A 54,517-nucleotide genomic window follows, 5' to 3' on the forward strand; every position below is an offset into this window, starting at 1 on the left:
CGAAATAGTCGCTACTGAAGGCGATATCGCGACGTTGAGCCTGCAACGCTCTAATGCAGAGGTGCGATTAGGGGATCGCCTGTTCACCAGTGAGGAGCATGCTGTCAACTCAACGTTTTTCCCAAGCCCACCAGCGACACAAATTGAAGGGAAGATTATAGACGTGCCGCGCGGTGTCACTCAGATTGGCAAGTATGATGTGGTGACCTTGGACAAGGGGCAACGGGACGGCTTGCAGGAAGGCAATGTACTGGCGATCTATAAAACCGGCGAAACGGTGCGCGACCGTCTCAATGGCGACCGGGTCAAAGTGCCGGATGAGCGTGCAGGCCTGTTGATGGTATTCCGAGCCTATGAAAAGTTGAGTTATGGGCTAGTACTGACCGCTAGCCGTTCCCTTGCTATCCAGGACAAGATAAGGAACCCATAGCTAGGCTTTCAAAAAGTTATGAACACAGTTATCCACAGGTTGCTATGGCCTGTGGAGGCTAACGATCAAGGATGATCATATGCCTTTGTTTGCGTCTAGTACCCCTGCTCTAGGTGAGCTTGAAGCACGCCTTCGGTTACACCGCGTGCCTCACATTGGGCCTGCACATTTCCGTACCTTGGTCAGCGCCTTTGGGTGTGCCAGCGCGGCGTTGAGTGCGCCGGCCGCAGCCTGGCGGGCATTGGGGATGCCTCCCGCTGCTGCCAGCGCACGAGGCGATATCGCTGTGAGAGAGGCTGCCACCGCCGCTCTTCATTGGTTAGGCTCACCGCACCACCATCTGCTGGCATTCGACAGCCCCGACTACCCAGCCTTGCTGGGCGAAATTCCCAACCCGCCCCCTCTGCTGTTCATCGCCGGAGAGCCCGGGTTGCTCGATCGCCCGCAGCTAGCGGTTGTGGGAAGCCGTCGCGCTTCAGCCCCGGGCCTGGATACCGCCAAAGCCTTTTCCCGAGCCTTGGCGGGCGCGGGTTTTGTGATCACGTCAGGTTTGGCGACGGGCATTGATGGTGCGGCACATCGAGCAGCACTGGATGTAAACGGCGCCACCGTTGCCGTACTGGGCAGTGGCCTCCAAAGACTTTATCCACAGCGCCATGTTCGCCTGGCTCAAGCCATTGTCGACCAGGGCGGTGCACTGGTTTCCGAGTTTCCACTGCAGACGGCACCTACCCGAGAAACCTTTCCACAGCGCAACCGTATTATCAGTGGCTTGTCCTTGGGCGTACTTGTAGTGGAAGCCAACATTGCCAGCGGGTCACTGATTACTGCGAGGCTGGCAGCCGAGCAAGGTCGGGAGGTATTTGCCATTCCTGGCTCGATTCATCATCCCGGCATGAAGGGTTGCCACCAACTGATTCGTGATGGGGCTCAACTGGTGGAATCGGTGCAGCATATTCTTGAAGGCCTGCGCGGCTGGCAGGGGCCACTGCCCAATGAACATACAACGGCACTTGCATCGGTACCTCCTGATCCTCTGTTGCAACAACTCCTGGCAGCGCCGCAGACGGCCCAGCAATTGGCGAGCAGCCTGTGTTGGCCCATGCCTCAGGTACTGGCTGCCCTTACTGAGCACGAGCTGGCGGGCCGCGCGGTTTGTGAAGCCGGGCGTTGGTTTGGTCGCCCTGCCTAGTTACACTGCCTGCATTCAGGGTATGAAGGGGCTGAAACAATGGAAAGCAGCTGGCGTGTGCAGCAAGCCGCTCGGGAAATCCGGGCGGGTGCAGTGATCGCTTATCCAACCGAAGCCGTATGGGGCCTGGGCTGTGATCCTTGGAACGAGGAGGCCGTGTACCGTCTGCTGGCCATCAAGGGCCGATCGGTGAACAAAGGGGTAATCCTGATTGCTGACAACATTCGGCAGTTCGATTTTCTGTTCGAGGATTTCCCCCAAGCGTGGCTCGACAAAATGTCCAGTACTTGGCCGGGCCCTAATACCTGGTTGGTGCCCCACCGTGACTTGCTGCCTGAATGGATCACCGGCCAGCACGATAGCGTAGCGGTGCGGGTCAGTGATCACCCCTTGGTGCGGGAGCTGTGCGCGCTGGTGGGGCCACTGGTTTCAACGTCGGCCAATCCCCAAGGTCGCCCCCCTGCCCGCAGTCGGCTACGGGTTGAGCAGTACTTCAGGGGCGACGTGGATGTGGTGCTGGGCGGGGCACTGGGGGGGCGGAAAAGCCCGAGTGTAATCCGCGACCTGCGCAGTGGCGAGGTAGTGAGGCCCTGATAGCGCCAGCCCTGCAGGCGGAATAAGCCTGCGCAGCTTCTGATCAGGCTGGCGCTTGTAAAACCGTCAAGGCAGCAGGATGCTGGACCCTGTGGTCAGGCGGCTGGAAAGCTCGGTATGCGCCTTGGCGGCATCGCTGAGCGAATAACGCTGGTTGATGTCTACGGTGATCTTGCCCTGGGCGATCATGTCGAACAGCTCATCCGCCATACCTTGCAAGGCGCCGGGTACTGCATAGGTGCCCAGCGTGGGCCGGGTCACGTAAAGCGAGCCTTTGCTGGCCAGTATGCCCAGGTTCACGCCGCTGACCGCGCCAGAGGCGTTACCGAAGCTTACCAGCAACCCACGGGGCGCCACGCACTCCAGAGAGGTCTCCCACGTATCTTTGCCTACGCCGTCGTAGACCACCGGGCATTTCTTGCCATCCGTGAGCTCCAGCACCCGTTTGGCCACGTCTTCATGGCTGTAGTCGATGATTTCCCAGGCACCCGCAGCCTTGGCCTTTTCAGCCTTTGCTGGGGAGCTTACGGTTCCGATCACCTTCGCACCCAGGGCTTTGGCCCATTGGCAAGCTAGCAGGCCTACCCCTCCGGCGGCGGCATGAAACAGGATGGTCTCGCCGCTTTGAAGCCGGTAGGTCTGGCGTAGCAGGTACTGTACTGTCAGGCCCTTGAGCATGACCGCGGCAGCCTGTTCGAAACTCACAGCGTCTGGCAGCTTCACTACGTTGGCAGCAGGCAGTACGTGGACTTCACTGTATGCCCCCAAGGGCCCACCGGCGTAGGCCACACGATCACCGACCTGTAGCGCAGTGACCTGAGCACCAACGGCTTCGACCACGCCAGCCGCTTCGGTGCCAAGCCCGGAAGGTAACGATGGCGCCGGATACAAGCCGCTGCGGTAATAGGTGTCGATGTAGTTCAGGCCAATGGCGTGGTTACGCACTCGGACTTCAAGAGGGCCGGGTTCGGCCGGCTCAACGTCGACGAGCGTGAGTACTTCGGGACCGCCATTGCTGGAAAACTGGATGCGCTTTGCCATGGGTGTCTCCTTTTTCTTCTCAAGGGAAAGGCCTATCGGACGCTTTCCATAGACCGGCGTCAACTGCCCACGCATTTGTCAGTGGTATGCTACGCGCCGATTTCATTGGCCGTTTCCCATGGCCATGGACACAGGCGTGCATGAGGTAATCGATGAACACTCGCACCGAGGCTGTGAAAGCCTACCTGCTGGACCTGCAAGATCGCATCTGCAAGGCCTTGGAAGATGAAGACGGCGGCGCTCGCTTTGTGGAAGACGCCTGGGCGCGGCCGGCAGGTGGCGGTGGCCGCACGCGAGTAATCGATGGCGGTACGGTACTGGAAAAAGGCGGTGTCAATTTCTCCCATGTATACGGGACCGGCCTTCCGCCTTCCGCCAGTGCCCATCGTCCGGAACTGGCAGGGCGTGGGTTCGAGGCTCTGGGTGTTTCCCTGGTGATGCACCCCCGCAACCCTCATGTGCCGACGTCCCACGCCAACGTACGTTTCTTTATCGCGGAGAAAGAAGGCGAAGCGCCCGTATGGTGGTTTGGTGGTGGGTTCGACCTCACGCCCTACTATGGCAATGACGCGGACTGTATTCATTGGCACCGGGTGGCTGAACAAGCCTGCGCACCGTTTGGCGAAGAGGTGTACGCCAATTACAAAGCCTGGTGCGACCGTTATTTCCACCTCAAGCACCGTAATGAACCTCGCGGGGTGGGTGGGTTGTTTTTCGACGACCTCAACCACTGGGACTTCGATACCAGTTTTGCCTTTATGCGGGCGATCGGTGATGCCTACCTCGAGGCCTACCTGCCTATCGTGAAGCGCCGCCGGGATACGCCCTGGACCGATCAGCAAAAAGCCTTCCAGGAGTTTCGACGTGGGCGCTATGTTGAGTTCAACCTGGTGTATGACCGTGGCACGTTGTTTGGCCTGCAGTCGGGCGGGCGTACCGAGTCGATTCTCATGTCGTTACCCCCCACTGTACGCTGGGGCTACGATTGGAAACCCGAGCCTGGCACTGAGGAGGCTCGCCTGACCGAGTACTTCCTGCAGGACCGTGATTGGTTAGGGAAAGGCCCTGCTGCGGGCCTGCAGCCCTGAGGAGTCTAGATGGACCGCTATGTTGTGTTCGGTAACCCCATAGGGCATAGCAAGTCGCCCTATATCCATGCGTGCTTTGCCGAGCAGACGGCTCAGCTTATGGAGTACAGGCCGCTACTTGCCCCCCTGGATGCCTTTTCCGCTACTGCCCGGGTGTTTTTCGAACAAGGCCTGGGCGGCAACGTGACAGTACCTTTCAAAGAAGAAGCCTGGCGCCTGTGTGACATACGTACACCTCGCGCCGAACGTGCAGGTGCAGTGAACATGCTCAGCCGTCTTGAGGATGGGCGGCTGCAGGGCGACAACACAGACGGCGAGGGCCTTGTGCGCGACCTGTTGCACAACTGTGGCATACCCTTGAAGGGCGCGCGCATTGTGCTACTGGGTGCCGGTGGGGCAGCACGCGGCGTGATAGAGCCCTTGCTGGAACAGCACCCAGCCTCTCTGGTAATCGCCAACCGTACGCTTGAAAAAGCACAAGCCCTTGTGGAGCTGTTTGGTTCGCTTGGTCCAGTGTCTGCTTGCTCGTTCCAGGCGCTGCAAGGGCCCGTGGACCTGATTATCAATGCCACGGCTGCCAGCCTGGCAGGTGAATTGCCACCCTTGTCGGCAGGCCTAGTCAGCCCTGGCCATACAGCGTGCTACGACATGATGTACAGCACTTCCCTTACGCCGTTCAATGCCTGGGCATTAGAGAATGGGGCTTCGCAGGCCATCGATGGCCTTGGCATGCTGGTAGAGCAGGCGGCGGTAGCGTTCCGCAAATGGCGCGGTGTAGACGTATCCACCGCGCCTGTGCTGCAAGCGCTACGTGAAGGCAGCGCTTAGTTGAACGTAAAGGGCGGCAGGCCTAGCGCCTTGCGCAGGGCATTCTCGTTGAAAGGAAACGGGTTGGTATCCAGCGTTATGCTGCCCTGCCTGGTATCGAATGCATAAGGGGCCAAACCTGTGGCAATCCCGATGGCTTGCAGCTCGCACGCTGGAACATTGATGTTACGGCCGAGGTAATTCAAGCTTATGTCGCCTCTGAAAACCGTACCGTTGATAGAGTTCCAGGCCATGCACAAGCCCCGGTAAAACTCCAGCAAAGGCAATTCCACGGTACCGGCACGGTACGGGGCAAATAGAAGCGTGCCACCGCTAAGGCCCAGCCCAGGCCTGCCGTTGTCTATGAAATGAGTGCCTTCGTCGCTTTCCTCGGTTGAGGGCAGGTAGGCCGTCCAGCTATTACCTGTCTGCTCGGTAATACGTACAGGATAGCCACGCCCCGGGCGATCCAGGGCCGCCAACAACGTGCGCCCGATGGGCAGGCGACGTAACAGTTGCAGATAGCTTTCAACTTCCTGCTTGAACAGGTCGTTGCCTATAACCTCAAGGCCTTTTGCTCCAAGCGTTCGTGCCTCGTCAGGCACTGGTGCAGTCAGCAGGTCATCGCCTTCTGCATTACGTACCAGCACTGCGCGGTCGCCAGGAGCACCCTTAAGGTAATAGCCGTCGATCACTACTTGGTCTGGCTCAGCGGCTTGAATAAAGGCAAGGCCTTCGCCAACGGTCACATGGTGGTTTCCCTGGCCCAAGTGGACTTCAGCTAGCCCTGCCCCGGTCTGGAGGCGCGCGGGTCCATTTCCTGTATAGATCACCAAGGGACAATCTACGTCTGCAGCGACCTGTAGGTTCAATGAGCCGCCTTGTGCGTCCAGGCAAAGCGCCTGGCCTGGCTCCAGGCGTATCGCGAACCGCCGACCATTGATGGTCAAGCGAGTAACACACAGATATTGTGTCAGCTTGATCTCGTTTTGTGACGCCGTGGTTTTGAAAATGAGCCTGTCAATGAACGTAACCAACCCATTACGTGCAGGCAAGTAGTGCTCTCGGCTGACCTCCAGCGTGTCAGCAGAGTAAATACGTGTGTACCGGATCACATGGTGGGGGTAGGCGTCGTCGTTGAAGGCTTCTTGGAAATAGCCTGACTCATTGCCGGCAATGAACAGCGCAGGGGTTCGCATGGTCGACCTTCCTGGTTCGAAATGATGAGCCAGGAAGGGTACGTATAGGCCCTTTACCGAGGCGGTAAAGATGTATGGCCGTGCGGGTTACAGCGTAGCGGTAACCGCAGGCAAGGCTTCTTTGCCGTCCATGGTTTTCAGGCCAGCCAGCCAGCTCTTCAGAACGTCAGGGTGAGCCTTGAGCCAAGCCTTGGCCGCCACCGTATTGCTGACTTTGCTGTCAGCTACCTCCGCCATGATGGCGTTTTCCATCTCCTGGGTGAAGGTCATCTGGCTGAACAGCTTGGCCACTTCTGGGCAGGCATTGGCGTAACCATTTCGTGTCAGGGTATACACGCTACCGGAAGCACCGAAGTAGGCTTCTCCACCGGTGAGATAACGCATTTTCAACTTCACGTTCATGGGGTGGGGTGTCCAACCCAGGAAGGTCACGAACCGCTGGCTTTTTACGGCGCGGTTCACTTCTGCCAGCATGGCTTGCTCGCTGGACTCGACCAGTTTCCATTGCCCAAGGTCAAAATCGTTTTTCTTGATGATGTCGGCGATGGACTGGTTGGCAGGCGCGCCCGAGCCGATGCCATAAATCTTGTGACCAAACTTGTCGGCAAATTTGTTCAGGTCTTTGAAATCATGGACGCCTGCCTCATACACATAATCGGGAACTGCCAGGGTGAACTCAGTCCCTTTGAGGTTTTCAGCCAAGCGTGTGACCTTTCCATTGGCCACAAACTGGTCGTCGAACCCCTTCTGCGCTGGCATCCAATTGCCAAGGAATACGTCTACCTGCCCGTCACGCAAGCCGCCATAGGTGATAGGAACAGCCAGCGAGTCCACTTTGGTCTTGTAGCCCAGGCCTTCCAGAACCACACCAGCCAAGGCATTGGTCGCAGCAATATCACTCCAGCCAGGGTCGGCCATTTTGACGGGGCTGCAGCTGTCGGCCGCTTGGCCTACTGAAGCAGCAACGCTGCATGTTGCAAACAACAACACGGTGGATAAGGTTTTCATGGTCTTCCCCCTTCTTTCTCGTTTAATTGGCAGGGTTGCGGAAAACGCGCCTTGCGCTCCAGATCGTCCAGGTCGATATGGTTGCGCATGTACTGCTGACTGGCATCTACCAGTGGCTGGTGGTCCCAGCTCTTGAGAGTGCCAAGCGCCAAGGCATGCCCTACAAAACGGCGGCGACGCTGGCTTGCCAGTACCTGGTGGTGGATCTGTGGCATATCCCATTTGGCCTGGGCTTCGATCACGAAGGCTGCCAGCACCTGAGCGTGGTCCAATGAGGTGGCCAGGTTCTCGCGCTCTTGCGGGTCGTTGTGTACGTCGTACAGCAGGTAAGGATCTGTTTCACTGTAGATAAATTTGTAATTACCCCGGCGAATCATCATCAGCGGGCTGGTTGTACCCTCAGCCATGTACTCACCGAATACTTCGTCATGCCCACCCTCTCCTACCAAATGGGGCATCAACGAGCGCCCGTCCAATGGCAGCTCAGGCATTGGCTCACTGCCCGCCAGCTCTACCAGCGTGGGCAACAGGTCGACAGTGGAAACGCTGGCCTTTACGCGCCTAGGTTCGAACGTACCGGGCGCCCACACCAGCAGCGGGACCCGTGCTGCCATTTCAAACCAGTGCATCTTGTACCACAGTCCACGCTCACCCAGCATATCGCCGTGATCGCCACTGAACACCACGACCGTATCCTTGAGCAAGCCTGTGTCTTCCAGCACAGAAAGCAAACTGCCTACTTGGTCATCAATGTAGCTGCATGCACCGAAATAGGCATGGCGGGCATCGCGCACTTTGTGTTCTGGCAGCGGTTTGTCCCACAGGTCGTATACCTTCATCAGGCGCTTGGAGTGAGGGTCCAGGGCGTCCTGCGCTGGTGCTGTACCCGGTAGGGGGATGTCGGCATCGCTGTAGCGGTCCCAGTACTGGCGCGGGATGGTGTAAGGGTCGTGAGGGTGAGTCATGGACACTGTCAGGCAGAACGGCTGGTCGGTGCCTTTGCGTACATGGTCGTAGAGGTATTGGCGGGCCTTGAATACCACTTCGTCATCGAAATCAAGCTGGTTGGTCCGCACGCATGGCCCTGCCTGAAGCACGGAAGACATGTTGTGATACCAGCTGGGCCGGTCGTTCGGCTCATCCCAGTTTACTGCCCAGCCGTAGTCGGCGGGGTAGATATCGCTGGTCAAACGCTCTTCATAACCGTGCAGCTGGTCTGGCCCGCAGAAGTGCATCTTGCCAGACAGGGCTGTGTGATAGCCCAACCGACGCAGGTAGTGCGCATAGGTCGGAACGTCGGCAGGAAAGTCTGCTGCGTTGTCATAGGCGCCGATACGGCTGGGCAATTGTCCACTGACCAGCGTAAAGCGCGATGGCGCGCAAAGCGGGCTGTTGCAGTAAGCCGAGTCGAATACCACCCCTTCTTCAGCCAGGCGCGACAGGTGAGGCATCTTGAGCGGGGACGACTGATAGAACGGCAGCATAGGCGCCGCCATCTGGTCAGCCATGATAAATAGAATATGCTTGCGCTTGGCCGTGCGAGGGCGTTCCATATGGGGACCTTATGCCAGTGAGCTTTCTTTCAGCATGCAGGCCTGTAAGGCTGGTGGTAAATCCCGTATGGGCTAATGCCTAGGATAAGTACAGGTTATGTTTGAACAGCTAGGGCCGTTGTCGCTAGATACGCTGCGCACCTTCGAGGCAGCTGCACGCCATAGCAGCTTTACGGCAGCGGCCCTTGAGCTGGGCTCCACTCAACCTGCGGTGAGCCAGCAAATCAAACGGCTTGAAGGGCAACTCAAGCACCGCCTGTTTGATCGCATCTATCGAGGTATTGCCCTGACTGAGGCAGGTGAGCGCCTGTTCCAACAGGTTACCGAAGGGTTTGGCTGCCTAGAAAAGGGCTTGGTTGAGCTGGCTAGTCATAACCAGCGCGAGGTCTTGGAGGTGGCCACCGACTTTGCCTTTGCAGCGTATTGGTTGATGCCTCGGCTACACCGCTTCCACCAAACTTACCCTAACGTAGATGTCAGTATTGTTACTGGAGATCGCACCCCTGGTGCCCTGCGGGGAGATACGGACATTGCCATTGTCTTCGGCGATGGCCGTTTTCCTGGCCATGGGCACAGCCATTGGCTATTCAACGAAGAGGTTTTTCCTGTTTGCAGCCCTCGGCTTATGGAAGGCCGCAGTATGCCAATGTCGCCAGCATCGTTGCGAAGCCTGCCGCTGCTACACCTGCGGGGTGCCCAAGGTAACCGTTGGTTTGACTGGGCAGGGCTGTTCAATGCGTTGGGTATCAGCGCGGCCCCGGCGCCTGGCCAATTGAGGTTCGACAATTACACCTTATTGATTCAAGCGGCTATCGGCGGGCAAGGCGTCGCCATTGGCTGGCGCCACTTGGTGGATGGGCTGATCGAACAGGGCCTGCTGTGCAGGCCTGTCAACGGCAGTGTACGTTCCGAACTGGGCTACCACCTGCTGTTGCCGCCTCGTAAAAGACGGGGACGGATGATCGAGCACTTCGTGGCGTGGTTAATGACTGAGCAGGCGCAATAGACGGTATCGGGTGATCCTAATCCAGGACGCCATTCAAAACCTCATAAACAATCCCTGTACCCACTGCAATCAACACAACATCCGTGCCCAGGCGGCGCCACTCATAGCCTTCGTAATGGGGCAGGCGTGACAACGCAGAACGGTCCAGGCGATGGCCATACCCTTGGGGCAATGGGTGGCCCTTGGCAACGTGGATGTTTGGAGGCAGTGGTGTGCCGCGGCCAAAGTCGGTACGGTGCTCGCGAATGGTGTCGCGCACCGGCCCGAAATCCTGTGGCGGGTGAGCGCCATTTCCCTGGTTTCCGTGCTGGCCATTCTGGCTATGGCCTCGGGCTTCGCCATGGCCATTACCCTGATTTTGCTGATGCTGTGGGCCGCCTGGAGGTGGATTGTCAGGCCTTGGGGCGGCGTGGGCCAATGGCATGCCCACGGTGATCAGCGTGCCAAGCGTTATCGCAAGAAGAGCGCGTGAAGACGTGGCCATGAGGTTCCTCTGAAGGCACGAAAAGGGAGCGGTTATCGCTCCCTGGATTCATACCTTCTTAGTCTGCGAAAACAGAGGGCAATTCCTCCGTATCAAGACCGTTACCTGCGTGCGCTCCGAACCCCTTCCGCCAGTTCTCCACACAGCCCTAGCACATCGTCAACAGCCTGCTGTGGCGTGGCAGCCTTGGCAATCTTGTCCACCAGGGCCGAACCTACCACAACCCCATCGGCCAGCCGGGCGATGCCTGCGGCCTGTTCTGGCGTACGGATGCCAAAGCCTACGCTTATGGGCAATGAGGTATGGCTGCGCAGGCGTGCAATGGCGGCACTTATATGTTCTGTGGTGGCAGCCCCTGCCCCGGTCACACCGGCCACAGAGACGTAGTAAACAAACCCGGAGCTTCGTTCCAGTACACGCGGCAGGCGGCTGTCGTCGGTGGTAGGCGTAGCCAGGCGAATGAAGTCGATGCCCATTGCCTGGGCGGGTTCGGCCAGTTCGGCATCATGTTCTGGAGGCAGGTCCACAATGATCAGACCGTCTACACCAGCGTCCCTCGCCTGCGTTACAAAACTGTCCACACCGAAGCGGTGGATAGGGTTGTAGTAGCCCATGAGTACTAGCGGGGTTGTGGTGTCTTTTTCGCGGAATGATTTCACCATGGCCAGGGTTTTGAGCAGCGTTTGGCCAGCATCCAGGGCACGTAGGGTGGCCAGCTGGATAGCGACGCCATCGGCCATAGGGTCAGTGAAAGGCATACCCAATTCGATCACATCGGCGCCTGCCGCAGGCAAGCCTTGGAGGATCTTTAAGGATGTGTCATAGCCTGGATCTCCAGCCGTTACGAAAGTAACCAACGCCGCACGGCCCTCGGCTTTCAGGTCAGCAAAACGCTTTTCTAGACGGCTCATGCCTGAGTCTCCTGCTGTGCAGCCATATGGTTCATCACGGTTTGCATGTCCTTGTCGCCACGCCCTGAAAGGCACACCACCATCAGGTGATCCTTGGGTAGAGAGGGTGCGCGGCGGATGGCTTCGGCCAAGGCATGGGCTGTTTCCAGCGCAGGGATAATGCCTTCCTTGCGGCAGGTCACATGAAACGCCGCCAGTGCCTCCTCGTCAGTGATGCTGACGTATTCAACGCGCTTGATCTCATGCAGCCAGGCGTGTTCCGGGCCAATGCCGGGATAATCCAGGCCAGCGGAAATGGAATGGGCATCGGTGATCTGGCCGTCACCGTCCTGCAGCAGGTAGGTGCGATTGCCATGCAGTACGCCCGGCACGCCTCCATTGAGGCTAGCCGCATGCTTGGCAGTGGTCACGCCATGCCCACCGGCCTCCACCCCAATGATTTGCACGCTGGCATCGTCCAGGAAAGGATGGAACAGGCCCATGGCATTAGAGCCACCACCCACGCATGCGACCAGGCTGTCCGGCAACCGCCCTTCCTTTTCCTGGAGTTGCTGGCGAGTTTCCTTGCCGATAATGGATTGGAAATCTCGAACCATGGCTGGGTAAGGATGCGGGCCTGCTACGGTTCCAATCAGGTAGAACGTATCTTCAACGTTGGAAACCCAATCACGAATCGCTTCATTCATGGCGTCCTTGAGCGTGCCAGTGCCGGAGGTGACCGGTACGATTTCCGCGCCCAGCAGGCGCATGCGGAACACATTGGCCTGTTGGCGCTCAATGTCGGTAGCGCCCATGTAGATCACGCAAGGCAGGCCGAAACGTGCTGCTACGGTAGCAGTAGCTACACCGTGCATGCCGGCGCCGGTTTCGGCGATCAGGCGCTTCTTGCCCATGCGCTTGGCCAGCAATACCTGGCCAATGCAGTTGTTCACTTTGTGGGCGCCGGTATGGTTGAGTTCTTCGCGCTTGAAGTAGATTTTGGCACCGCCACAGTGCTCGGTCAGCCGTTCGGCAAAATACAGAGGGTTGGGGCGGCCAATGTAATCCCGCTGGAAATAAGCCAGCTGTTCAAGGAATTCTGGGTCCTGTTGGGCGGCTTCGTACTCACGGGCTAGGTCTAGTACCAGTGGCATAAGCGTTTCGGCAACGTAGCGGCCACCAAAGGTGCCGAACAGGCCATTGGCATCAGGGCCGTTTCGTAAGGTTTGAGCAGTCATGGCAGGTACCCAGGCAAAAAACAGATGCATGAACTGTAGCCGCGACAGCGCCGGTTGAAAACCGATAAGATCTCATCAACCTGTAAGGAAAACTCACATATCATGAGCCGTGACCTGCCTTCGCTAAATGCACTGCGTGCCTTTGAAGTAACGGCCCGCCTCGGCAGCCTTACACGGGCGGCTGTGCAGCTCAGCGTTACGCATGGGGCAGTAAGCCGCCAATTGAAAGCCTTGGAGGCCGAACTAGGCATTGCCTTGTTTACCAAGGAAGGGCGAGGGATAAAGCTTACCGAGGCAGGTGTACGGCTACGTGATGCCAGTACCCAAGCTTTCGATGAGTTGAGGCAGGTATGTGCCGAACTGGCTGTAGCAGAAGCGGACGCGCCGTTCGTACTGGGTTGTTCAGGCAGCTTGCTAGCGCGCTGGTTTATCCCTCGGCTTGGCCGGTTGAATGCAGAGTTGCCGGACCTTCGTTTGCATCTATCGGCTGGTGAGGGTGATTTGGACCCTAAAAGCCCAGGTATCGATGCGTTACTGGTCTTCGCTCAACCGCCTTGGCCGGGTGAGGTGCACGTACACGAATTGATTGAAGAGCGTATCGGGCCCGTTGTCAGTCCCCATTACACAAAGTGTTCGGCACTGTTAAGTAGCGCACCTGAAGCGGTGCTGGGTGAGACGCTTCTTCAAACCGTATCGAGGCCGCAGGCATGGCCGGAATGGGCATCCGCTCATGGGGTAGATGCATCGAAACTGGAGTTTAGCCAGCGCTTCGAACATCTGTACTACCTATTGGAGGCTGCGGTAACTGGTTTGGGAGTGGCCATCGCGCCACACGCGTTAGTGGCCGATGACCTGCAGGCAGGGCGCTTGTTAGCGCCTTGGGGTTTCACTAAAACCCCAGCCTGCCTGGCACTCTGGGTACCGCATCGGCGAGCAGGCCGTCGTGCCGAACGCTTGGCTCATTGGCTACGACTGGAACTGGCTCGCCAGGCGAACTAGTCAGAACGCTTGCACATCAGGTAGGCCGCAATCAGGCCAACGGCGCCAACAGCGATGCCGGCAGCAGTCAGCGGATGCTCCTGGGCATATTCCTTGGTGGCCAGGCTGGTTTCGCGAGTTTTGACCTTGACGTCTTCGTACACGTCAGCCAGCAGGCTGCGCGAGTGCTTGAGTGCGGTTTCGGCGTTGGCCTTCAGCGCTTTGAGGGTTTTGCGAGACTCTTCCGAGGTATCGCCCTTCAAGCTTTCCAGTGAACGAAGCAGGCTTTCGATTTCTGCTTCCATGCTTTGCAGCGACGCTTTACGCAGCGAATTAGTAGCCATTGTTTCACTCCTGCTTGGTGATTGCGGTGTATGTGTCCGACTACGCCGCTTCGCAAAAGTGCAGTGCCTGTGAACTTTTGCCTGTCCTTGGCGCACAGATGTAAACGTAGCCATCTGCCGGTTGCCGATGGCAGTACCATTGACCAAGGAGCTGTACATGAGTGATCACCACACTTACAAAAAAGTCGAACTGGTAGGATCGTCTACCATTGGCGTTGACGACGCTATCAAAAATGCCATCGCTGAAGCCGCCAAATCCATTGAGCACATGGAATGGTTCGAAGTGACTGAAACACGTGGTCATATTCAAGACGGCAAGGTCATGCATTTTCAGGTGACCTTGCGAGTAGGTTTCCGAATCAGCAATAGCTGATCGAGCGAAAGGGCGCGGATGGCCGTCAAAATAAGGAGCTGCACACAGCTCCGCCGACTTTGTTTGAATCGACTCAAGGACTGTGAACGATGAAAAAAGTAGTGTTGGCAACGGTAATGGTCATGTTGGCCGGCAGCGCCCTCGCAGCAGGCAAGCCTTGCGATGAACTCAAGAGCGAAATTGACGCGAAGCTTCAGGCCAAGGGCGCCTCAGGCTACTCGCTGCAAGCGGTAGACAAGGGCAGCGCCACAGACGGTAAAGTAGTAGGTACCTGCGAAGGCGGCACCAAAGTGCTTGTTTACAAGCGTTGATTTGCCCTTGAATGAAGCGCCCGCACGCTGCGGGCGCCCTGCCGTTTTTAGCCCCGCATCAGCTGGGCCAGCAGCTCATAAGAGCGCAAACGGTCTGCGTGTTCGTACAGGTCACAGGTGAAGATAAGCTCGTCGACCTGTGTCTGCTCCATCAGTACATCCAGCCGAGCCCTTATCTTGGCTGGGCCACCGATCACCGCCATTCCCAGGAAACTGCCCACAGCTTCCCTCTCATGAGGCAGCCAAAGCCCTTGCATGGTGTCGACTGGAGGTTGGAGCAGCAAGGTCTGACCACGAATCAGGTTCAGGATACGCTGGTACACCGATGTCGCCAGATACTCAGCCTGCTCGTCTGTGTCTGCGGCTACCAGAGGTACGCCCAACATGACATAGGGCTTGTCCAGATAGGCAGACGGCGTGAAGTGATCGCGGTAGACCCGGACCGCCTCGTGCATCATCCGCGGGGCGAAGTGAGACGCGAAGGCATACGGTAAACCTTGCATCCCGGCCAACTGCGCGCTGAACAGGCTTGAGCCCAACAGCCAGACAGGTACCTTGGTTCCCATACCTGGGACAGCCACTACTCGTTGCTGCGGCGTACGCTCACCTAAGTAAGCCAGCAGCTCTTCGACGTCCTGCGGAAAGTCATCCGAGCTGCCGCTACGTTCACGACGCAGGGCGCGTGCGGTCAACTGGTCTGAGCCAGGCGCGCGGCCCAGGCCGAGGTCTATGCGGCCTGGGTACAGGCTTTCAAGCGTGCCAAATTGCTCGGCAATCACCAAGGGCGCATGGTTGGGAAGCATGACACCACCGGAGCCTACCCGGATGGTGGAGGTGCCACCTGCCAGGTAACCCAATAGTACAGAGGTCGCCGAGCTGGCGATGCCGTCCATATTGTGGTGTTCAGCTACCCAAAACCGATTGTAGCCGTAACGCTCAAGGTGCTGAGCCAGGTCCAGGGAGTTGCGCAGCGCTTGCGCCGGGCCTGTCTCCTTGCGAACAGGTACCAGGTCCAGGGCTGAATATTTGATGTCGTTCAACGATTTCATAATTACTCCAAAAAGAGACACCCCCGCGCCTTTTCTTGTCTATGAATACATTGAACGCTTTGGGCCGCTTTCGCAAATCTGCGCTGAACTTGAGGCAACTGCCTGCTCTCTGAAAATAGTACTCTCCATTAATGAGGAACTCCGCACCATGGCGATCAAAACAGCTTCTGCAATCTGGAAAGGCGACCTGAAAACCGGTACCGGTGAAATTTCTACTGAAACTGGCGTGCTCAAAAGTGCCCCGTATGGCTTCAAAGCCCGCTTCGAAGACGGCCCAGGCACCAACCCTGAGGAGCTGATCGGTGCTGCACACGCAGGTTGCTTCTCCATGGCACTGTCGATGATCCTGGGCGAAGCTGGGCTTACAGCTGACCGGATCGATACCACGGCCCAGGTCACGTTGGACAAGCAAGCGGATGGCTTTGCTATCACCAAGGTTCACCTGATTACCAAGGCAACCATCCCGAACGCTTCCGAGGAGCAGTTCCAGGAGCTGGCCAACAAAGCCAAGACCGGTTGCCCGGTCTCCAAGGTACTGGCTGGCGCTGAGATTACCCTTGATGCTTCGCTGGCTTAAGCGCGCAGCGCCAAGCGCTATAGGTAGTGCTTCCCTGGCCGGGGCTTTTGCCTTGGCCGCGGCTTTGCCAGCTACCGCAGCCCCTTTGGACTGTGCTGAGCTCAAAGCTGAGATCGAGGCCAAGATCCAGGCCCAAGGCGTGGTGGCCTACACGCTTGAGGTAGTTCCTGCGGAGGAAGCCAAAGACCCGAGCATGGTGGTGGGCAGTTGTGAGAACGGCACGCGCCGTATCCTCTACCAGAAAAACGATACGTGAGCATACGGTCAACTGTACCCGCTACAGTACCCAGCGGATCTTGCACTTGGACGCATCGGCCTTCCACTGTTCGGTAGGTCAGAACAGGCAGTTTACCTGCCGCTCCGTGGCGACTTTTTCGCCCTGAGCGTTATAGAGAAAAGCAAAGGTTTGCAAGCCAAGGTGCCTTGCCTCCAACCGGTAGCGCTCGCCTGCCTGGAAACTGTCGTACTGCAGGCGGATGTAGCAGATGCGCTCTGACGGTTGAGCAAAAGGCAGCATCGGTACAGCCACGTCGTAGTCGAAACGCACCTGCAGTTCATGACTGCCTGGAGCGACCTGGTAATAACGGCCGTCATCCAGGCGCTTGCCATCGAGTTTGTCAGCCATGACCAGCTTGCCGGTACGGGTGAACATCTCGACCCAGGCTTTGGTCGGGTCCTGTGGCGGGACTGGGGTTGTGGTACAGGCCCCAAGCAGTAAAGCAGCCAGCAGCACAAGGTAACGTGGCATAAGCGCTAGACGCCCTGGCAGCCTGCCGGTTGGGCGCGACCCACCAGGCGTCGTTGCTGGTCGTACAGCTTGGCCCATGGGGTAAAGCCCAAGCTGCCGGCTTCCAACTCGTACCGCTCGCCCGCATTGAAGCTACCGTATTTGATATTCAGCTGGCAGTCCCGGGATAGCGGGGCCGCCTGGGGGCCAATGTTGTCAGGTGCAACAGTGAACTGGTAGCGCACGGTGAGTTCATGGCTGCCTGGCTCCACTTCAAAGTAGCGAGCATCGTCCTGAACCTGTGCATCTACTTCCTGGGCCTGGAGCGCATTTTTCTCAGGGCCGTGCAGGTCAATCCACGCCTGGTTAGGGTCTGGCTTGGGCAAACCCATACACCCGGTAAGGGCAAGGACAGCGGCGAACGGTAGGATTTTACGCATTAAGGGCTCCACGCAGGCATGATAGAGCACTGGAACAGGCTTATTCGAGGCAAGCTGCCCTATGCTCGGATTTATTGTCTGGCGTTCACGCCACGGCTCTCTCGACACCCTGCACAGGGTATTGGTTCCCCTGTTGGCAGCACTTCTGCTCAATGGGTGCTCGTCATTGGATTACTACACGCAATTGGCCCACGGCCAATTTGACCTGTTGCGGTCCCGCGAGCCGATCGAGAAGGTTATGGCTGATCCTGCCCGGGATGCAAGCCTGCGTGCACGGCTGGCTGATGCCCAGCATGCTCGCGTATTTGCCAGCGAGCAGCTGGGTTTGCCGAACAACCGTAGCTATCGTTTGTACGCTGATATCCACCGGCCCTTCGTGGTGTGGAACGTCTTTGCAACACCTGAGTTTTCACTGAGTCCCGTGCAGTACTGCTTTCCCATCGCCGGCTGTGTGGCCTATCGAGGCTACTACCAGCAGGGGCGCGCCCGTGGGGCAGCAGCGTTGCTTCGTCAGCAGGGCTTGGACGTGTACACCGGCGGTGTGGAGGCTTACTCCACGTTGGGCTGGTTTGACGATCCCATCCTTAGCTCAATGACAGGCTGGAGCAGCGAACGCTTGGCCACGCTTATTTTCCATGAGCTGGCACATCAGCAGGTGTATGTTCCCGGCGATACCGCCTTCAATGAGTCGTTCGCCACCTTCGTGGAGCAGGAAGGCACTCGGCAATGGCGTGCCGCACAGGGCATGCCACCTGAAAACGACCAGCAGGCCGCCCGCCGGAACGCCTTCGTGCACCTGGTGCTGGGCTTGCGGGACCGGCTTCAGGCTGTGTATTCCAAGCCTCTTGCAGCCGCTGCCATGGGCGAGGCCAAGCAAGCGGAAATCGAGCGGTTCAGGCGTGATTATTACCACCTTAGAGACAGCCAGTGGGGTGGCAAGGGCCTATACGATGCTTGGGTAGCGGCCCCAATCAATAATGCCAAACTGCTGCCGTTTGGGCTTTACGATCAATGGGTGCCAGCCTTTGCTGCCTTGTTCAACAACAATGAACAGCATTGGCCCGCCTTCTATCAAGCCGTACGTGCGCTAGGCGCATTGCCCACTGTGCAACGTACTCAGGCTTTACAGGCGCTGTTGAACAAACGCCAGGTGTAGCTGCGCCAGCGTATCGAAGTGGAACAGCGGTGCCTCGGCGATCAATTCTTCAGCGCTGCCAAAACCGTAGCCGACCGCCACGGCTGCAAGGCCGTTGAGGCGTGCACCGATCAAGTCGTGCTTGCGGTCGCCAACCATCACGGTGTCGGCAGGAGCCAACTGCTCCGTTTCCAGCAAGTGAGCAATCAATTCAACTTTGTTGGAGCGCGTACCGTCGAATTCGCTGCCGTAGATGACTTTGAAGTGGCTGTCGAAGCCAAAGTGGCGAGCGATCTCTTGAGCGAATACCCAAGGCTTGGAGGTGGCAATGAACAGGTGCCGGCCTTGAGCTTTCAGTGCTTCAAGCAGTTCGATAACGCCTTCGAACAGTGTGTTTTCGTACAGGCCAGTGACTTTGAAGCGATCGCGGTAGTGATTGACGGCTGCCCAAGCTTTTGTTTCTTCAAACCCATAGAACTGCATGAAGGCCTCAAGCAGAGGCGGGCCAATGAAGGGTTCGAGCTTGCTCAGGTCGGGTTCGTCGATACCCAGTTGAGCGAGGGCATGCTGGATAGAGCGGGTAATGCCTTCGCGTGGGTCGGTGAGCGTACCATCGAGGTCGAACAGCACGTTGCGATAGGGCATCAGGCGTGCTCCACGGCAGCGTTGTCAAAGCCTTCAGCCAGGTGCTGGGCCTTGAGCTTGACGTAGTTGCCGGCCGTATAGGCGAAAAACCCTCGCTCCTTTTCGGTCAAGGGCCGTACCTGCTTCACGGGGCTGCCCATATACAGAAAACCACTATTGAGGACCTTGCCAGGCGGCACCAGGCTGCCCGCGCCAATGATGACCTCGTCTTCCACAACGGCCCCGTCCATGACGATGCTACCCATGCCGACGAGAATCCGATTGCCAAGGGTGCAGCCATGCAGGATCACCTTATGGCCAATGGTGACCTCATCCCCGACAGTCAATGGAAATCCACCGTCGTTATAAGGTCCGGCATGGGTAATATGAAGCACGCTGCCATCTTGTACGCTGGTGCGGCGCCCAATTCGAATGCGGTGCATATCGCCGCGAATGACGGTCAAAGGCCATACGGAGCTATCCTCACCAATTTCCACGTCCCCGATGACCACTGCGCTAGCATCCACAAAGGCCCGTAGCCCAATCAAGGGCGTGGCGTTGGCAAATGTACGTATCACGATAGGCTCCTTCTGTTGTCCCAATAGCCGCCGCGGTTGCTGCGGCGCCCGGTGATTGTAATTAAGATGACCGGTGTTATCTCTCAAGCCAAGGTGTGTGACCGTGACCGAGACCAATCCGCTGCTCCAGCCCTATGACCTGCCGCCCTTCTCAGCGATTCTTCCAGAGCACGTGCAGCCGGCGATCGAGCGTATTCTCGCGGACAACCGTGCTGCGGTCAGTGCGTTGCTCGAGCAACAAGGTAGCCACCCCACCTGGGAAGGCCTGGTGCTGGCCATGGATGAACTCAATGACCGCCTCGGGGCCGCCTGGAGCCCAGTGAGCCATCTCAATGCCGTGTGCAACAGCCCTGAGTTGCGCCAGGCTTACGAGGCCTGCCTGCCGGCCCTGAGTGCCTACTCGACCGAAATGGGCCAGAACCCCAAGCTGTTCAAGGCGTTTGAAGCCCTGGCCAGCGGCCCCGCGAGTGAAGGTTTTGACGTGGCTCAGAAGACTATTCTGGAACACTCGCTGCGTGATTTTCGCCTGTCTGGCATCGACTTGCCACCTGAGCAGCAGCAGCGCTATGCCGAGGTGCAAAGCAAACTCTCGGAGCTTGGCAGTACGTTCTCCAACCAATTGCTGGATGCCACCCAGGCCTGGACCAAACACGTCACTGACGAAGCGGTATTGGCCGGCCTTACGGACTCGGCCAAGGCACAGATGGCCGCTGCGGCTCAAGCCAAAGGGCTTGAAGGCTGGCTGATTACCCTGGAGTTCCCCAGCTACTATGCCGTGATGACGTATGCCGAACATCGTGGGCTGCGTGAAGAGGTCTACACCGCCTACTGCACCCGTGCATCCGATCAAGGCCCGAATGCTGGGCAGAATGACAATGGCCCGGTGATGGAAGCTATCCTTACGCTGCGCCAGGAACTGGCTCACCTGCTGGGCTTCGCCAATTATGCCGAACTGAGCCTGGCCACCAAGATGGCTGAGTCCAGCGACCAAGTGCTGGGGTTCCTTCGCGACCTGGCCCAGCGCAGCAAGCCCTTCGCCGAAAAGGATCTGCAGCAGCTCAAGGCTTATGCTGCCGAGCAAGGGTGCCCGGACCTGCAAAGCTGGGACAGTGGCTATTACGGTGAAAAGCTGCGAGAGCAACGTTACAGCGTGTCCCAGGAAACGCTGCGAGCCTATTTCCCCATCGACAAGGTGCTCAGTGGCTTGTTTGCCATTGTGCAACGCCTCTACGGGATCGAAATCCGCGAACTCAAGGGCTTCGATGCCTGGCACCCAGACGTGCGCCTGTTCGAGATCACGGAGAACGGCCAGCACGTGGGCCGGTTCTTCTTTGACCTTTATGCCCGGGCCAACAAGCGTGGTGGCGCCTGGATGGACGGCGCGAAGGATCGCCGCCGTACGGCCGAAGGCAGCCTTCAAAGCCCTGTGGCTAACCTGGTGTGCAATTTCACGCCTGCGGATGCAGGCAAGCCCGCTTTGCTTACCCATGATGAAGTCACCACCCTCTTCCACGAATTCGGCCATGGGCTGCATCACCTGCTGACCCGAATCGAGCATGCTGGTGTATCAGGCATCAACGGTGTGGCGTGGGACGCAGTGGAGCTGCCCAGCCAGTTCATGGAAAACTGGTGCTGGGAGCCGGAAGGCCTGGCGCTGATGTCTGGTCATTACCAGACCGGCGAGCCTCTGCCGCAAGACTTGCTGGAAAAAATGCTGGCGGCGAAGAATTTCCAGTCGGGACTCATGATGGTGCGCCAGTTGGAGTTCTCGTTGTTCGACTTCGAACTGCATGCCACCCATGGTGATGGCCGTACTGCGTTGCAGGTGCTTGAAGGTATTCGGGACCAAGTCTCGGTAATGCGCCCACCGGCGTACAACCGCTTCCCTAACAGCTTTGCGCATATCTTCGCAGGAGGCTATGCCGCCGGTTACTACAGCTATAAATGGGCAGAGGTGCTATCAGCTGATGCATTTTCTCGCTTCGAAGAAGACGGGGTACTGAACCCAGAGACCGGCCGTGCCTTCCGCGAGGCCATTCTGGCCCGAGGTGGGTCACAGGCGCCGTTGGTGCTGTTCGTGGACTTCCGCGGGCGTGAGCCTTCCATTGACGCTTTGTTGCGACACAGCGGCTTGACGGAAAACGAAGCTGCGTGAGGGAGGCATTGTGAGCATAACCATGAAGCGCTTTATTGCCGGGGCTGTGTGCCCGGCATGCAGCGAAATGGACACCCTCAAGATGTGGAACGAAGACGACGTTCCACACCGCGAGTGTGTAGCCTGTGGCTACTCGGATACGTTGAATGCCCAGGGGCAGTCCATTCCACGGGAGCTGGGCACCCGGGTGAACAAGGCCGAGCCGAAACCGGCTCAGCCGAAGGTGCAGACCGTGCAGTTCTTTCCGAACCCCAAGCTTAAAAAACCATAGGTGACTGTTCGCAGGCTTGGCCTGCTCTTGCAAAGGCGCATGGCCTTTGAGCTGAAGAACACACGCCTTGACCTTCAACCCGCATGAAATCGCTCCATGCTGTTGCTCAAATGCAGCAGCATGGCGGCGCGGGCAGCGTCGGCGTCCTGTCGGCGGATGGCTTGGTAAATCGCCTCATGCTCAGCCTGGGCAACCTTGCCCAATTCACTGAAGTCTTCCCCACCCCGCTCCTGAGCATTGAGCTGTGTTCGTGGAATAAGTGCAGCCCCCAAATGCATCAGCATGTCTGGAAAGCAGTTGTTGCCTGTGGCCTGGGCAATCAGCACATGGAACCGGCGGTCTGCGTCCACGCAGCTGTCGTTGTTAGCCAATAGCCGGCCATAGTCATCCAGTGCTTCGCGCATCTGGGCCAACTGGCTGTCGCTTCGCCGCCGCGCCGCCAAGGCTGCCGCCTGGGTTTCCAACCCCATGCGCAATTCCAGAACGCTTCGTACGTTGGTCAGGGTATCCACGTTCAGGCGAAGGCCTGCCTGTGGCTGACGCTCCAGTACAAAGGTGCCGACCCCATGGCGTGTTTCTACAAGCCCGGCGGCCTGGAGCTTTGACAGGGCCTCGCGCACTACGGTGCGGCTGACCCCGTGCTCGCCAACAATGGCTGTTTCCGAAGGCAGTTTCTGACCTGTAGCAAAGTCGCCACGCAGGATGCGCTGGGTCAGTTCATTGACCAGGTCATGGGCCAGGTTGGGCGTGCGGCGCTTTGCAGGCGGGATGGTTTCCAAGAGGGCGTGGCTCATGTCTGGGCAATGTCGCTCATCTTAGCACTCACCCTCCAAGGCGGTATCTTGTATGACAACGGACTGATGTGGCCGCGAAAGCGACCGGGCTTATCTGATGGTTTTCCTTTATTTGTTGGCTTTGGCGTTGTTTGGCCAGCTTGTCAGTTGTATGATCTCATTCAGCGAGTCGCCTGCTTTTCTCGGCGACGCTGCGCTCGTTCAGGCGCGCCGCGCCTTTACCCCGCATAAAAATAACAGTGGGAGTGTTGAATGTGAGCAATCCAGGTCTGACTGCCGGCGCCGGCGAGATAGACACGGTGCTGGCCCGTGCCGTGAAAAAAGTAAAGAACCGCGTACTGCCGTTGTTCGTCATCATGTTTATCGTCAATTACATTGACCGGGTAAACATCGGCTTCGTCCGCACCCACCTTGAGCATGACCTTGGCATTGGTGCAGCGGCCTATGGGCTGGGTGCAGGGTTGTTCTTCATCGGTTACGCACTGTTTGAAGTGCCCTCCAACATGTTGTTGCAACGGGTCGGTGCCCGTGTGTGGCTTACCCGCATCATGTTCACCTGGGGCATCGTGGCTACGATGATGGCGTTCATCCAGAACGAAACCCACTTCTACATATTGCGGTTCTTGCTGGGCATTGCTGAAGCAGGTTTCTTCCCCGGCGTTATCTATTACTTCACTCGCTGGCTACCAGGCGTAGAGCGCGGCAAGGCGATCGCAATTTTCCTCTCTGGTTCGGCATTGGCTTCGCTGATTTCAGGCCCCCTCTCCGGCGCATTGCTGGGCATTGAGGGTATGAACCTGCATGGCTGGCAGTGGATGTTCCTGATCGAAGGCCTGGCCTCAGTGTGCCTGTGTTTTGTGGTGTGGTTCTGGCTGGACTCCCGCCCTCACGATGCCAAATGGCTGGCACCCGAGGAGCAAGATGCGCTCGTGAGTGCCATTGAGCAGGAACAGCGCGACCGTGAAGCACAGACCACCACCAAGCCTACGTTGGGAAAACTGCTCAAGGACGGCCAGATCCTGCTGTTCTGCGTGCTGTACTTCTGTATTCAGCTCACCATCTATGCCGCAACGTTCTGGCTGCCCAGCATCATCAAGAAAATGGGTACCCTGACAGACTTCCAAGTGGGGCTGTTCAACTCCATCCCTTGGCTGATTTCGATCATTGCCATGTATGCCTTTGCGGCAGCCTCAGGTAAATGGAAATTCCAGCAGGCTTGGGTCGCCTGCGCGCTGTTGATTGCCGCCTTGGGTATGTTTCTGTCCACCACGGGCGGGCCTGTGTTCGCCTTCGTGGCCGTGTGCTTCGCGGCCATTGGCTTTAAGTCTGCATCTTCACTGTTCTGGCCCATTCCCCAGGCGTACCTGGACGCGCGTATTGCCGCCGGTGTCATTGCCTTGATCAACTCCCTGGGTAACCTGGGTGGCTTCTTTGCCCCAGCAACCTTCGGCTTTCTGGAGCAGCAGACCGGTTCTATTGTCGGTGGCCTGTATGGCCTGGCCGGTACCTCGGTGCTGGCAGCGATCCTTGTGTTTTTCGTAAAGGTACGCCCTGGCAGCCAAGCCCCTGCGCCTACCCCTATTGCCGGCCCTGCACTGGGCAAACACCACTGAACAAAGGACATAACCATGAATGACAGTGCCTACGTGGCCGGCCAGGCCCCAACCGTAACTGACCTGCAAGTTGTTCCTGTGGCAGGGCATGACAGCATGCTACTGAACCTCAGCGGCGCCCATGGCCCGTTCTTCACCCGTAACATCGTGATTTTGAAGGACAGCGCTGGCCACATTGGGGTTGGCGAAGTCCCTGGTGGTGAACGTATTCGGGAAACCTTGGAAGATGCCCGCAGCCTGGTGGTCGGCCAGCCCATCGGCCATTACCAGCAGGTGCTCAACCGCATGCGCGAAACCTTTGCTGCTCGTGACAGCGCTGGCCGCGGCCTGCAAACCTTCGACCTGCGCATCACCATCCATGCCGTAACGGCTATCGAAGCGGCTTTGCTCGACCTGTTGGGCCAATTCCTGGACGTACCGGTAGCGGCATTGCTAGGTGAAGGGCAGCAGCGAGACGCTGTGAAAATGCTGGGCTACCTCTTCTATATTGGCGACCGCCGCCAGACCACTCTGAATTATCGTGGCGAGGCCGACGGTGATGACTGGTTCCGCCTGCGCAATGAACAGGCGCTCACGTCTGAGGCAGTGGTGCGGTTGGCTGAAGCGGCAAAGGCCCGCTACGGTTTCAACGATTTCAAGCTCAAAGGCGGCGTACTGCGCGGTGAAGAGGAAATCGAAGCCGTTACCGCGCTGGCTGAGCGTTTTCCGGATGCGCGTATCACGCTGGACCCTAACGGCGCCTGGTCACTCAAAGAAGCCATTGGGCTATGCCGCGATCAGCACGCTGTGCTGGCCTATGCCGAGGACCCCTGTGGGGCCGAGGATGGCTATTCGGGGCGCGAAGTGATGGCCGAGTTCCGCCGCGCTACCGGTTTGCCTACCGCTACCAACATGATCGCTACCGACTGGCGCCAGATGGGCCATGCCATACAGTCTCAGGCCGTGGACATTCCATTGGCCGACCCTCACTTCTGGACATTGCAGGGTTCTGTACGGGTCGCGCAGATGTGCAATGACTGGGGGTTAACCTGGGGGTCGCATTCCAACAATCACTTCGACATCTCATTGGCGATGTTCACCCAAGTGGCGGCCGCTGCTCCAGGCACTATCACTGCGATCGACACGCACTGGATCTGGCAGGATGGCCAGCGACTGACACGTGAGCCCCTGCAAATCAAAGAAGGCTATGTGCAGGTACCGAAGAAGCCTGGGCTGGGTGTCGAGATCGACATGGATGCCGTGGCGCAGGCGCATGAGTTGTACAAGGGCATGGGGTTGGGCGCGCGGGATGACGCTGTGGCTATGCAGTTCTTGATTCCGAACTGGCATTTCGATAACAAGCGGCCGTGCCTGGTGCGCTAATCGATAAAGGGCCGGCAGAAAGCGGCAAGCGCGCTTATACTGTTTGTATATACAGTATTGAGGTCTTGCATGTCTACCCGAGTGCCCCAGCGTGGTCGTGGCACGGCCAGCAACCCTGTCAATCGCTTCCACGGTCACCATTCGGTGGCCGAGGATGACGGCTGGTATCAGGATGTACCTGCCAGCGTAAATACTGAAGTGCGTATCGAGCTGGCCAAAAGCATCATCGCCCGCAACACCTCGCCAGATATTCCTTTTGACCGCTCCATCAACCCCTACCGAGGTTGCGAGCACGGCTGCATCTATTGTTTCGCCCGCCCTACTCACGCGTACTGGGACCTGTCACCTGGGTTGGATTTTGAAACCCGCCTGATTGCCAAGACCAACGCTGCCGAGCGCCTTGAAGAAACCTTGAGCAAGCCTGGGTACCGCTGTGCGCCTATCGCACTGGGTGCTAACACGGATCCCTATCAACCCATCGAGCAGCAGTACCGGATTACTCGGCAGTTGCTTGACACCTTGCTGCGGTACCGCCACCCGGTAACCATCACTACCAAAGGGGCGTTGGTGCTGCGCGACCTGGACGTGCTGCAGGAACTGGCCAGCCACCGATTGGTACGGGTGATGGTCAGCCTTACAACCTTGGATGACGAACTCAAGCGTGCACTAGAACCTCGTGCAGCCTCAGGTAGCGCCCGCCTCCGGGCCATTCGTGTACTGGCCGAGGCCGGTGTTCCGGTGGGCGTGATTTGTGCACCTATTATCCCGATGATCAACGACCGGGAACTGGAAGCAATGATCCAGGCCGCTGCAAAAGCCGGCGCCAGCTCCGCTCATTACGTTCTTTTGCGCTTGCCGCTGGAGGTTGCACCGCTATTCGAGGAATGGCTGAGTGTGCATTATCCGCAACGCGCTGCGCACGTTTTGAGCCTGATTCGGCAAAGCCGCGGCGGCCAACTGTACAACTCGGCGTTTGGTGAACGCATGAAGGGCGAAGGCGTGTTTGCGCAGTTGATTGCCAGGCGCTTTGCCGCTGCCATCAAGCAGGCTGGACTTACCCTCCGGGAACAAGGCAGGTTGGACTGTTCACAGTTTTGCCCGCCAGGGCGTCAAATGACATTGCTATGACACTTGCAGCACCCTTCAAGGGGTTAAATCATATTGCCACTATTTCGGTATAAGCAACACGCATTTCGTTTCAGCTTTACTTAAGAAAAGGTGACTACTTTAGGATTTGTCTTATCCAGTCACAGTTTCTGTAATACGTACTTTTAAGCTTTCAGTGTAGGATTTTTCTCCCGACCTTGTGGGACCTTTCCTACCACCAAGAGGATGCACTATGGACTCTAAGGATCAACCCCTGCCAGACCCTTCTACGCTGGGTGAAAGCGCAGACCAGGCGCTGCAGCGTATTGTCGATGGTTTCCGGCACTTTCAACAGGAAGTGTTCCCGGAACAGGAAGCCTTGTTCAAGAAACTGGCCACCGCCCAGAAACCTCGTGCGATGTTTATCACCTGCGCCGATTCTCGCATCGTGCCTGAGCTGATTACTCACAGTTCCCCAGGTGACCTGTTTGTAACCCGCAACGTAGGTAACGTGGTGCCGCCCTATGGGCAGATGAACGGTGGTGTGTCTACGGCGCTTGAGTACGCCGTAATGGCATTGGGTGTGCAGCATGTAATCATCTGTGGGCACTCCGACTGCGGTGCCATGCGTGCAGTGCTCAACCCCGATACGCTTGAGAATATGCCTACTGTAAAGGCCTGGTTGCGCCATGCTGAAGTGGCCAAGACGGTGGTGCATGAGAACTGCAGTTGCACGACCGAAGCCGAAACCATGGCGGTGCTGACCGAAGAAAACGTCATTGCGCAACTGCAACACCTGCGTACCCACCCTTCCGTCGCCGCACGGATTGCCAGTGGCCAGTTGTTCATTCATGGCTGGGTGTACGACATCGAAACGAGCGGGATCAAAGCATACGACGCCGCCCAAGGCCGGTTCATGCCACTGGATGGTCCTCAGCCCACGCCAAACGCAACGCCCAAGGGCCGTTACTGAGCTGGCTCAGCATTCGAAGGCCAAGCGAGCTACGTAACCCGTAGTTCCAGCTGTTTCCGTTTTAATAAAAATAATCAATAAACGGGTGTTATTTGCGTGCCAGGAAAACAGGCAGCTTCAAGCGGCCTGTCGAAGGTGCGCGAACGGCCTGTTGCTACGGTTCGGCCATGGCCTGAAGTGACTTCAGGAGAACGACATGGATATCTCGCAAATCAAGGCCGCAATTCCTCGTGAGCTAATGGCGTCGGTGGTGGTGTTCCTGGTGGCATTGCCACTGTGCATGGGCATTGCTATCGCATCAGGGGTTCCCCCCGCCAAAGGTTTGGTGACCGGTATCATTGGCGGCCTGGTAGTGGGGTTCCTTGCCGGTTCTCCCTTGCAGGTCAGTGGCCCAGCTGCAGGCCTGGCCGTGTTGGTCTTCGAACTGGTTCGCCAACATGGCCTGGCCATGCTGGGCCCGATTCTCTTGTTGGCAGGTGCACTGCAACTGATCGCTGGGCGGTTCAAACTGGGTTGCTGGTTCCGGGTAACAGCACCTGCAGTGGTGTACGGCATGCTTGCAGGCATCGGTGTGCTCATTGTGCTTTCTCAAGTGCATGTAATGCTCGATCAGGCCCCGCAGCCTTCGGGCATGAGCAACCTGCTTGGCTTCCCAGGCGCGGTCAGTGAAGCATTGCCCGTGATGGGCGGTGGGCTGGGGTGGCAGGCTGGGGCATTGGGCCTGTTGACCATTGCGATCATGTGGGGTTGGGAAAAGCTCCGCCCGGCACGCTTGCGTTTTGTGCCAGGCGCACTGCTGGGTGTGGCTACGGCCACGGTGGTGAGTGTGGCTTTAGCCCTACAGGTCAAGCGTGTGGTAGTGCCCGCCAACCTTACAGATGCCATCGACCTGATTAAACCGGCAGACCTGATGGCCATGGCCGACCCTGCGCTGCTGATCGCCGCCGTGGCGCTCGCATTTATCGCCAGTGCAGAAACGCTATTGTCGGCAGCAGCGGTAGACCGCATGCACAATGGTGTGCGTTCAGATTTCGACCGTGAGCTGTCTGCCCAGGGTGTTGGCAACATGTTATGCGGCCTGTTAGGCGCGTTGCCGATGACCGGCGTGATTGTGCGTAGCTCGGCCAACGTGCAGGCAGGCGCCCAGACCCGGGCATCGGCCATTCTTCATGGCGTGTGGTTGCTGGCATTCGTAGTGTTGCTCTCCAGCGTACTGCAGCAGATCCCTGTGGCGAGCCTTGCCGGGGTATTGGTGTACACCGGCTTCAAACTTGTGGATCGAAAGGCCTTCAAGGGGTTGAGCCGTTACGGGCGCATGCCCATGTTGACCTATGCCGCCACAGCCTTGGCCATTGTATTCACTGATCTTTTGACAGGTGTACTGCTAGGGTTTGCATTGACGCTGGTAATGCTTGCACTCAAGGCAGCACGGCTGAAAATTGCAGTGGTCCCTACTGGCGAGCGCCAGGTAGAGCTGAGGCTGGTTGGTGCGGCAACCTTCCTGAAAGTGCCAGCACTCACCAAGGCATTGGATACCATCGAACCTGGGACCGAAGTCAATGTACCACTGGGCGGGCTGAGCTACATCGATCACTCCTGCCTGGAGTTGCTTGAAGACTGGGGGCGCGCCAATGCCGCCAATGGCTCCCGATTGATTATCGAAAGCCGTGGGTTGAAGCGTCGGGTAGAAGGGCGGTTGCGAACCTCTACCGAATTGAGCGCACCGGCCTGAGGCCGCTCAAGGCATGTTGATTTCGATGCCCAATTGACGGGACAGGCAAGGCCAGCGTTTCCAGGCTGCGCCTGTTTCCGGGCTCGTAAGGCGGTCTTTATAGGCCTGAACAGCTTCGTGTTCGAAAGCTTCTTCATTGAGCATTTGGTCTACGGAGTGGTGCACCACTTCGTCCAGCTCGTTGGCGAAGGGCTCGCCGATCAGGTTATGAGCAATCAGGTTAGCCACCGTCGTATCCAGCGGGATCAAAGGTTGGGCAAAGTGGCGGATATATAGGTCGTTCACCTCCTCTACCAACCGATGGGCCAGGTAGGCTTCGTCCAGCAGGCTATCCAAGCCTTCATGCCCGACCAGTATCTTGGGTGGCCGGATGAAATATTCCAATGCGATATTCAGTACCGGCTGGACCTGTGCATCGATTCCAGCCTCAACCGCAACGTTGGCTGCCGCATCGATAAGGTCAGGTACTTGATCCAGATAGGCTTTGACGAAGCGATACAGCGTGGCTTCAGACTCATAGGTAGAGTCGCTTAAGGTAATCGAAGGGTGCAGGTCAGCACGCCGCCCCTTTAGAAGCCGGGCCAAATGGCCTGTCTGTGCCTCATGGGCATGGGCCCGTTCAATCAGCTCGCGTAATGCGGCGGTATTCATGGTTTCTCCAGCAAGTGCGCTACGCAAAGCCCCTACGATAGTTGCCGCTATGTCAGGGGTCAGATGAAATTCTCATAACCGCTCCCTGGTTATTTCGTCGGGTTACGTTAAAGCAGTGGTACGTCGTATTGCCTTGGCAGTCCTTGCCGGGAACGGTCAGATCCCCTTACCGTATCCGCCTGTTTGAAAGAGCCCGAGTCATGACCCGAACTGAGATAACCGTTGCCGTGTTGATCATCGTTGCTGCCTTGGGCGCAGGGTGGATGATCGAAAAAGTAGTGAGTGGTCGCGACCTGGACAACAACGCCAACCTGATGCAAGCCGGAATTATCCTGTTGCAGCAAGGCCGCCCGATGCCCGCACTGCGCATGACCGACGAACAGGGCCTGCCAGTGGTGGTGAACGAACTCAAGGGCACGTGGAGCCTGTTGTTCTTCGGTTATACCTTCTGCCCAGACATCTGCCCTACGACCTTGGCCCAGCTGCGTGAAATAAAGCGCGCCTTGCCAGCCAAGAGTGCGGAGCGGTTACAGGTGTACTTGGTGAGTGTAGACCCCAATCGCGATACGCCAGCCCAACTGAAGGATTACCTCAGCTACTTTGACAAAAGCTTCAAAGGCCTTACCGCGCCCGAAGGCATACTGGCCCAGTTCTCTACGGCTACCAGCATGCCCTACTTACCGGCTGATACCCGCCAGCCCAATTACACCGTGCAGCACGGCGGCAACCTGGCGATCATTGGGCCAGACGGGCAGCTGCGGGGGTTTATCCGCGCGCCCTTCGATACCCGCGTGCTGCTTAAGGCGCTACCCGACATGCTTGAGGGTAGCTGAACCGGCTTAAAATGCTGGCAGCACCGCACCCTTGTACTTTTCCAGAATGAATTGCTTGAGCTCAGGGCTATGCAACGCCGCTGCAAGTTTCTGCATGGCAGGCGTGTCCTTGTTATCGGGGCGCGATACCAGAATGTTCACGTAAGGCGAGTCGTTGCCTTCTATCACCAGGGCATCGTGGGCCGGGTCCAGTTTGGCGTCTAGGGCATAGTTGGTATTGATCAGCGCCAGGTCTACCTGGGTCAGTACACGCGGCAAGGTGGCTGCTTCCAATGCACGGATTTTGAGGTCCTTAGGGTTTTCGATGATGTCTTTCGGGGTCGCGAGGATATCCCGAGGGTTTTGCAGTTTGATCAGGCCCGCTGCCTGCAGTAATAGCAACGCACGGCCGCCGTTGGTGGCATCGTTGGGAATCACCACATTAGCGCCACCTGGCAGTTCGTCCAGTTTCTTGTACTTGTTTGAATACGCCCCCAACGGCTCCAGGTGTACGCCGGTCACGGCCACCAGGTTGGTGCCCTTACCATTGTTGAACTCGTTCAGGTACGGCTGGTGCTGGAAGAAGTTGGCATCCAGGCGCCCTTCCGCTACTTGAACGTTGGGCTGTATGTAGTCGGTGAACACTTTAATGTCCAGGTCCACACCCTCTGCCGCCAAGGCAGGCTTCACGAACTCGAGAATCTCGGCGTGGGGCACAGCGGTAGCGGCCACGGTAAGGGTGTCATTGGCCTGAGCGGCCAGGCTGAATACGGCAGCAAAGGCGACCAACAGTTTTTTCATGATGCAACTCCTGTGCGCGACCAAGGTTACGGCGCGCTACTACTCATTTACGGGAATAATGAACCACCAGGCGATCGCCAATGGTTTGCAGCACCTGTACCAGCACGATCAACAGCAGCACGGTGACAACCATCACGTTGGTCTGGAAGCGCTGGTAACCGAAACGGATGGCCAGGTCACCCAGCCCGCCAGCACCCACCAGCCCGGCCATCGCGGTATAGGACACCAGCGTGATGGCAGTGACGGTAATCGCGGCAAAAATGCCAGGCCGGGCTTCCGGCAACAGGGCGTTGAGAATGATCTGCCATGTGGTGGCGCCCATGGACTGGGTAGCCTCGATGATGCCGCGGTCCACCTCTCGCAGCGCGGTTTCCACCAGCCGGGCAAAAAAGGGCGTGGCGCCGATGACCAGCGGCGGGATCGCCCCAGCGATGCCCAGTGACGTGCCGGTAATCAGGATGGTCAGCGGGATCATCACAATCAAAAGGATAATGAACGGCAAGGACCGCAACACGTTTACGACCAGCGATAGCAAGGCATAGACCTTGCGCTGTTCGAACAGCTGACGGGGGCTGCACAGGAACAGCAACACGCCCAGGGGCAACCCCAACAGTACCGTGAACAGCAGAGAACCGCCCAGCATGAGCAGTGTGTCGACGGTAGCCAGCCAGATATCGGCCCAATCGATGTTAGCGAAGAATTCCATCAGCGCAGCACCTCCATATGAACGTCTGCCTGGGTGAAGCGAGCGAAGGCTGCGTCCATGTCACCTCCGGTAATCGCCAGAGTAAGCTGGCCGTAGGGCGCATCTTTGATACGGTCGATGCGGCCGGCCAGGATGCTGTAGTCCACGCCTGTTTCACGGGCGACGGTGCCTAGCAGCGGCGCGTAGGTGGCATCGCCCTGGAAAGTCAGGCGCACGATGCGCCCTGGAACATGTGCAAAATCGTCGCGCTGTTCGCTTTCATCGACCTGCTCGTCTTCCTGCACAAACCGTTTGGTAGTGGGGTGCGTTGGGTGCAGGAACACCTGGGCCACAGGCCCCTGCTCTACGATACGGCCAGCATCCATGACGGCCACCTGGTCGCATACGCGGCGTATTACATCCATTTCGTGAGTGATCAGCACAATGGTGAGGTTCAGCTCACGGTTGATCTCGGCCAGCAGGCGCAGTACCGACGCCGTGGTTTGAGGGTCCAGGGCGCTGGTAGCCTCGTCACATAGCAGTATCTTGGGTTCGGTCGACAAAGCACGGGCAATGCCGACACGCTGCTTCTGCCCGCCAGATAGCTGGGCCGGGTATTTGCGCGCGTGTTCGCTCAAGCCCACCCGAGCCAGCAGGCTCGCGACTCGCTTATCGATATCGGCCTCCGACAGCTGGCCGGCCAGGCGTAACGGCAACGCAACATTGTCTGCGACAGTCTTGGACGCCAGCAGGTTGAAGTGCTGGAAGATCATGCTCACTTGTTGGCGAAGTTGCCGAAGGCGGTCGGGTCGGTACGCTGTCACGTCCTCGCCATCAATGAAAATGGTCCCGCCACTGGGCTGTTCCAGGCGATTTATCAGCCGTAGCAATGTGCTTTTGCCGGCGCCGGAATGGCCGATAAGGCCAAATACCTGGCCGGAAGGAATCACCAGCCGGGTGGCATGAAGGGCGGGAATGTCCCTGCCTGCTACCCGGTAGGTCTTGTGGACGTCTTGAAACTCGATCACGGGTCACCTGCGTGCCACGCACCAACGGTGCGCATGGGGGCGGTTGGCCAAAACCGCGTATTTTAGCCTGAGCATGGCGCCGGCTTCAGTATTTCTTTCGTAACCATTTGCCGCAGTGATGGACTGCATTTCAACGGAACGGTCACGCGCGCGCCGAGTCACTAACCAACGAGCCACCGTGACCACGAGTGTTGCGTGCCCTGAACGGGCCGCTGCCTGCTAGGAGAAAAGCCAACATGGCAAACGAAACGAAAATGCCAAGCGAGATGGCAGGAACCGATACCCCAGACCGCGCCAATACCAACGAAAAACTTGAAGCGCTGGAAACCTTCCGCTCCGATGCCACAGGCCAGGCGCTACGCACCAACCACGGTGTGAAAATCAGCGACAACCAGAATACGCTGCGCGTGGGCGCGCGTGGCCCCTCGCTGCTTGAAGACTTCATCATGCGCGAGAAGATCACTCACTTCGACCATGAGCGCATTCCAGAGCGCATTGTGCATGCGCGGGGCACGGCAGCCCACGGCTACTTCGAAACCTACGAAGACCATGGGGCGCTGTCCAAAGCCGGCTTCCTGCGCAACCCAGAGAAAAAGACGCCTGTATTCGTACGTTTTTCTACCGTACAAGGCCCTCGCGGTTCGGGCGACACCGTGCGCGATGTGCGCGGTTTCGCGGTGAAGTTCTACACCGACGAAGGTAACTTCGACTTGGTGGGCAACAACATGCCCGTGTTCTTCATCCAGGACGCTTTCAAGTTCCCAGACTTCGTACACGCCGTGAAGCCTGAGCCACACAACGAAATCCCAACAGGTGGCTCTGCACACGACACCTTCTGGGACTTCGTATCCCTCGTGCCTGAGTCCGCGCACATGGTGGTCTGGGCAATGTCCGACCGGGCCATTCCGAAAAGCCTGCGCACCATGGAAGGCTTTGGTATCCACACCTTCCGCCTGATCAATACCGAAGGCAAAGCCGTCTTCGTCAAGTTCCACTGGAAGCCTGCCCAAGGCGTGTGCTCCCTGGTGTGGGACGAGGCCCAGAAGCTGGCAGGCAAGGACACTGACTACCACCGTCGGGACCTGTGGGAAGCTATCGAAATGGGCGACTACCCAGAATGGGAACTGGGCGTTCAGATCGTGCCGGAAGAAGACGAACACAAGTTTGACTTCGACCTGCTGGACCCGACCAAGATCATCCCGGAAGAACTGGTCCCTGTTACCCCGCTAGGCAAAATGGTGCTCAACCGCAACCCGGACAACTACTTTGCTGAAACCGAGCAGGTTGCGTTCTGCCCGGGCCACATCGTGCCTGGCATCGATTTCACCAACGATCCTTTGCTGCAGGGCCGTCTGTTCTCCTACACCGATACTCAGATCAGCCGCCTGGGCGGGCCGAACTTCCATGAGATCCCGATCAACCGCCCCGTGGCCCCTAACCATAACGGCCAGCGTGACGGCATTCATCGCATGACCATCGACCGTGGTCGTGCTTCCTACGAGCCTAACTCCATTGACGGCGGCTGGCCGAAGGAAACCCCGGCAGCTGCGGAAAATGGCGGGTTCGAGACCTACCAGGAGCGCGTGGAAGGCCATAAGGTTCGCGAGCGCAGCGAGTCGTTCGGCGACCACTTCTCCCAGGCACGGTTGTTCTTCCAGAGCATGAGCGAGCCTGAGAAAGAGCACATCATTGCCGCTTACAGCTTTGAGTTGGGCAAGGTAGAGCGTGAGTTCATTCGCGCCCGTCAAGTCAACGAGATCCTGGCCAACATCGACCTCACGCTGGCCAAGCGCGTTGCTGAAAACCTGGGCTTGCCCGCGCCGACAGCAGGTACTGTGGACGTGAAGGAGCAGACCCTCAAGGACTCTCCAGCACTGAGCCAAATGAACCTGCTGGTAGACAACATCAAAGGCCGCAAGGTCGCGGTGCTGGTAGCCGATGGGGTGGATGAAAAAGCGGTGGAGTCGGTGAAAGCTGCTCTGAAAGCTGAAGGTGCTCATGCCAAGGTGCTGGGGCCAACCTCTGCACCCGTCAAGACCGCCGGTGGTGCCACACTGCCTGTGGACGCGTCCATGGAAGGCTTGCCATCCATCGCCTTTGACGCGGTCTGGATTCCGGGTACTGACAAGTCAGTCAAGGCCATGAGCACCAATGGTGTGGCTTTGCACTATGTGCTGGAAGCTTACAAACACTTGAAAGCCATTGGTGTATCCGACCAGGCCAAGGCCTTGATCGAGCAGTTGAAGCTGGAAGAGGATGCTGGCCTGCTGATCGGTGATGGCAAGGTGGCGGATTTCATCACTGCCATCAAGCAACACCGCGTATGGGCTCGTGAGCCTAAGGCAAAGGCGATACCTGCCTGATGCTGGTTAACCAGTAGCCTGTAGAAAGGGACCTTCGGGTCCCTTTTCTATGGGCAAACGTTAACGTAGCGGCTGGCTCAGCGCTTGGCTGGGCTGAGGATAACCGTGGCGGGCTGGCGTTTTTCGAGGCGGTGGCTGAGCTTCCACTGCAAGCCTGGTGCGCGCTGGGCGACACGCTTGCGGAGCAAGGTTTCGAGCCATGGAATGTCGGCTTCCCGTGGGGCCTGCACAACAACATCGCATTGGAAGTTCACGATATCAGTTGTGAGGTCGTCCAGTTGTGCCCATAACTGCCGCTGGTTTCGCGTAGCCAGGACAATGGGCGTATTTGCCGCATCAGGGTCGACTACCCGAGCAACAGGCTTGGCTTCTGCTGCCCGCAATGCCGCTTCGGCCTTTTCCAGCTCAGCCTTGCGTGCCTGTGCAATAGCGCCATTTACCCCGCCGGTCAGCGCCGGTGCCTGGGGCATCAATGAGCGCGCCCGTGCCAGCGCGGTGGCAGCAGCGTTCACGTCGCCTTTCTGCAACATGAGCTGGCTGCGCTTAAGGTAGGCTTCGGCCAGTTGCCGCTGAAGGTTCTCCAACTGAGGATCATTGGGTGCCTGTGCTTGCATGGCCGCAAGCTGAGCTTCGGCGGTCACCAGTTCGTTGCGGGTGATACTCTGCTGGAGCATGCCCGCCACGCTAGGCGGCGGCGGTTGAACGGGTGCGCTCTGGCATCCGGCAAGCACCAGCGAAAACGTTGCAATCAGCAGACAACGACACGTAAAGGGCTGCATTGCGCCACTCTCTTTATGGGCAAAATCGAGCAAGTTTACACGCCCGATGCCTGCCGGAAAAAGCCCTACGTGTACGCGCGTCTCATGTGCGCCTTGGCAGGGCATAACTGCACAGGAACAAAGCGCCTGCACACACTACGATCGAAGGCCCTGCCGGGGTGTCCTTGAACCAGGACATTGCCAGGCCCGCACCCACAGCTATGATGCCAAGTAGGCTTGCACCCAGGGCCATCTGCTCGGGTGAGCGAGCATGGCGCTGTGCTGCAGCTGCCGGGATGATCAGCAGCGATGTAATAAGTAGCACCCCTACGATCTTCATGGCCACGGCAATTACGATAGCGATCAACAGCATCAATGCAAGCCGCAGCGGCGCCACCGGCAACCCTTCCACCTTTGCCAGTTCTTCGTGAACCGTGATGGCGATCAAAGGGCGCCACAGCACGGCCAGCAGCCCAAGTACCAACGCGCTGCCGCCCAGAATCCAGTAAAGGTCTGTAGCGCTCATGGCCAGCAGGTCGCCGAACAGGTAACCCATCAGGTCAATGCGTACGTCACGCATGAAACTCAGTGCTACCAGGCCCAGTGAAAGCGTAGTAGGTGCCAGGATGCCCAGCAGGGTGTCCGAAGCGAGGGGCTGGCGCTGTTGCAACGTTACTAGCACAAGGGCCAGCAGCAGGCAGCCTACCGTGACGGCCAGTGCCGGGCTCACATCCAGTGCAAGGCCCAGCGCTACCCCTAGCAGGGCTGCGTGAGACAGGGTGTCACCAAAGTAGGCCATGCGCCGCCAGACCACGAAGGAACCTAGGGGGCCCGCGACCACGGCAAGCGCCAGGCCAGCAGCCAGGGCATAGATCAGAAAGTCATCCATGGTTGCAATGAGTCCCATGTTGGTGGGCCTGCCCCTCGACCACTTCCCCATGAAGCGTGTGGGCATGGTCATGATGGTGGTGGTAGATAGCAAGGCCTGGGGCATGCTCGCCAAACAATTCGATGAAGGCCGGGTCACCACTGACTTGTTCAGGATGGCCTGAGCAACAGACATGGTGATTCAGGCAGACCACCTGATCAGTAGTGCTCATGACCAGGTGCAGGTCGTGGGACACCATCAGCACGCCGCACCCGTAACGGTCCCGCAGCCGGGTGATAAGCCCATACAGTTCGGACTGCCCAGCCACGTCCACACCTTGAACCGGCTCGTCCAGCACGAGCAGTTGCGGTTCGCGCAGCAACGCACGGGCCAACAGCACCCGCTGCATCTCGCCGCCAGAGATGGTTTGCACTGGCTTGTGGATCACCTGCGCAGCGCCGACTTCCTCAAGCGCAGCTTCTGCCTTGCTGCGACTTACGCCAGGTAGCAGGCGTAGAAAACGCAGGACTGACAGCGGCAATGTGGGTTCTACGACCAGTTTTTGCGGCATATAGCCGATACGCAGCCGGGGCTGGCGCCATACCGCACCGCTGGTGGGCTGCAATAACCCCAGCACGGCGCGCACCAGCGTGGTCTTGCCAGCCCCGTTGGGGCCAATCAGCGTTACGATTTCCCTAGGCCGCACCTGCAAATCGATACGCTCAAGCGTGGATTGGCCAGCGAAGGTGACGGATACCTGTTCCAGGCGGATAAGCGGGCTTGTCATCAGGCGGCCTTGCAGCTCGCGCACAGCCCAACAACCTCGACGGTCTGAGTTTCCACCGAGAAGCCTATGCCTGCGGCCCCTTGGTCGATCGCTTCGCTGATACCTGGGTTTTCCAGCTCCACGGCCACGTGGCAGGTACGGCAGATCAGGAACTGGCCCTGATGGCTATGCTCGGGATGGATACAGCCAATGAACGCGTTGAGCGAGGCAATCCGATGCACCAGGCCGTTATCGAGTAGGAAGTCCAGTGCTCGATACACAGTAGGCGGGGCAGCCTTGCGGCCATCCTGTTCGCTCAGTACACCCAGGATGTCATAAGCACCCAATGGCCTGTGGCTTTGCCACACCAGTTCCAGCACCCGGCGCCGCAAAGCGGTCAGGCGCAGGCCTTTCTGTTCGCACAACACGTCCGCCTCTGCCAAGGCAGAATGGACACAGTGAGAATGGTCATGGGGGCGGTTGGCTAAAGGTGTAATAAACATGAGCAGGGCACATCTGGTGGAGAGACGTTATTATGTTACCCCTTTCCACGGCTGAAGGTGCCTACCGTGTCCCGTCTTTTTTCATTGCTACTGTGTAGTGCGCTAAGCCTGGGCTTCAGCGCTGCGGCCTGTGCAGACCTCAAGGTGCTCACCAGCATCAAGCCGTTGCAGCTTATCGCCGCCGCCATTCAGGACGGCGTAGGCACGCCGGACGTGCTGCTGCCGCCAGGGGCCTCGCCTCATAACTACGCATTGCGGCCCTCAGAGGTACGCCGTGTGGGTAGCGCAAACCTGCTGTACTGGATCGGCCCGGACCTTGAAGGTTTTCTACAGCGGCCACTGACTCAGCGCACCTTGCCCAGTGTGGCTGTACAGACGTTGCCAGGCCTGCATTTGCGTCATTTCGACGACCATGGGCAGGCCCATGACGAGGACAGCGACGAACACGACCACGATCACCGCCCCGGCTCACTGGATGCTCACCTATGGCTAGACCCAGCCAATGCCCAAGTGATTGCCACTAAAATGGCCACGGATTTCGCACAAGCCGACTCGGCCAACGCACAGCGTTATGAGCAGAACCTGGCCAGCTTCACCCAGCGCCTGGGTGAACTAGACACGCGTATCCGCCAGCGGCTGGCCGGCGTAGCGAATAAACCGTTTTTCGTATTCCACGAGGGGTTCGATTATTTTGAGCAGGCCTATGGGCTGAAGCACGCTGGTGTATTCACAGTAGGCGCCGAGGTGCAGCCAGGGGCCGCGCATGTGGCAGCCATGCGGGCGCGGCTGGCTGAAGCGGGTAAGAGCTGTGTGTTCAGTGAGCCACCCGCACGGCCACGGCTGGCAGATACGCTGACGGCTGGCCTGCCGGTTCGCCTGGCAGAGCTGGATGCACTGGGCGGTTTCGACGAGGCCACCCCTCAAGGCTATGAGCATTTACTCGAACGGCTTGCAGACGGCCTTGCTGGGTGCCTTGAAGCGCTTTAGAGCGCAAACGGCAGCATCTGCGTGACCTGCTGACGTTGTGCAAGGCGGTGCTCGAATTCGGCGGGGTCATGAATCAGCACGTCACGGCCAGCGAAGGACTGTGCTGCGATCAGCCGGGACAGCCAGAACCGTACGCAAGCAATGCGCAGCATCACTGGCCATAGCTGCACCTCGGCCGGGGTAAAGCGCCGCTGGCGCGCATAACCGCCAAGCAACGCATTGGCCAATGCAGGCTGGAGGTGGCCATCGGCAGTGGAGCACCAGTCGTTCACGCTGATGGCCACGTCATACAGCATCGGGCCTGCGCTGGCATTGTAGAAGTCGATCACGCCGGTCAGGTGCGTACCCTCGAACATAGCGTTATCCCGGAACAGGTCGCCGTGCAGGTTGGCCATGGGCAGCGCCAGTATGGCTTCACGGTGCTCGCGAATGTCGGCCAACGTGCCTTTCAACAGGTTGGCCTGGTCGGTCGCCATGCCCTGCATCAGTCGCTCACCTTCGTTAAGCATCCAGGTCATACCCCTGTCGGTACGACGGTGCAGGATACGATCACGCGTGGCCACATGAAGGTTGGCCAGGAAACCACCCAGCTCCGTACAGTGCTGGGCGTTGGGCGTGCCGATATGCTTGCCGGCCAGGCGTGGCTGCAACAGGGCCGGCTTGCCGGCGAGTTCGCGCAAGGCGATGCCATCCTTGCCTGCAATGGCAAAGGGCACCGGCAACTCGGCCTGGTGCAGCACTTCGAGCAGTTCGACAAAGAAGGGCAAGTCCTGGGTGGGGCCTCGCTCGACCAGGGTCAATACGAACTCGCCTTGCTCCAGGCTGACGAAAAAGTTGCTGTTCTCGGTGCCGGCCGCAATGCCTTGGAAGTCTCGCAGCCGGCCCAGGCCGTAGGCTTCAAGGAAGGTTTCCAGTTGTGGGCGCGACAGGGGGGTAAACACGGACATGGGTCAAGGCCTAAGGGTTAAACAAGCGCGGGGCAGTCTACCACTTGAAGATTTCCCATTGGGGAATGAGCATATCGGGCTGGTCTGAGCGGATAAAGTTGGGGCTGGTACCGTCAGCACGTACCAGGAAGTAGGGCTTGCCGTGCTTGGGGGTGACTTTCACCGCGTACAGGAAGCCATTCTGGCGATACTCCTGGATCGTCTTGTCGCCGTCCTGGCGGATGGTGACATCCGGGTCTGCCGAGGGCGCGTCGTCAGCCGCCATGGCGGCCAGTGGCGTGGCAATGAGTATGGCAGCGAGCATCAGGCGTTTGAGCGAGCACATGATAACCTTGTCCTTTTGTGGTCCATAGTGTCGGTATTCTAGCCCCGGCCCTGTCCAAATAGGTTGATTCTGCTCATGAGCCAAGCGCCTCTCGTTCTGGTGGACGGTTCGTCCTACCTCTACCGCGCCTTTCACGCCCTGCCACCGCTGACGACATCCAAAGGGTTGCCCACTGGTGCGGTAAAGGGCGTGCTGAATATGCTGCGTAGCTTGCGCAGGCAATACCCTGATAGCCCTTTCGCAGTCGTGTTCGACGCCAAGGGCGGCACCTTTCGGGATGAGCTGTTCGCCGAGTACAAGGCCAACCGCCCGAAAATGCCCGACGACCTGCGCGTACAGGTAGAGCCCTTGCATGCTTCGGTGCAGGCCAGTGGTTACCCGTTGCTGTGTGTGGAAGGGGTGGAAGCTGACGATGTGATCGGCACCCTTGCCCGTATCAGCGCGGCCCAAGGGCGCCCAGTGGTGATTTCTACCGGTGACAAGGACATGGCGCAGTTGGTAGATGGCCATATCACCTTGGTAAACACCATGACCGGAACGGTGCTGGATATTCCTGGGGTGCGAGAAAAATTCGGCGTGGGGCCGGAGCACATCATCGACTTTCTGGCCTTGATGGGTGACAAGGTAGACAACATCCCAGGCGTACCAGGGGTGGGTGAGAAAACCGCCCAAGGCCTGCTGCTGGGCATTGGCGGTGGCCTGGCTGAGCTGTATGCGAACCTGGACAAAGTCCCGGCCTTGCCTATCCGCGGCGCCAAGTCACTGCCTGCCAAGCTCGAAGAGCACCGGGACATGGCTTTCCTGTCCTACGAGCTGGCCACCATCAAAACTAATGTGGTGCTGGACGTAGTGGTGGATGAACTGGTGTGTGGAGAGCCGGATCGGGAGATGCTGGCGGCACTGTACTCGGAGCTGGAGTTCAAGGGGTGGCTGGACGAACTCAAGCGTGAGACGGCGGCGACCCATGCGCCACTGGACGTACCCCAGGCCGCGCCCAAGGTTGAGCCTAAATACGACATTGTTCTAGAGCAGGCACAGTTCGAGCAGTGGCTGGAAAAACTACGCACGGCTGAACTGTTCGCATTCGATACCGAAACCACCAGTCTGGATGCACAGCAGGCATCGTTGGTGGGGTTGTCCTTTGCAGTAAGCCCTCATGAAGCCGCCTACATACCGCTGACGCACACTTATATGGGGGCGCCGCCCCAGTTGGACCGCGATACGGTGTTGCGTGCGCTCAAGCCGCTGCTTGAGCACCCTGAAAAAGCCAAGGTGGCCCAGAACGCCAAGTACGACCTGAACATCCTGGCCAACTGCGCCATTGGTGGCGACCTGAATGAAGGCATCCTTGTACAAGGCGTAGCCTTTGACACCATGCTTGAATCCTACGTGCTGGACTCCACGGCTACCCGACATGACATGGACAGCCTGGCAGCGAAGTACCTTGGCCACCAGACCATTCTGTTCACAGATGTCGCTGGTAAAGGCGCCAAGCAGGTCACCTTCGATCAGGTTCCGCTGGAGCAAGCGGGGCCTTACGCTGCCGAAGATGCGGACGTGACACTGCGCCTGCATCATGCGCTCTCGGCGCGGTTGGCTGCGGTACCCACCGTTGAGAGCGTGTTGCATACCATTGAAATGCCACTCGTGCCAGTACTTGCACGTATGGAGCGGACGGGCGCGCTGGTAGACGCAAAACTGCTCGGTATTCAGAGTGTCGAGTTGGGTGAAAAGCTGCTTACGCTCGAGCAGGAGGCTTACACCATCGCAGGTGAAACCTTCAACCTGGGCTCTCCCAAGCAGCTAGGCGTGATTCTCTACGAAAAGCTTGGCTTGCCCATTATCAGCAAAACCGCAAAAGGCCAGGCTTCGACGGCCGAAGCGGTACTGGCCGAGCTGGCCGAACAGGATTACCCGCTGCCCAAAGTGTTGATGCAATACCGTACGCTGAGCAAGCTTAAAAGTACCTATACGGACAAGCTGCCCGAGCAGATCAACCCTCGTACGGGGCGTATCCATACGTCATACCAACAGGCCGTCGCGGCCACCGGCCGTTTGTCGTCCAGCGATCCCAACCTGCAGAACATCCCGATTCGTACCGCCGAAGGCCGCCGCATTCGCCAGGCGTTTGTACCCGCGCCTGGCTACAAGCTGCTAGCGGCGGACTACTCGCAGGTTGAACTGCGGATCATGGCGCACCTGGCCCGGGACGAGGGCTTGCTGCATGCCTTCCAGAATGACCTGGATGTGCACAGGGCCACGGCAGCCGAAGTTTTCGGTGTAGAGGTATCAGCTGTCACTGTCGACCAACGCCGCAGTGCCAAGGCTATCAACTTTGGCTTGATCTACGGCATGAGTGCTTTTGGGCTGGCCAAGCAGATTGGCGTAGACCGCAAGCAAGCGCAGGAATACATCGACCGCTACTTCACCCGCTACCCTGGCGTTCTAGGGTACATGGAGCGTACGCGGGCGCAGGCGGCTGAAAAAGGCTACGTGGAAACCTTGTTTGGCCGCCGCCTGTATGTGCCAGACATCAATGCCAAGAACCCAAGCCTGCGCCGCGGTGCAGAGCGTGCTGCCATTAACGCGCCACTGCAAGGCACGGCGGCCGACATCGTGAAGCGCGCCATGGTAGCGGTGGACAATTGGCTGATGGATAGCGGATTGGATGCCCGCATGATTCTGCAGGTGCACGATGAACTGGTACTTGAAGTACGTGAGGATCTGGTTGACGTGGTACGTGAGCAGATCCAACCCCATATGGCCGGTGCTGCCGAGCTGGAGGTGCCGCTGCTGGTAGAGGTAGGGGTAGGCGATAACTGGGACCAGGCTCACTGATTCAGTTTATGAAACCTTGCCGCATTTGCGATTGATTAGCATCGGCAAGGAACTAACGCTGTGAATGTCGGCTCTGAGGGTGTGAATGGCTGCGAAGCCGTTCAGCTCCTATGTTGTGTTAAGTGTTGGCAGATATCCGGCCCGCCCCGGCGGCCCGGAGCTTGGACCCCGAACTTCACCCTCCCCATACGAAGTCCGGGGTTTTTTTTGCCTGCGCGAAAGTAGAACCTAGCCCAGCCTGGGAAAGGTTTACCTGCTGCGGCGCTACACCTGGGCAGGGTCGACCGATGCTTCCGGCATCAGGTCCAGCCAGGTCGCCAGTACTTCATAGGCTTCGTCCAGGCCACTGCGCTTGGGAGCCGAGAACAGCTGGATGGTTACACTGTTGCCCCAACCTTTTCGGATCTCGGTCTGTACCTTGAGCAAGGTGCCCTTGGCTGCACCATAGGTCAGCTTGTCGGCTTTGGTCAGCAGGATGTGCATGGGCATGCCACTGGCCACGGACCAGTCCAGCATCATCTTGTCGAAGTCGGTCATGGGGTGCCGTACGTCCATCAGCAAAATAATGCCTTTGAGGCTTTCCCGGCTGCCCAGGTACTTTTCCAGGTGCTTTTGCCAGTGCTGCTTCAGGGGAATGGGCACCTTGGCATAGCCATAGCCAGGAAGGTCCACAAGGCGACGGCTGTCATCCAGGCTAAAGAAGTTGAGCAGCTGGGTACGGCCTGGGGTCTTGGACGTGCGTGCCAGGCTGGCATGGGTGAGCGTATTGAGCGCGCTGGACTTGCCGGCGTTGGAGCGGCCGGCGAAGGCGACTTCGAAGCCCTGGTCTTCGGGGCATTGGTCGACCTTGGCGGCGCTAAGCATGAAGGACGATTGCTGGCACAGGCCAAGCACGGGGTTTTTGAACGACATTGGAATCCTGAGGGCACGGAGGCCGTGGCACGATGGGCGGCAGTATATCGGTTTGGTCACGTGGCTGTCGTTGCTGTGCGACAGGCTTCCATTTTACAAATGCAAATGTATTGTTACTTGCCATGCCAGCCTTGGCCATGTATTGAAGGCCATCACTTAAACGCTCAGGAGTTAACCATGCGTAATCTGTTCATCGGCGCGGTAATGGCGCTGGCCAGCCTGTTCGGCGTCGCCGCCCACGCAGATGACACCCCGGCTGAAAAATACACCGTACTCACCAGCCCGGTACCCGTCTCCGAGCCAGGCAAGATCGAAGTGGTAGAGCTGTTCTGGTACGGCTGCCCGCACTGCTATGCCTTTGAGCCTACCATCAACCCGTGGATCGAAAAGCTGCCAGCGGACGTTCACTTTGTACGTATTCCGGCCATGTTCGGCGGCATCTGGGACGTCCATGGCCAAATGTTCCTGACCCTCGAAGCCATGGGCGTGGAGCACAAGGTTCACACCGCCGTGTTCGATGCCATTCATAAGGAACACAAGATGTTCAAGACGAAAGAGGAGATGGCTGATTTCGTAGCCACCCAGGGCGTGGACAAGGCCAAATTCCTGGAAACCTACAACTCTTTCGCGGTACGTGGCATGGTCAAGAAAGACAAAGACTTGGCTACGGCGTACGGCGTAACGGGTGTTCCGACCATGATCGTCAACGGCAAGTACCGGTTCGACCTTGGTTCGTCGGGCGGCCCTGAAGAAGCGCTCAAGCTGGCCGATACCTTGATCGAGAAAGAGCGTGCGGCCAAGGGTGCCGGCCAATAATCCCACCGTAGTGCCTCTCTCGCGCCCTTGCCAGGCAAGGGCGCGCTTGCCTTGTTCAGTTTCTGCGCGCCGGCTTGTTTGCCTATGACCGATGAAGCCCAGCGCTGGAAAGAAAAGTACCTTCAAAGCATCGAAGCTCAGGAGTCGCAAGAGCGGCGCTGGAGTGCTCGCCTGGACTTGCTTCGCCACGGGCTAGTACGCAGCACCTTGGCTGCCGAAGGGGCTGACACGGCCGTTGACCAATGCATGAAGGAAATGCGCGAGGTAGTGCGCAGCGACAACATGGACGCTGCCTTGGCCAACCTTATCCCGCGTTTGGAAAAGGCCGTGCTGGATTCCGAACAACGCCGAGAGGCCAGGCTTGACCAGATCGGCACCGCGCTGGGCTCGCTGGTAGCACAACTCCAAACCTTGCCACTTCCCCGCGATGCCGCTAAACCCCTGAAGAAATTCGGCGCAGGCCTGGATAAGCGCCTATCCCAAGTCAGGGAATTACCACTTCTGCTCAGCGAGCTTAGCCTGCTCCAAGGCAACGCGCTGGCCAGCCTGGACCCTGCCACGGCATCACGCCCAGGCCTGCTGGAGCGTTTGTTCGGGCACCGAGAAGCCGAGCCGGCCCACGCAATTGTGAATACTGAGGCGGCTCCCGTGCCGCTGTTGGCACCCGAGGAAGCGCCAGCGCCTATCCCTGAACCCTTGGAAGCCGCACCTTCTCCGGCCCATGGCGAGCCTGCACATGAAGACATTTCCTTGCAGGCGGTGGGTACAAAGGCTACCCATCCAGTGCCAGCCGAGGCAGAAGCGGACGTAAGCGAGAGCGAGGTCCAGCCTGAAGCGGCTAACGCTGAGGAGCAGCAAGGCCTTCCCCCTGTTCCACAGCCAGCGGCCGAAGCGCTTGCCCCTCATGCCGTACCTGAACAGGAAGGGCCTGTAACGGCTGCTGTGCAGGCTGTGCTGGATGTATTGCCGCTCACTGCTGCCATGGTGCAAGCCCTGGTGCCTACCACCGAACCGGCTGAAGCCACAGACGCCAGTTTTTCTCTGCCCGCTAGCCAGGAGCCGACCTACAGCTCGGTAGCCACGCATATCGAAAGCACGCTGCTGAAAATGCTCGACGGCCTGGTGCTGCCACCCAAGTTGCTAGAGACCGCTGACTCCATGCGCGAAAGGCTGGAGCATGGGCTCAACTGGTACGAGCTGTTGCCCATGCTGGACGATGTGGCGCTCATGACGCTGACGATCAGTGATAACGGGCAACAGGAATTACAGCGCTACTTGCAACAGATCAATGAGCGCCTAGCGTGGTTCCAAGGCCAGCTTCACGAGGCCAGCCAAGGCCAGGCAGACAGCCAGGACCAGGCGCGCCAACTAGACACCGAGCTACGCGAACAGGTGGGTGACCTGCATGAAAGCGTAGCAGCGGTGGAGGATGCGGACGCCCTTAAGCGGTTGCTGGAGTCCCGGCTTGATGGGCTGCTGGGTTCTGTAGACGAGCACCGGCGCCGCCGTGAAGCCCATGAAGTGGAGGTGGCCGAGCGTATGCGTGGCCTGTCGGATCGCGTGGCCAGCATGGAGCGCGAAGCCGAAGCCTATCAGAGCGTGTTGGAAGAACAGCGCCAGAAAGCCCTGCAGGACCCGCTTACCGGTCTGCCAAACCGGGCCGGCCTGAATGAGCGTTTGGAAGCGCTGATAAGCCAGCGTGCGACCGAAGAGGTTCCTGCCCAGGTCGCCATCATGGACTTGGACCACTTCAAGTCCATCAATGATAACTATGGGCACTTGGCGGGCGACCGTGTGCTTAAAATCGTAGCTGACCAGCTGCGCCGCCAACTGCGTGACGGAGATTTCCTGGCTCGATTTGGAGGTGAGGAATTTGTAGCGCTTTTCCCGGGGTCAGCGCCCGAAGAAGCACACGCTGTGTTGGAGCAGATGCGCCAGGCTATCGAAGCCTGCCCCTTCCACTTCAAGGGTATGCGCATTGTGGTGACCGTCTCCATGGGCATGGCCACCCTGCGCAGTAAAGAAGCCGCACAGGCCGCCCTCAAGCGTGCAGATGAGGCGTTGTACCGGGCTAAGGACACAGGGCGCAACCGTATAGAGACCAGCCAAGTCGTGGGCTTGGCAAGGCATGTAGACTAAGTGTTTTACTTTGAGGGCCGGCTACACCATGAATGTGCGAAACCTGGCGGCAGTAGCTTTTGCAGCGTTGCTTGGCGGTTGTACCAATGGCCTGCACATAGATACCAGCCACCCCTCGGCCAATTACGACAGCCGTGTGCAGTTCATCGTGCTTCATTACACGGCGGCTTCGCTTGACCGGTCTTTAGCTTTGCTGACCCACGGTGAAGTGAGTGCGCACTATCTCATAGGCGATGGCCCCGCCACCGTCTATAGGTTGGCCGATGAACGCTACCGTACCTGGCATGCCGGAGAAAGCGAGTGGGACGGGCGTACCTGGCTCAATTCGAGCTCCATCGGTATTGAAATCGTCAATCCGGGTTTTCATGACACGCCTACAGGGCGCGTCTGGTACCCCTATACCGACGCTCAGGTCAACGCCCTGATCGCCTTATTGAAGGACATCAGTACGCGTTACCGGATCGACCCTCGCTATATCGTAGGCCACAGTGACATTGCGCCCTTGAGAAAACTCGACCCGGGCCCCTTGTTTCCTTGGCAGCGGCTGGCACAGGCCGGGTTTGGTCGTTGGCCTGACGCCACCGCAGTAAGCCGCGCTCGGCAGCGGTTCGACAACAGCCTGCCCGCAGTAGGCTGGTATCAGGAGCAACTGGCAAAAGCGGGGTACACCATTGAGCGCACCGGTGAGCTGGACGTCACAACGCGGCACGTACTAGCGGCGTTCCAGATGCATTACAGGCCTGCACGTTTCGATGGTGAGCCAGACGCTGAGACCGCCGCGTTGCTGCAGGTGGTGGCCGGCATGCGCTGAAGCGGCATTCCAAGAGGTTACACAGGCAGGGCCATATAAAACTGTGTGCCTTGGCCAGGGCGTGAATACACGCCCATCCGGCCACCGTGCAATTGCACGATTTCCTTGCACAGTGCCAAGCCCAGGCCTGCGCCGCCCTTCTTGCGACCTACCTGCACAAAGGGCTCGAAAATGCGCCCCTGTTGGCCATAGGCGATACCCTCTCCGTTGTCTTCGACACTGATGATCACCCGCTCCGCATGGCGGCGTGCCTGTAAGCGGATATGCCCATTGGTAGGCGTATGCCGCAAGGCATTGTCAATCAGGTTGTCTAGCACACGGTCCAACTGTGCAAGGTCAGCATGAAGACGAGGCAAGCCTTCGGAGTATTCAAGGGTGAGCTCGGTGCCTTGGGCCAGCGCGGCTTCGCTGAACCGGCCCCGAGCGCGGAGTAGCAGGTCCTCAATGTCGCATGGCCCCAGTGTCAGCTTCTGCAACCCGCTTTGGTAGCGCGAGAAATTCAGCAGGTCATTGATCAACTGCATCAGGCGCTGCATCTCTTCGTTCACGGTTTTAAGCAAGTCGGCTTCCCGAGTATGCGCTTCAAACCGTACCCGTTCCTGCAGTAACCCAAATGCCATATGCATACCCGTAACCGGGGTGCGCAGCTCATGGGAGGCACGTAACACGAACTCACTACGCACCCTTTCAAAGGCCCGTTGCTCTGTCACATCATGAAGCACCATCACCGCCCCTAGAATATCGCCCTGAACATGGCTCACTGGGGTAAGGCTATAGGCTAGCAATCGAGTCTCGCCATCGACCTCAAGGCTCAGGTCATCGGGCGCGCGTTCCAGCGTTCCGCCGCGTAATACGGTTTGAAGTTGAGCATCGAGGTCTGGGCGGTCGAGCGCTTCGCCCAGGCTCCGCCCTTTGCGGTCGTTATCCCAACCCAGCTGGCGTTGGGCAACCGGGTTCAAATGCTCAAGCAAGCCTTGCCGGTCAATCATCAGCAAGCCGTCATCAATGCTGTCCAACACCGCCTGCATGCGTTGCTGGCCCGCAATCAGCTCATTAACGTTAGTGGCTTGATGGGTACGCAATGCCTCAGCCATGGTGGCAAAGCGCTCACTGAGGCGGTTCATTTCAGGCGCCCTGGACACCGGCAGCGCTACGTCATAATGACCGCGGCTGATGTCGTCCGCTGCGCTAACCAATGCCTGAATCGGCTCCCCAAAGCGTCGGGCGATCCGATGCGCGGTTACAAACCCTACGCACAGCACGCCGATGCCTATCAGGCCCAGTAACGCGGATACCCAGACAGCCTGATCGTGAGCAGCCTGCTCATTGGCCGTGACGCGATTCAACGCCGCCCTGTGCGCTTCGAGCAAATCGTTGCGTACCCTGTTAAACGTTTCGCTGAGCGTACGATCTGCGCGGGGGTCAATGCCTGCCTGTATCACTTGTGCAAACCGCTGCCTGAATGCCTGGTAATGCTCACCGATCAGTTCAAAGCGCAATTGTTGCTCAGGCGTATTACCGGCTTGAGCTTTGACCATCGCTGTTTCGAAGTCTGTGCGAGCACGCTCGAACGCAGGCATGTCGGGCGTTTGGGCCCACACCACGATCAATTGGTCACCCAGTGCCTGCCGCATGCGTAACCCGCTTTCCAGGTCATGAAAGCTGCCATGCAGCGCGTTTTGCTGGCTGGCCGCCATTTGCGTCACGCTCACCAGCCCCAGCACCAACCCTAGCAGTGCCATCGTGATAAGGGCAGAAATGCTGAGGAACAGCCGGGTGCGCAGTGTCATCCCAGGCATCACAGGTTGTATTGCTTGCGTTTACGGTAAAGGGTAGAAGCATCGATACCCAATGTTCGTGCCGCTTGGTCCAAGGTGTCGCTGTTTGCCAGAATGGCGCCGATATGCGCTTTCTCCAGCTCGTCCAAGCTCAGTGCAGCACCCACACGCGGTGCGTTGGTGGCAGGCTGCTCGGCCATCCCGAGGTGAATGACTTCAACGCGCTCTTGGGGGCAGATGATACTGGCTCGCTCGATCACGTTGCGTAACTCACGAATGTTGCCAGGCCAGCGGTAGTTGAGCAGCGCTGAACGTGCTTCCTCGGTAAAGGTACGGGCCGGGCGTGCATAGTCTTTTACAAAGCGTGCAAGGAAGCGGTCGGCAAGGGTGAGGATGTCTTCGCTGCGTTCACGCAGAGGCGGAAGGTGCAGCGTAATAACGTTCAGGCGGTAAAGCAGGTCCTCACGGAATCGCCCTTCCTTGACCATGTCCTCAAGGTTAAGGTTGGTTGCCGCTAGAATCCGTACATCTGCACGGCGGGTTACGGCGTCACCTACGCGTTCGTATTCCTTGTCTTGGATGAACCTCAGCAGTTTTGGCTGCAAAGCCAAAGGAAAGTCACCGATTTCGTCGAGGAACAGCGTGCCGCCGTCCGCTTGGTTCACTCGGCCAAGCGTACTTTCGCTCGCACCGGTAAATGCCCCTCTGCTATGGCCGAACAGCTCACTTTCCATCAGGTCCGAGGACAATGACGGGCAGTTGATCGTGACAGAGGCTTTCTTTGCCCGCTTGCTCCAGCCATGAATGGCCCTGGCCAGTTCCCCTTTCCCCGTACCCGACTCACCCAGGATAAGAATGTTGGCATCGGTATTGGCCACCTGCCGTGCTGTTTCCAGCACCACCATCATGGCAGGGCTATGGGAATCCAAACCGTCTTTAGGCTTGCGGATCTGGCCTTCCAGCGCCTCAAGGCGCTGCGACAACTGCCGCACCTCTAGCTGCTTGGCCGTAGCCAATCGAAGCTGGTCCGGGCTGCAAGGTTTGACCAGATAATCCGCTGCGCCAGCTTGAATGGCGTCCACAGCGGTGTCTACGGCCGAATGCGCAGTGACGATGACCACACGCATCCAAGGGGCAAGGGTGCGCATCTGCGCCAGTACATCCAGGCCGTTGTCCTCGCCCAACCGAAGGTCCAAGAAGCACAGGTCGAACACCTGGCGCTGCAACAGTGCTTCTGCCTGGTTGGCACTGCTAGCAGTAGCGACGCTGTAGCCCTCGTCTTCTAAACAGTAGCGGAAGGTGCGAAGAATGGCTGCTTCATCATCAACCAGCAGGATACGGCCTTGATGATCCGCCCCAGATTCCATTTTCCTACGCTCCTTTAAAAAAGATCTTCTCTTAGTCCGAGAATTATCGGGCAAGTTGCAATGTCAATTCTGAACGATTTCCACCCTTGCAGGTAGCACTGCCTTGCGGCTGATTAATGCCACTGTCAGGCAGGCACTGAGCAGGGTAGTACGGAGCTGAAATGACACATTCGCGCCTGAACCTCACCAGAACCCTCGCTGCCCTGATGTTGTGCAGTGCCGGCATTGCGCAGGCAGACCCTGTCACTGATGCTCGCAAGGAGGGCGCTGCCAACATGGCATTGTCACTCAACGAGCGGCTTGCCTCAGATAACATCAAGGTGAAAGTGACCGATGCCAAGGCCATCGTGACTGGCAAGGTTGCCAGTGAGGACGATAAGCAGCTCGCCGCTCAGATAACAACGGCAGTAACCGACGTAACAGCGGTTGAAAACCGGTTGGTTGTGGATGCGGCGCTGGAAGAGCAGCCTTTGGCCAAACCGGCACAGCTGATTACGCTGGAAGACCTTACGTTGGCCACTACTCTGCGGGCACGGTTCAGCTGGAGCACGCCTACGATGGGCTCACCGCTAGACGTACGTGTGGAGGGAGGCGTTGTAACCCTGAGAGGCCAGGCAGCCACTGCGCAAGCCAAGGAGTGGGCGGGGGTGCTGGCGACCAATACGAAGGGTGTCATTGTAGTGAACAACCTGATTGGCTTGCGTGCATCGGATGCAAAGACTACCGAAGCGGAAGTGCAGGTGCGATCGCCAGACGAAAGGGTGACTGACGCATGGATCGCCAGCAGGGTAGCCAACAGCTTCAACTATGACCGCGGCCTGGACGCCCTGCGTCTAGTGGTCAAGGTAGCGGACGGTGTAGTGAGCCTTAGTGGTGAGGCAGATAGCCAAGCACATAAGGCACATGCAGTAGCGATTACCCGGCAAATCCGAGGTGTTAGAGGGGTGGATGCCGACTTGCTACGGGTAGCTTCTACAGCCGCTTCGATAGAGGGGTAAATAATGATCATGCAAAACGCCCGGTCACGGACAGGGCATCGTGCAGGTTGCGCTCCCTATAGGGGGCGCAAGGCTAAGTAAACCCCCGAAAAATAAGACTTTTCCTACAAACTCAAAGCTGGCATGCAGCCTGCAATATCTTCTTCAAACGCATCAAGTGATGCAGGAACTTGGAGGGGGTGCATATGAAACAGTCAGGGAATCAAGGTGGTAGCTCGGCGCCCGTTGTCTCGATGCACACCCTTCGTCAAGGCCTGTTTGCCTCGCTTGCCCTGATGCTTACCCTAATTGGTGCTCAGCAGTATCACGTATGGAACCAGCCGGCCGAGCCGTTGATCCATACCTTGCACTCGATGCACACGCCAGCCTTCCACGCTGTCAGTGCGCCGGCTTCCCAAGCCAACCGCTTGCAAACGGTTGAACAAAACGACCAGTTCCAGCGACCAACCGAAACCCGCTGGGTGTTTTGAACAGCCAACGAAATCACAACATAAAGGAGTATCAATATGCTGAGTTGGGCCATTACTTTCCTGATCATTGCAATCATCGCTGCAGTACTGGGCTTCGGTGGTATCGCTGGTACGGCTGCAGGGATCGCTAAAATCCTGTTCGTTATCTTCCTCGTGCTGTTCGTGGTGTCGTTCTTCTTCGGCCGTCGTGGTCGGCCGTAACATGAACAAAGCAATCAGGGTAATGATGTTTGCCGTTGCGATGGCAACAACGTTGCCGGCGCTTGCCGACAATGATGGGCAAGAGCGGGCGGGTAACCTGATTGCAACGAACAAGCAGTACCGTGAAGCGTGGCAGGACGCTATAAGGAAGCAGGAGCGCCTTCCCGAGTGGGTTATCAACCTCTCCGGAGCCTCCTCTCCAATGACTGCCGTTACGGAAGACGGCGACAAATACCTTGTTGGGCAGGTGTGCGAAACAGCAGATGATTGCCTGCACAACCGCGTCATTGTGGCTTTTAGCTGGGATAAGTCCAAAGCGTACGTGCTGTGGGTAACCGTGCCGACAGCAGTACCGGATGACAAGACGCCTTCCCGCCATGCGGATTACCGCTGGCTGGGCGACCCGGACGAAGGCATGCAAGGCCTGCTGAGAGAGCAACTCAAAAGCGACCCTAAGTGGTACTGATTGCTTGTAACAGCGTTTGTAGAAGTGTTGTGTACCTGTACAGCCCTATAAAGGCTGATGCATGACCAGGGGGCCGGGACGTTCTAGCCGTAGTAGCGCTGGAGTGACCTAGGGGTACAGGGAGTACCTCCGATTCGGGCCGGGCCAGGTAAAGAGCCTCGTTGCATGAGCGATAACGCCTTTAAAAGGCCATCGCTACTTGCTGCGGGGCTTTTTTGTGCCCGGCTGTCGAGCAATCAGTGCCTTCACTCTGTTGCCCATGTGTTCGGAAAACCGAATACGACAGAAGGTAACATCACCCAACCCCAGTCAACGGGACGCTCCAGCGTTCGGCCTTCCGAACGCATGCTCCAAGCCTTGCTTTTGTCATTAAAATCAATAGATTACGCATGCCGATCTGGCATGGGGCACTCATTTCCGGCATTAGACGCCTCTTGGCGACTTCTCGATAGTCCCTCTTCTGCTGTCACAGGCCTATTGCCTATGTGACGCAATCACATCGGCATGCTTCAGGGCATGGCCTCGATGAACCTGACCAAGGGTGCATAATGACAAAGCCAAAACTCAGCCTTGCG

At 58.2% G+C, this 54,517-nt stretch carries 58 protein-coding genes (2 of these 58 cut by a window edge); 31 read left to right on the forward strand and 27 right to left on the reverse strand.

Features of this window, described 5'->3' with window-relative positions; translation table 11 throughout:
* The 3 genes from HBH25_RS19055 to tsaC all read left to right on the forward strand — a co-directional run.
* Positions 1-430 carry the 3' portion of a LysM peptidoglycan-binding domain-containing protein gene (locus HBH25_RS19055; protein ID WP_168085519.1) on the forward strand. It extends 596 nt beyond the left edge of the window, so 430 of the gene's 1,026 nt are visible here — the last part of the coding sequence; the start codon falls outside the window, past its left edge; the stop codon is at positions 428-430.
* A gap of 79 nt (positions 431-509) precedes the next feature.
* A complete protein-coding gene (gene dprA / locus HBH25_RS19060) occupies positions 510-1,622 on the forward strand; it encodes a DNA-processing protein DprA (RefSeq protein ID WP_168085520.1) in 1,113 nt (370 codons plus the stop codon).
* 39 nt (positions 1,623-1,661) lie between these two features.
* Positions 1,662-2,216: an L-threonylcarbamoyladenylate synthase type 1 TsaC gene (tsaC, locus tag HBH25_RS19065; RefSeq protein WP_168085521.1), complete on the forward strand. Its 555-nt coding sequence runs from the start codon at positions 1,662-1,664 to the stop codon at positions 2,214-2,216.
* Between the two features lie 66 nt (positions 2,217-2,282).
* On the opposite strand, the gene HBH25_RS19070 is transcribed toward tsaC, so the two are convergent.
* Positions 2,283-3,257: an NADPH:quinone reductase gene (locus tag HBH25_RS19070; RefSeq protein ID WP_168085522.1), complete on the reverse strand. Its 975-nt coding sequence runs from the start codon at positions 3,255-3,257 to the stop codon at positions 2,283-2,285.
* Positions 3,258-3,409: 152 nt separating this feature from the next.
* Here HBH25_RS19070 and hemF point away from each other — a divergent pair, with 152 nt between their 5' ends.
* Entirely contained in the window at positions 3,410-4,345 is a 936-nt protein-coding gene (gene hemF, locus HBH25_RS19075) for an oxygen-dependent coproporphyrinogen oxidase (protein ID WP_168085523.1), read from the forward strand.
* 9 nt (positions 4,346-4,354) lie between these two features.
* The gene (gene aroE / locus HBH25_RS19080) at positions 4,355-5,173 is read left to right on the forward strand and encodes a shikimate dehydrogenase (RefSeq protein ID WP_168085524.1); all 819 of its coding nucleotides are present in this window, start codon (positions 4,355-4,357) and stop codon (positions 5,171-5,173) included.
* Here aroE and HBH25_RS19085 read toward each other — a convergent pair.
* The 3 genes from HBH25_RS19085 to betC form a co-directional block, all read right to left on the reverse strand.
* Complete coding sequence (locus tag HBH25_RS19085) at positions 5,170-6,351, reverse strand: type III secretion system effector protein (RefSeq protein ID WP_168085525.1); 1,182 nt, start codon at positions 6,349-6,351, stop codon at positions 5,170-5,172. The genes aroE and HBH25_RS19085 overlap by 4 nt on opposite strands.
* A gap of 87 nt (positions 6,352-6,438) precedes the next feature.
* A complete protein-coding gene (gene choX / locus HBH25_RS19090) occupies positions 6,439-7,359 on the reverse strand; it encodes a choline ABC transporter substrate-binding protein (protein WP_168085526.1) in 921 nt (306 codons plus the stop codon).
* Complete coding sequence (gene betC, locus HBH25_RS19095) at positions 7,356-8,912, reverse strand: choline-sulfatase (RefSeq protein WP_168085527.1); 1,557 nt, start codon at positions 8,910-8,912, stop codon at positions 7,356-7,358. Before betC ends, choX begins: the two co-directional genes overlap by 4 nt.
* 97 nt (positions 8,913-9,009) lie before the next feature.
* Here betC and HBH25_RS19100 point away from each other — a divergent pair, with 97 nt between their 5' ends.
* Entirely contained in the window at positions 9,010-9,918 is a 909-nt protein-coding gene (locus HBH25_RS19100) for a choline sulfate utilization transcriptional regulator (RefSeq protein WP_168085528.1), read from the forward strand.
* 16 nt (positions 9,919-9,934) lie between these two features.
* On the opposite strand, the gene HBH25_RS19105 is transcribed toward HBH25_RS19100, so the two are convergent.
* From HBH25_RS19105 to trpB, 3 genes are all read right to left on the reverse strand, one after another.
* Complete coding sequence (locus HBH25_RS19105; protein ID WP_168085529.1) at positions 9,935-10,402, reverse strand: anti-virulence regulator CigR family protein; 468 nt, start codon at positions 10,400-10,402, stop codon at positions 9,935-9,937.
* A 101-nt stretch (positions 10,403-10,503) separates the two neighbouring features.
* The gene (trpA, locus tag HBH25_RS19110) at positions 10,504-11,313 is read right to left on the reverse strand and encodes a tryptophan synthase subunit alpha (RefSeq protein ID WP_168085530.1); all 810 of its coding nucleotides are present in this window, start codon (positions 11,311-11,313) and stop codon (positions 10,504-10,506) included.
* Positions 11,310-12,530 (reverse strand): tryptophan synthase subunit beta, encoded by a 1,221-nt coding sequence (trpB, locus tag HBH25_RS19115; RefSeq protein ID WP_168085531.1) that lies wholly within the window; start codon positions 12,528-12,530, stop codon positions 11,310-11,312. The genes trpA and trpB overlap by 4 nt, the downstream gene beginning before the upstream one ends.
* A gap of 54 nt (positions 12,531-12,584) precedes the next feature.
* Between trpB and HBH25_RS19120 the strand changes: the two genes are divergently transcribed.
* Entirely contained in the window at positions 12,585-13,529 is a 945-nt protein-coding gene (locus tag HBH25_RS19120; protein WP_178089055.1) for a LysR family transcriptional regulator, read from the forward strand.
* Here HBH25_RS19120 and HBH25_RS19125 read toward each other — a convergent pair.
* Positions 13,526-13,852, reverse strand: coding sequence for an ElaB/YgaM/YqjD family protein (locus HBH25_RS19125; RefSeq protein WP_168085533.1), 327 nt, complete (start codon positions 13,850-13,852; stop codon positions 13,526-13,528). The genes HBH25_RS19120 and HBH25_RS19125 overlap by 4 nt on opposite strands.
* 157 nt (positions 13,853-14,009) lie before the next feature.
* On the opposite strand from HBH25_RS19125, the gene HBH25_RS19130 reads away from it, so the two are divergent.
* Positions 14,010-14,225: a dodecin gene (locus HBH25_RS19130; RefSeq protein WP_168085534.1), complete on the forward strand. Its 216-nt coding sequence runs from the start codon at positions 14,010-14,012 to the stop codon at positions 14,223-14,225.
* Positions 14,226-14,314: 89 nt separating this feature from the next.
* On the forward strand, positions 14,315-14,536 hold the full coding sequence (locus HBH25_RS19135; protein ID WP_168085535.1) for a DUF1161 domain-containing protein: 222 nt from the start codon (positions 14,315-14,317) through the stop codon (positions 14,534-14,536).
* Between the two features lie 47 nt (positions 14,537-14,583).
* Here HBH25_RS19135 and HBH25_RS19140 read toward each other — a convergent pair whose 3' ends face one another.
* Positions 14,584-15,585: an LLM class flavin-dependent oxidoreductase gene (locus tag HBH25_RS19140; RefSeq protein ID WP_168085536.1), complete on the reverse strand. Its 1,002-nt coding sequence runs from the start codon at positions 15,583-15,585 to the stop codon at positions 14,584-14,586.
* 148 nt (positions 15,586-15,733) lie between these two features.
* Between HBH25_RS19140 and HBH25_RS19145 the strand changes: the two genes are divergently transcribed.
* The gene (locus HBH25_RS19145) at positions 15,734-16,162 is read left to right on the forward strand and encodes an OsmC family protein (protein WP_168085537.1); all 429 of its coding nucleotides are present in this window, start codon (positions 15,734-15,736) and stop codon (positions 16,160-16,162) included.
* Positions 16,146-16,418, forward strand: a complete 273-nt coding sequence (locus HBH25_RS19150; RefSeq protein WP_168085538.1) for a DUF1161 domain-containing protein — start codon at positions 16,146-16,148, stop codon at positions 16,416-16,418. The genes HBH25_RS19145 and HBH25_RS19150 overlap by 17 nt, the downstream gene beginning before the upstream one ends.
* A 78-nt stretch (positions 16,419-16,496) precedes the next feature.
* Here HBH25_RS19150 and HBH25_RS19155 read toward each other — a convergent pair whose 3' ends face one another.
* Both HBH25_RS19155 and HBH25_RS19160 read right to left on the reverse strand, forming a co-directional pair.
* The gene (locus HBH25_RS19155) at positions 16,497-16,910 is read right to left on the reverse strand and encodes a PA0061/PA0062 family lipoprotein (RefSeq protein ID WP_168085539.1); all 414 of its coding nucleotides are present in this window, start codon (positions 16,908-16,910) and stop codon (positions 16,497-16,499) included.
* 5 nt (positions 16,911-16,915) lie between these two features.
* On the reverse strand, positions 16,916-17,329 hold the full coding sequence (locus HBH25_RS19160) for a PA0061/PA0062 family lipoprotein (RefSeq protein WP_168085540.1): 414 nt from the start codon (positions 17,327-17,329) through the stop codon (positions 16,916-16,918).
* A gap of 61 nt (positions 17,330-17,390) precedes the next feature.
* Here HBH25_RS19160 and HBH25_RS19165 point away from each other — a divergent pair, with 61 nt between their 5' ends.
* The gene (locus tag HBH25_RS19165) at positions 17,391-18,485 is read left to right on the forward strand and encodes an aminopeptidase (RefSeq protein ID WP_168085541.1); all 1,095 of its coding nucleotides are present in this window, start codon (positions 17,391-17,393) and stop codon (positions 18,483-18,485) included.
* On the opposite strand, the gene HBH25_RS19170 is transcribed toward HBH25_RS19165, so the two are convergent.
* Together HBH25_RS19170 and HBH25_RS19175 are read right to left on the reverse strand one after the other, a co-directional pair.
* Entirely contained in the window at positions 18,453-19,109 is a 657-nt protein-coding gene (locus HBH25_RS19170; RefSeq protein ID WP_168085542.1) for an HAD family hydrolase, read from the reverse strand. The genes HBH25_RS19165 and HBH25_RS19170 overlap by 33 nt on opposite strands.
* A complete protein-coding gene (locus HBH25_RS19175; RefSeq protein WP_168085585.1) occupies positions 19,109-19,669 on the reverse strand; it encodes a gamma carbonic anhydrase family protein in 561 nt (186 codons plus the stop codon). Before HBH25_RS19175 ends, HBH25_RS19170 begins: the two co-directional genes overlap by 1 nt.
* Positions 19,670-19,769: 100 nt before the next feature.
* Here HBH25_RS19175 and prlC point away from each other — a divergent pair, with 100 nt between their 5' ends.
* The gene (prlC, locus tag HBH25_RS19180) at positions 19,770-21,821 is read left to right on the forward strand and encodes an oligopeptidase A (protein WP_168085543.1); all 2,052 of its coding nucleotides are present in this window, start codon (positions 19,770-19,772) and stop codon (positions 21,819-21,821) included.
* 22 nt (positions 21,822-21,843) lie between these two features.
* Positions 21,844-22,092, forward strand: coding sequence for a YheV family putative zinc ribbon protein (locus HBH25_RS19185; RefSeq protein ID WP_168085586.1), 249 nt, complete (start codon positions 21,844-21,846; stop codon positions 22,090-22,092).
* 74 nt (positions 22,093-22,166) lie between these two features.
* Here the strand turns inward: HBH25_RS19185 and HBH25_RS19190 are convergent, their stop codons facing one another.
* Positions 22,167-22,886, reverse strand: coding sequence for a FadR/GntR family transcriptional regulator (locus tag HBH25_RS19190; protein WP_168085544.1), 720 nt, complete (start codon positions 22,884-22,886; stop codon positions 22,167-22,169).
* Between the two features lie 254 nt (positions 22,887-23,140).
* Between HBH25_RS19190 and HBH25_RS19195 the strand changes: the two genes are divergently transcribed.
* The 5 genes from HBH25_RS19195 (at position 23,141) to HBH25_RS19215 (ending at position 29,652) form a co-directional block, all read left to right on the forward strand.
* Positions 23,141-24,499, forward strand: a complete 1,359-nt coding sequence (locus tag HBH25_RS19195; RefSeq protein WP_195755893.1) for an MFS transporter — start codon at positions 23,141-23,143, stop codon at positions 24,497-24,499.
* A 15-nt stretch (positions 24,500-24,514) separates the two neighbouring features.
* Complete coding sequence (gene gudD, locus HBH25_RS19200; protein ID WP_168085545.1) at positions 24,515-25,861, forward strand: glucarate dehydratase; 1,347 nt, start codon at positions 24,515-24,517, stop codon at positions 25,859-25,861.
* Positions 25,862-25,930: 69 nt separating this feature from the next.
* Positions 25,931-26,989: a PA0069 family radical SAM protein gene (locus HBH25_RS19205; protein WP_168085546.1), complete on the forward strand. Its 1,059-nt coding sequence runs from the start codon at positions 25,931-25,933 to the stop codon at positions 26,987-26,989.
* Positions 26,990-27,200: 211 nt separating this feature from the next.
* Entirely contained in the window at positions 27,201-27,920 is a 720-nt protein-coding gene (locus tag HBH25_RS19210; protein ID WP_168085547.1) for a carbonic anhydrase, read from the forward strand.
* A gap of 196 nt (positions 27,921-28,116) precedes the next feature.
* On the forward strand, positions 28,117-29,652 hold the full coding sequence (locus HBH25_RS19215) for a SulP family inorganic anion transporter (RefSeq protein ID WP_168085548.1): 1,536 nt from the start codon (positions 28,117-28,119) through the stop codon (positions 29,650-29,652).
* Between the two features lie 6 nt (positions 29,653-29,658).
* Here the strand turns inward: HBH25_RS19215 and HBH25_RS19220 are convergent, their stop codons facing one another.
* Positions 29,659-30,303, reverse strand: a complete 645-nt coding sequence (locus HBH25_RS19220) for a hypothetical protein (protein ID WP_168085549.1) — start codon at positions 30,301-30,303, stop codon at positions 29,659-29,661.
* Positions 30,304-30,503: 200 nt separating this feature from the next.
* On the opposite strand from HBH25_RS19220, the gene HBH25_RS19225 reads away from it, so the two are divergent.
* The gene (locus HBH25_RS19225) at positions 30,504-31,136 is read left to right on the forward strand and encodes an SCO family protein (RefSeq protein WP_168085550.1); all 633 of its coding nucleotides are present in this window, start codon (positions 30,504-30,506) and stop codon (positions 31,134-31,136) included.
* Between the two features lie 6 nt (positions 31,137-31,142).
* Here the strand turns inward: HBH25_RS19225 and HBH25_RS19230 are convergent, their stop codons facing one another.
* The 3 genes from HBH25_RS19230 to HBH25_RS19240 are packed head-to-tail and all read right to left on the reverse strand — an operon-like array spanning position 31,143 to position 33,629.
* Complete coding sequence (locus HBH25_RS19230) at positions 31,143-31,916, reverse strand: MetQ/NlpA family ABC transporter substrate-binding protein (RefSeq protein WP_168085551.1); 774 nt, start codon at positions 31,914-31,916, stop codon at positions 31,143-31,145.
* Between the two features lie 43 nt (positions 31,917-31,959).
* Complete coding sequence (locus HBH25_RS19235) at positions 31,960-32,622, reverse strand: methionine ABC transporter permease (protein WP_168085552.1); 663 nt, start codon at positions 32,620-32,622, stop codon at positions 31,960-31,962.
* Complete coding sequence (locus HBH25_RS19240; protein WP_168085553.1) at positions 32,622-33,629, reverse strand: methionine ABC transporter ATP-binding protein; 1,008 nt, start codon at positions 33,627-33,629, stop codon at positions 32,622-32,624. The genes HBH25_RS19235 and HBH25_RS19240 overlap by 1 nt, the downstream gene beginning before the upstream one ends.
* 236 nt (positions 33,630-33,865) lie before the next feature.
* Between HBH25_RS19240 and katE the strand changes: the two genes are divergently transcribed.
* Positions 33,866-35,992 carry a catalase HPII gene (gene katE / locus HBH25_RS19245; RefSeq protein WP_168085554.1) on the forward strand — a complete coding sequence of 709 codons (2,127 nt, stop codon included), beginning with the start codon at positions 33,866-33,868 and terminating at the stop codon, positions 35,990-35,992.
* A gap of 77 nt (positions 35,993-36,069) precedes the next feature.
* Here the strand turns inward: katE and HBH25_RS19250 are convergent, their stop codons facing one another.
* The 4 genes from HBH25_RS19250 to HBH25_RS19265 form a co-directional block, all read right to left on the reverse strand.
* On the reverse strand, positions 36,070-36,771 hold the full coding sequence (locus HBH25_RS19250; RefSeq protein WP_168085555.1) for a PA5502 family lipoprotein: 702 nt from the start codon (positions 36,769-36,771) through the stop codon (positions 36,070-36,072).
* A gap of 82 nt (positions 36,772-36,853) precedes the next feature.
* Positions 36,854-37,639, reverse strand: a complete 786-nt coding sequence (znuB, locus tag HBH25_RS19255) for a zinc ABC transporter permease subunit ZnuB (protein WP_168085588.1) — start codon at positions 37,637-37,639, stop codon at positions 36,854-36,856.
* Complete coding sequence (gene znuC / locus HBH25_RS19260; protein WP_168085556.1) at positions 37,632-38,405, reverse strand: zinc ABC transporter ATP-binding protein ZnuC; 774 nt, start codon at positions 38,403-38,405, stop codon at positions 37,632-37,634. The genes znuB and znuC overlap by 8 nt, the downstream gene beginning before the upstream one ends.
* Positions 38,405-38,887: a Fur family transcriptional regulator gene (locus HBH25_RS19265; protein ID WP_168085557.1), complete on the reverse strand. Its 483-nt coding sequence runs from the start codon at positions 38,885-38,887 to the stop codon at positions 38,405-38,407. The genes znuC and HBH25_RS19265 overlap by 1 nt, the downstream gene beginning before the upstream one ends.
* Before the next feature lie 66 nt (positions 38,888-38,953).
* Between HBH25_RS19265 and HBH25_RS19270 the strand changes: the two genes are divergently transcribed.
* On the forward strand, positions 38,954-39,874 hold the full coding sequence (locus HBH25_RS19270) for a zinc ABC transporter substrate-binding protein (RefSeq protein ID WP_168085558.1): 921 nt from the start codon (positions 38,954-38,956) through the stop codon (positions 39,872-39,874).
* Here HBH25_RS19270 and HBH25_RS19275 read toward each other — a convergent pair.
* Both HBH25_RS19275 and HBH25_RS19280 read right to left on the reverse strand, forming a co-directional pair.
* A complete protein-coding gene (locus tag HBH25_RS19275; RefSeq protein WP_168085559.1) occupies positions 39,871-40,821 on the reverse strand; it encodes a homoserine kinase in 951 nt (316 codons plus the stop codon). The two genes, HBH25_RS19270 and HBH25_RS19275, sit on opposite strands and share 4 nt — an antisense overlap.
* A 37-nt stretch (positions 40,822-40,858) precedes the next feature.
* Positions 40,859-41,146 carry a DUF2782 domain-containing protein gene (locus HBH25_RS19280; RefSeq protein ID WP_168085560.1) on the reverse strand — a complete coding sequence of 96 codons (288 nt, stop codon included), beginning with the start codon at positions 41,144-41,146 and terminating at the stop codon, positions 40,859-40,861.
* A gap of 75 nt (positions 41,147-41,221) precedes the next feature.
* Between HBH25_RS19280 and polA the strand changes: the two genes are divergently transcribed.
* Positions 41,222-43,984: a DNA polymerase I gene (gene polA / locus HBH25_RS19285; RefSeq protein WP_168085561.1), complete on the forward strand. Its 2,763-nt coding sequence runs from the start codon at positions 41,222-41,224 to the stop codon at positions 43,982-43,984.
* Positions 43,985-44,248: 264 nt separating this feature from the next.
* Here polA and yihA read toward each other — a convergent pair whose 3' ends face one another.
* Entirely contained in the window at positions 44,249-44,896 is a 648-nt protein-coding gene (yihA, locus tag HBH25_RS19290) for a ribosome biogenesis GTP-binding protein YihA/YsxC (RefSeq protein ID WP_168085562.1), read from the reverse strand.
* Between the two features lie 177 nt (positions 44,897-45,073).
* Here yihA and HBH25_RS19295 point away from each other — a divergent pair, with 177 nt between their 5' ends.
* From HBH25_RS19295 to HBH25_RS19305, 3 genes are all read left to right on the forward strand, one after another.
* On the forward strand, positions 45,074-45,712 hold the full coding sequence (locus HBH25_RS19295) for a thiol:disulfide interchange protein DsbA/DsbL (protein WP_168085563.1): 639 nt from the start codon (positions 45,074-45,076) through the stop codon (positions 45,710-45,712).
* 84 nt (positions 45,713-45,796) lie between these two features.
* The gene (locus tag HBH25_RS19300; RefSeq protein ID WP_168085564.1) at positions 45,797-47,851 is read left to right on the forward strand and encodes a GGDEF domain-containing protein; all 2,055 of its coding nucleotides are present in this window, start codon (positions 45,797-45,799) and stop codon (positions 47,849-47,851) included.
* Positions 47,852-47,879: 28 nt separating this feature from the next.
* Positions 47,880-48,662 carry an N-acetylmuramoyl-L-alanine amidase gene (locus HBH25_RS19305; RefSeq protein WP_178089056.1) on the forward strand — a complete coding sequence of 261 codons (783 nt, stop codon included), beginning with the start codon at positions 47,880-47,882 and terminating at the stop codon, positions 48,660-48,662.
* Between the two features lie 17 nt (positions 48,663-48,679).
* On the opposite strand, the gene HBH25_RS19310 is transcribed toward HBH25_RS19305, so the two are convergent.
* Together HBH25_RS19310 and algB are read right to left on the reverse strand one after the other, a co-directional pair.
* Positions 48,680-50,464, reverse strand: coding sequence for an ATP-binding protein (locus HBH25_RS19310; RefSeq protein ID WP_168085565.1), 1,785 nt, complete (start codon positions 50,462-50,464; stop codon positions 48,680-48,682).
* Entirely contained in the window at positions 50,461-51,807 is a 1,347-nt protein-coding gene (gene algB / locus HBH25_RS19315) for a sigma-54-dependent response regulator transcription factor AlgB (protein ID WP_168085566.1), read from the reverse strand. The genes HBH25_RS19310 and algB overlap by 4 nt, the downstream gene beginning before the upstream one ends.
* A 161-nt stretch (positions 51,808-51,968) precedes the next feature.
* On the opposite strand from algB, the gene HBH25_RS19320 reads away from it, so the two are divergent.
* From HBH25_RS19320 to gltP, 5 genes are all read left to right on the forward strand, one after another.
* Positions 51,969-52,805, forward strand: a complete 837-nt coding sequence (locus HBH25_RS19320; protein ID WP_168085567.1) for a BON domain-containing protein — start codon at positions 51,969-51,971, stop codon at positions 52,803-52,805.
* Between the two features lie 185 nt (positions 52,806-52,990).
* The gene (locus HBH25_RS19325) at positions 52,991-53,275 is read left to right on the forward strand and encodes a hypothetical protein (protein WP_168085568.1); all 285 of its coding nucleotides are present in this window, start codon (positions 52,991-52,993) and stop codon (positions 53,273-53,275) included.
* A gap of 36 nt (positions 53,276-53,311) precedes the next feature.
* Positions 53,312-53,476: a DUF1328 domain-containing protein gene (locus HBH25_RS19330; RefSeq protein WP_040260491.1), complete on the forward strand. Its 165-nt coding sequence runs from the start codon at positions 53,312-53,314 to the stop codon at positions 53,474-53,476.
* 1 nt (position 53,477) lies between these two features.
* Positions 53,478-53,942 (forward strand): inhibitor of vertebrate lysozyme family protein, encoded by a 465-nt coding sequence (locus HBH25_RS19335; RefSeq protein WP_218585505.1) that lies wholly within the window; start codon positions 53,478-53,480, stop codon positions 53,940-53,942.
* A gap of 548 nt (positions 53,943-54,490) precedes the next feature.
* On the forward strand, positions 54,491-54,517 hold the 5' end (the start) of the coding sequence (gltP, locus tag HBH25_RS19340) for a glutamate/aspartate:proton symporter GltP (protein ID WP_168085569.1). 1,302 nt of this gene lie beyond the right edge of the window; 27 of the gene's 1,329 nt are visible here — the first part of the coding sequence; its start codon is at positions 54,491-54,493; the stop codon falls past the right edge of the window.

It is taken from the genome of Pseudomonas quercus, assembly GCF_012033695.1.
GTDB classification, from domain to species: Bacteria; Pseudomonadota; Gammaproteobacteria; order Pseudomonadales; family Pseudomonadaceae; genus Aquipseudomonas; species Aquipseudomonas quercus.

What these genes read in the sequence shown, in the direction of transcription:
- dprA (WP_168085520.1), top strand. Translation starts at nt 510, where the DNA reads ATGCCTTTGTTTGCGTCTAGTACCCCTGCTCTAGGTGAGCTTGAAGCA.
- tsaC (WP_168085521.1), top strand. Translation starts at nt 1,662, where the DNA reads ATGGAAAGCAGCTGGCGTGTGCAGCAAGCCGCTCGGGAAATCCGGGCG.
- HBH25_RS19070 (WP_168085522.1), bottom strand. Translation starts at nt 3,257, where the DNA reads ATGGCAAAGCGCATCCAGTTTTCCAGCAATGGCGGTCCCGAAGTACTC.
- hemF (WP_168085523.1), top strand. Translation starts at nt 3,410, where the DNA reads ATGAACACTCGCACCGAGGCTGTGAAAGCCTACCTGCTGGACCTGCAA.
- aroE (WP_168085524.1), top strand. Translation starts at nt 4,355, where the DNA reads ATGGACCGCTATGTTGTGTTCGGTAACCCCATAGGGCATAGCAAGTCG.
- HBH25_RS19085 (WP_168085525.1), bottom strand. Translation starts at nt 6,351, where the DNA reads ATGCGAACCCCTGCGCTGTTCATTGCCGGCAATGAGTCAGGCTATTTC.
- choX (WP_168085526.1), bottom strand. Translation starts at nt 7,359, where the DNA reads ATGAAAACCTTATCCACCGTGTTGTTGTTTGCAACATGCAGCGTTGCT.
- betC (WP_168085527.1), bottom strand. Translation starts at nt 8,912, where the DNA reads ATGGAACGCCCTCGCACGGCCAAGCGCAAGCATATTCTATTTATCATG.
- HBH25_RS19100 (WP_168085528.1), top strand. Translation starts at nt 9,010, where the DNA reads ATGTTTGAACAGCTAGGGCCGTTGTCGCTAGATACGCTGCGCACCTTC.
- HBH25_RS19105 (WP_168085529.1), bottom strand. Translation starts at nt 10,402, where the DNA reads ATGGCCACGTCTTCACGCGCTCTTCTTGCGATAACGCTTGGCACGCTG.
- trpA (WP_168085530.1), bottom strand. Translation starts at nt 11,313, where the DNA reads ATGAGCCGTCTAGAAAAGCGTTTTGCTGACCTGAAAGCCGAGGGCCGT.
- trpB (WP_168085531.1), bottom strand. Translation starts at nt 12,530, where the DNA reads ATGACTGCTCAAACCTTACGAAACGGCCCTGATGCCAATGGCCTGTTC.
- HBH25_RS19125 (WP_168085533.1), bottom strand. Translation starts at nt 13,852, where the DNA reads ATGGCTACTAATTCGCTGCGTAAAGCGTCGCTGCAAAGCATGGAAGCA.
- HBH25_RS19130 (WP_168085534.1), top strand. Translation starts at nt 14,010, where the DNA reads ATGAGTGATCACCACACTTACAAAAAAGTCGAACTGGTAGGATCGTCT.
- HBH25_RS19135 (WP_168085535.1), top strand. Translation starts at nt 14,315, where the DNA reads ATGAAAAAAGTAGTGTTGGCAACGGTAATGGTCATGTTGGCCGGCAGC.
- HBH25_RS19140 (WP_168085536.1), bottom strand. Translation starts at nt 15,585, where the DNA reads ATGAAATCGTTGAACGACATCAAATATTCAGCCCTGGACCTGGTACCT.
- HBH25_RS19145 (WP_168085537.1), top strand. Translation starts at nt 15,734, where the DNA reads ATGGCGATCAAAACAGCTTCTGCAATCTGGAAAGGCGACCTGAAAACC.
- HBH25_RS19150 (WP_168085538.1), top strand. Translation starts at nt 16,146, where the DNA reads ATGCTTCGCTGGCTTAAGCGCGCAGCGCCAAGCGCTATAGGTAGTGCT.
- HBH25_RS19155 (WP_168085539.1), bottom strand. Translation starts at nt 16,910, where the DNA reads ATGCCACGTTACCTTGTGCTGCTGGCTGCTTTACTGCTTGGGGCCTGT.
- HBH25_RS19160 (WP_168085540.1), bottom strand. Translation starts at nt 17,329, where the DNA reads ATGCGTAAAATCCTACCGTTCGCCGCTGTCCTTGCCCTTACCGGGTGT.
- HBH25_RS19165 (WP_168085541.1), top strand. Translation starts at nt 17,391, where the DNA reads ATGCTCGGATTTATTGTCTGGCGTTCACGCCACGGCTCTCTCGACACC.
- HBH25_RS19170 (WP_168085542.1), bottom strand. Translation starts at nt 19,109, where the DNA reads ATGCCCTATCGCAACGTGCTGTTCGACCTCGATGGTACGCTCACCGAC.
- HBH25_RS19185 (WP_168085586.1), top strand. Translation starts at nt 21,844, where the DNA reads ATGAAGCGCTTTATTGCCGGGGCTGTGTGCCCGGCATGCAGCGAAATG.
- HBH25_RS19190 (WP_168085544.1), bottom strand. Translation starts at nt 22,886, where the DNA reads ATGAGCCACGCCCTCTTGGAAACCATCCCGCCTGCAAAGCGCCGCACG.
- gudD (WP_168085545.1), top strand. Translation starts at nt 24,515, where the DNA reads ATGAATGACAGTGCCTACGTGGCCGGCCAGGCCCCAACCGTAACTGAC.
- HBH25_RS19205 (WP_168085546.1), top strand. Translation starts at nt 25,931, where the DNA reads ATGTCTACCCGAGTGCCCCAGCGTGGTCGTGGCACGGCCAGCAACCCT.
- HBH25_RS19210 (WP_168085547.1), top strand. Translation starts at nt 27,201, where the DNA reads ATGGACTCTAAGGATCAACCCCTGCCAGACCCTTCTACGCTGGGTGAA.
- HBH25_RS19215 (WP_168085548.1), top strand. Translation starts at nt 28,117, where the DNA reads ATGGATATCTCGCAAATCAAGGCCGCAATTCCTCGTGAGCTAATGGCG.
- HBH25_RS19220 (WP_168085549.1), bottom strand. Translation starts at nt 30,303, where the DNA reads ATGAATACCGCCGCATTACGCGAGCTGATTGAACGGGCCCATGCCCAT.
- HBH25_RS19225 (WP_168085550.1), top strand. Translation starts at nt 30,504, where the DNA reads ATGACCCGAACTGAGATAACCGTTGCCGTGTTGATCATCGTTGCTGCC.
- HBH25_RS19230 (WP_168085551.1), bottom strand. Translation starts at nt 31,916, where the DNA reads ATGAAAAAACTGTTGGTCGCCTTTGCTGCCGTATTCAGCCTGGCCGCT.
- HBH25_RS19235 (WP_168085552.1), bottom strand. Translation starts at nt 32,622, where the DNA reads ATGGAATTCTTCGCTAACATCGATTGGGCCGATATCTGGCTGGCTACC.
- katE (WP_168085554.1), top strand. Translation starts at nt 33,866, where the DNA reads ATGGCAAACGAAACGAAAATGCCAAGCGAGATGGCAGGAACCGATACC.
- HBH25_RS19250 (WP_168085555.1), bottom strand. Translation starts at nt 36,771, where the DNA reads ATGCAGCCCTTTACGTGTCGTTGTCTGCTGATTGCAACGTTTTCGCTG.
- znuB (WP_168085588.1), bottom strand. Translation starts at nt 37,639, where the DNA reads ATGGATGACTTTCTGATCTATGCCCTGGCTGCTGGCCTGGCGCTTGCC.
- znuC (WP_168085556.1), bottom strand. Translation starts at nt 38,405, where the DNA reads ATGACAAGCCCGCTTATCCGCCTGGAACAGGTATCCGTCACCTTCGCT.
- HBH25_RS19265 (WP_168085557.1), bottom strand. Translation starts at nt 38,887, where the DNA reads ATGTTTATTACACCTTTAGCCAACCGCCCCCATGACCATTCTCACTGT.
- HBH25_RS19275 (WP_168085559.1), bottom strand. Translation starts at nt 40,821, where the DNA reads ATGTCCGTGTTTACCCCCCTGTCGCGCCCACAACTGGAAACCTTCCTT.
- HBH25_RS19280 (WP_168085560.1), bottom strand. Translation starts at nt 41,146, where the DNA reads ATGTGCTCGCTCAAACGCCTGATGCTCGCTGCCATACTCATTGCCACG.
- polA (WP_168085561.1), top strand. Translation starts at nt 41,222, where the DNA reads ATGAGCCAAGCGCCTCTCGTTCTGGTGGACGGTTCGTCCTACCTCTAC.
- yihA (WP_168085562.1), bottom strand. Translation starts at nt 44,896, where the DNA reads ATGTCGTTCAAAAACCCCGTGCTTGGCCTGTGCCAGCAATCGTCCTTC.
- HBH25_RS19295 (WP_168085563.1), top strand. Translation starts at nt 45,074, where the DNA reads ATGCGTAATCTGTTCATCGGCGCGGTAATGGCGCTGGCCAGCCTGTTC.
- HBH25_RS19300 (WP_168085564.1), top strand. Translation starts at nt 45,797, where the DNA reads ATGACCGATGAAGCCCAGCGCTGGAAAGAAAAGTACCTTCAAAGCATC.
- HBH25_RS19305 (WP_178089056.1), top strand. Translation starts at nt 47,880, where the DNA reads ATGAATGTGCGAAACCTGGCGGCAGTAGCTTTTGCAGCGTTGCTTGGC.
- algB (WP_168085566.1), bottom strand. Translation starts at nt 51,807, where the DNA reads ATGGAATCTGGGGCGGATCATCAAGGCCGTATCCTGCTGGTTGATGAT.
- HBH25_RS19320 (WP_168085567.1), top strand. Translation starts at nt 51,969, where the DNA reads ATGACACATTCGCGCCTGAACCTCACCAGAACCCTCGCTGCCCTGATG.
- HBH25_RS19325 (WP_168085568.1), top strand. Translation starts at nt 52,991, where the DNA reads ATGAAACAGTCAGGGAATCAAGGTGGTAGCTCGGCGCCCGTTGTCTCG.
- HBH25_RS19330 (WP_040260491.1), top strand. Translation starts at nt 53,312, where the DNA reads ATGCTGAGTTGGGCCATTACTTTCCTGATCATTGCAATCATCGCTGCA.
- HBH25_RS19335 (WP_218585505.1), top strand. Translation starts at nt 53,478, where the DNA reads ATGAACAAAGCAATCAGGGTAATGATGTTTGCCGTTGCGATGGCAACA.